Raw genomic sequence first — 44,972 nt, 5'->3', positions numbered from 1 at the left:
GTATTACTCGCCACCTATTTAATCCTGATATTGGCGGTGACCAATCTGGGTCAGACACGGTTGATGGAATCCCAGCAGCGAGAGCTTAACTTGAAAGTACAAAGTTATGCGACCATGCTCGAATATTTTTTCTATGTTACGGATGATGAAATTGCGAACCTCAGCCGCAATAAATCCATGCAAACGTATTTTGCCAACTTAGCTTCCGGCATGTCGATGCAATACGGGTTGGGGGCCAGCTTGTTTAAGCTGGATAAAGAACTGAGTGATCTCACTGCCCATACAGATGTACACGGTATACCGGTGTATAAGCGGATTGTATTGCTGGGTTTCGATGGCAAGGTGATAGCCGGCAGTGATGATGGGCAAGCATGGGATGTCGAGAGCCATGGCTATACGGCAAACAGTGATCGAGACTTCATGCTGAGAACCGTGCAAAAAGCCGATGGCATGCACATCGAAATGATCAAAAACGTTTACTACAGCGGTAAGCCGGTCGCGTATCTTATTGTCGACATCAATAAAGACGTTATCATTCGACAACTTACCACCCAAGAACATGAAGGCAGTCGTAGCCGTATTGAATTAGTGGAAAACAACGAAGGTATTTTCGTGTGGGATTCACTGCAGCCGGAAGAGCGAAATAAACCGGATGCCTTGTTATCTGATAAGATTTATTTTGAAACCTCAATTGAAAATACCCCCTTCGCCTTGAAGAGTTGGTTCGACCCGATAAACGAGAAAGACATATTAACCTCAGCATGGTTTATTGCCGGTATTTCATTTTTGGCTGTGCCAGTATTCTTTGGTTTGCTTTATACCTTCAAAATTAATAATTCAAATATTATTCTTCGTACTAAAGTGTATGAAAGTAATCGAAAGAAAAAAGCATTATTCCAGCAAAACAAACGCTTGGTAAAAGAGATAGAAAAGCGTAAGGAGTCAGAACAAAAACTGGCCTATCAAGCGACCCATGATGCTTTAACGGGGTTGCCCAATCGCAAATACGGCTATGAGCAATTAGAAGAACTGCTTGATCGTGCAAAAGTCAAAGGCACGCAGTTTTTGGTGATGTTCATTGATTTGGATAACTTCAAACAAATCAATGACAGCTTGGGGCATTTGGCGGGCGATTATATCCTCAAGCAGAGCAGTCAGCGTTTGCTTGCAGCAACCTACGACAAAGACATTTTAGTGCGTTTAGGTGGTGATGAGTTCTTATTGGTCATTGACGATGCCAAGGTTGATAAGGCAAAGGATCTTGCTGCGACCATTTTGGCGCTGTTTGAAAAGCCCTTCATTTGGAATAACCGTGAGTTCTTCATGTCGACCAGTATTGGTATCTCGGTGTATCCCGAAGATGGACAGAATATTCAGCAGTTGTTGGCTTCTGCCGATACCGCGATGTACCGTGTAAAGCAAGATGGGCGTAATGCGTTCCACTTCTACCATGAAGCGATGAATACTGACTTGCAGCGTAAATTGGATCTCGATGGCCGTTTGCGACAGGCTATCGTGAAAGATGAGTTAGCCATTTACTATCAGCCGATCATTGACCTGCAAACCAATACTATTGTGGCCGCCGAGGCCTTACTGCGCTGGAATGATAAAAAATACGGCATGATTTCACCGGACGAATTTATTCCTTTGGCGGAGCAAAATGGCTTGATCCATAAATTGGGGAACTTTGTGACGATGCGAGCATGTCAGCAAGCGGCACAATGGCAATCCATCCAACCCTTGGTCATCGCGGTCAACTTTTCCAGTGTTCAGTTCCGCTTCTGTGATCAGATTTTCCAGCAAATTCAACATGCGTTAGCCAAATCTGGCTTACCGGCCAATAAGCTGGAAATTGAAGTGACAGAAAGCTTGTTATTCGATCACAGCCAAGCTGTGATTGCCTTACTGGAAAAGCTGCAAAGTTTAGGCACCCAATTAACCATCGATGATTTTGGGACTGGCTATTCGGCGTTGAGTTACTTACAGAAATTCCCGTTTCATCGATTGAAAATTGATAAGTCTTTCTTGCTCGACATTCACAGTAATGCAGCAAACAGAGAGTTGGTGAATGCGATCATTGCCATGGCGCAAGCGCTGAAGCTTACCGTGGTCGCCGAAGGGATTGAAACCCATTGGCAGGGGAATCATTTGCAAAAGATGGGCTGCGATTTTGGTCAGGGCTACTATTACAGCAAGCCTGTACCGGCTGAGGAATTTGAAACCTTGCTACTGACGTTCAATGCGACGTCTGGAGGAAGTCAAGGCTCGCACGCCACGTCGATAACATCAACCTCCTGATTCGGGCGGGGGAGAGCAAGAAACAAAAAAGCGAACAACCGACGTTGTTCGCTTTTTTACACCGCAGTGTCATTGTTCATATCAACGCTGGGTTACAGTGCTGAGTGCTTACAGCGCTTGCAGTGTGAATTTTTCTGTTGGCTCAACGATTTCTTGTTGTGCTGCGATGGTTTGCAATTCCCACTCACCACGATCGCTGGTGGCTTTAAGGATGGCGTAACACGCATCATTACAGTGTGCGAAAGCGTCCATTGCGTTACCACGTGCCAGGAACTGACCCGTGAATAGCGCCGAAATCAAATCGCCCACACCGACAGGTTGCTTATCAAACGCAAGGTGAGGACGTTGCGCCAACCAGCAGCCTTCTTTGGTCGCCAGCATCATTGAAAACATCTCATCAGAGACACTGTGAAGGTGTTTAACTAATACCATTTGCGGGCCTTTATCCAGCGCGATTTGACACGCTTTCACGGCATCTTCCAGAGAGTGGATCTCCATTCCTGCAAATTGGCTCAGTTCAAACTGGTTAGGGACGATGATGTCAGCCATTGGCATCAGCGTATTGATCAGGTGCTCTGCAATACCGGGTGCGACAATACAGCCTTTGTCGGGTGCGCCCATAACAGGATCACACACATACAATGCATTCGGGTTCGCTGCTTTTACTTGGATAACGCTGTCTTGGATAGCAAGGCATTGTTCAGCACTGCCTTGGTAACCGCTTAGGATCGCTTCACAGTTTTCCAACTGTCCGATAGCGGCCATACCCGAGATTAAATCAGTAATATCAGTGGCTTGAAATGCACGGCCCGTCCAGCCTTCTTTGTATTGCGTGTGGTTGGAGAACTGAACGGTATGAATAGGCCACACCTCAAACCCCATACGTTGCAAAGGGAATACGGCTGAACTGTTGCCAGCATGGCCATATACAACATGCGACTGGATAGAGAGAATACCTTTCATTATTTAAAATCCTGTTGGGGTATGTTTAGTTCGAAAGATAATAATGTGACTTGAACATCATCACAATCAATTCTATATAAAATGTAATATTTCATAATCATAGGTCACTATTTTAGCGTCAAGACGCATAATTTGCTTATGAAGCCAGTTGAAAAAGCACTTAAAGTCGCGCCACATTGACAGGGAGAAAGGCATCATGACGTTACCCATTATCGAATTAGACACCGCGCGTTTACGGTTACGGGGCTGGAAAGGCAGTGACTATCCTGACTTTGCGGCCATGACGGCAGACCCTGACGTCATGCGGTATTTTCCCCATTGCTTATCGACGGATGAAAGTCATGCGTTAGCCAGTCGCATCCAAGGACTCCTGCTTGAACGCGGGTGGGGATTTTGGGCGGTTGAGCTGAAAGCGACCGGGGCATTCATTGGTTTTGTCGGTTTGCACAAGCAAGATGCGTCAATCGCTATTCCCCATACGCCGATGGTAGAAATCGGCTGGCGATTAAGTAAGGCCTATTGGTATAACGGCTACGCCACCGAAGCGGCACGTGCCGCGCTACAGTTTGCTTTTGAGCAGCTTCAACAGCCTAGGGTGTATGCGTTTACTCTGTTAACGAATACGCCTTCACGCAAAGTAATGGCAGCGCTGGGTATGAGTAACATCGAGGAAGATTTCGATCACCCCAATTTATTGGCGTACCCTGACGCTGTGAAGCGACATTGTTTGTACCGCATTACAAGCGACGAATGGCGCGACCAGTAAAGGCGCATACGCGTTGGCGCAGCGTGTGTGCAAAGCGACAGGCAATCAAAAATAAACCGAGCAGGAAGAGGTATACGCTGGCGGGCTCGGTGATTTCAGTGGCTGCCCCGCTTTCTTCACCAGCCCCGCAGGCGCCTAGAGAGTCACCGTGTCCGAGGTGCCCAGAGAGGGCATTACTGTTAACCGTTAAGGTTTTTTCTGCTGGGGTGCCGGGTTTATGGCAAAGGGTGACCATATCGGCCATGGCATGAGGAGAGAGAGCGACGAGGTTGATAATAAACAGACAAGTAAATAAAGGGTGATAAAAAGTGCGCATACTCATAACTCCATTTTGAGATGATGCCAATAATTGGGTAGATGCACAGAGTGTGCCAGTTAATTATTCGCTAAATATCAATGTATTATTACGTTTTATAGAGAGGGTGGGGCACCACGGATACGAGGATGCAATGCAGATTGCAATAACTCAATATCATGCTGCTGGTTGTTGTGTTAGGCGCATTGCGATAGAGAAAGCATCGGCTTTCACGACAGTTTGCAGCGAGATCACAACAGAGTAATATTCTTCTCTTAATGCGATTCTATTATGTGATTAATTGCACCTGATCATGAAATGTTCAATGGCAAAATGCTAGCTTCTTCAGTGCATAATATTGAAGGAGTATAATATGCAAGGTTCAAATTCTAGATTTCCATTTATAGCCAATGTCTTAATTTTTCGTCAGTTTCTCTGGGGGGCGGCGTTTTACGGTACATATGTGCTGCTTACCAAGTTTTTCTTAGATGAATTGAACTACAGCGAAGCAGACACCATCATGATGATGGGTGCCTTCGGTGCGGTTGGCCCGGTCTTTTCAGCCGTCGGCGGTTTTTTCGCTGATCGGTACCTTGGGTCGTTCCGTGCGGTCTACATTGGTTACACCGTTTATACGTTTGGCTTCTTCTTGTTAGGCTATGGTGCCAGTGACTTGAACGTCCCATTGAGTATTTTTGCCATTGCATTGATCGGTTATGCGCGAGGGTTGTCAGCGACCAGTCCAACGGTATTGTTGGGGAATTCGTATTCTGCTACCAACCGCGAAGCCTTCCAGCAAGGTTTAACCATTAACTACTCATTGAACAACCTCGGCTCGTTTTCATCCAAATACCTTTTCCCCTTCATGGTTGCGTACCTAGCGTATGAAGGGAACTTCTATATTGCTTCCGGTTTGATGTCGATCACCTTGGTGTTGTTTGTTCTGTTCAGAAAGCAGCTTATTGAAGTCGGTAATGATCTCGATAAAAAGCCTGTCAGCATGCCTGTGTGGATTGGCTTTGTTCTGGGTTCTGCGGTCATGCTGGGTTTGGTGTACTGGGTGTTCTCTAACCTGGATGCGGGTAAATACTTGTTGTATGCCTTAGGCTTTGGCGCTATTGGCTATTTCATTTATGAAATCACGCAAGCCACACCAGCGTATAAGTACAAAATGTGCGGTGTGTTGATCACCATTTTCATCATGATTGTCTTCTATTTTTACTACGGTCAAATGCTGACATCGATGAATATTTACGCCATCAATTTGATGGGTGATCAACTGTTTGGCTTTATTCCTATCCGTCCTGAATCGAATGCCGCCTTTAACCCGTTATGGTGTTTTGTGTTGGGTGGACCTGTGATTTATGCGTATGCATGGCTTGAGAAGAAAGGCTTCTCGCCATCTATCCCGACTAAATTCGCGGCGGCCTTTGTCTTCAGTGCCATTGCGTTTTCTCTGCTTGGGTTATCGACACACTTTGTGGGTGTTGACGGTAAAATTTCAGCAAACTGGATTCTATGGGTACATTTCTTCCAGTCATTGGCGGAATTGATTGTGGGCGCGCTGGGGGCTGGGTTTATTTTTGAAATGGTACCGCGTTATTTGTCAGCGTTCTCCATCGGCTTGCGTTCTGTCGCGTTGTCGTTGAGTGGTATTTTAGCCGCCGTCATTTCAACCCGTATCGCATTGCCAAAAGGGCAGGCGTTGACGCCAGAGATTATAGAAAACGTGTACGCGAGTTATTTCTTTAACCTCGCCATACTGGCGGTTGTCATGGCGTTTGTGACCTTGGCATTGTCAAAAGTGATTACGTCACTGGTGCAAAAAGGGGAAGCGATCGAGAAAGCGGAGCAGGCGGGCACGCCATCACCGCAACACTAAATCGCAGATGTGTTCGTGTTATCTTAAACGCCAGTGTTGACTGGCGTTTTTTGTTTTTGTAGATATGGCATAATACCGCGAATGATAAAGTCAGAGGATAAAGGCGTGAAACAGCATGTAAAAGCATTGGCAATCGGGTTGGCCTTGTTCACCTTGGCTGGCTGTGGTGACAAATTGCAGATCACTGCGACCCCGGTGAAAGGGGTGGAAAGTATTCAGTACCACCAATCTCAACTTGATGTGTACTGTGAAACCGGTATTTGCCAATTTGATTTATTGGCCAATGAAGATACCGACCTGAAAATCAACATGCACTACAGCCAAGCGAAGCCGTTTGAAAAAATCGAAGGCGTGAGTGTGACGGGTAAAATGGGATCATCGGTGAAGATGTTAAGCGGTAATGCATTCCAGGTATCGTTAGAGGCGAATGCCCCAGCAGCGACGCTGCAAATTGTCGATTATTACCGTAATTAATTGAGTACGTTAGCAGAGGCATTACCTTGTTGCTGATGTGACTTAACCCAAAGAAAAGGGATGTTACCTGCTTAATCACAAAGCATGGTAGCGTCCCTTTTTTACGCCCATACCGTGCCTACTTTTCTTCACGTTTGCGTTTATGACGATTGGACGCGCCTGCTGCGGGATTCACAGGGACGGCTTTCTTTCCTGCCATTAGGTGTCGAATGGCAAGCACCGGATGGTGGAGCAGCATTTTGGGGCCAGCATAGCGCATGATCGTTTGAGACTTGGCTTTGTAATCGGCTTTGTAGCAATGAATAGGACACTGCTTACAGGTGGGCTTGTCTTCCCCGTATGGGCAGCGATCCAACCGCGTGTGCGCATAGTGGAGAAAATCCTGACAATCATCACACACGGCTGGCGTAGCATGGTGATGCTTACAGTAAATCACCACCATGGCTTTGAGAGTGCGGTACTCTGTATTCAGTGCGCCAAGCAGCGGTGGCCATTGTTTTTCATCTGTCACGGGGTTGCCTCTTGGGTGTGAAAGCCGATTATTCACTCAATAAGTGGTATGTAAAATACACCTATCATTGCTCGAAAAATATGACCTAAATCGTGATTTTTATGATAATTGCGCACTTACATGTTAAAAGAAGGAAAAAAACGCACCAATCTACTAAGAATCCTTGTGCTATCGCTTGATTTCAGCGGTGTTGAGCAGTAGTATCCGCTCCTCTTTTTTTATGGTGGTGTATATGAGCAGATTTGAGTGCCTAGAAAGAATCGTCGAGGAATATCGTAAGAAAGTCCGCGATGCGGAGTTTAATAAACAGAATGACAGTGAAGTCGCTAAAGTGTTGGTTCTGCTTGTTGGAAACTCTATGTTCAGCTTGGCAGATGAATTTGCAGATTGGGTAAATCGTGGTGGTGATCGTAGCTACGGTGGTAAGTTTTTTGTTTCTAAGCAGTTGATGACATTGCTTGAGCCTGTAACTTTCCGTGGTGTCACTGTTCGTCGTGACTCGATTAAGCTATTCCGAATTTCGTAATTCAATAGCCAATATCGTTTATTCAATGACTCTCATAAAGAAAAATTGAAGAACAGATTTTTAACTGATGTTTGCTGTGCAAGTCTCAGTTAGCACTAAAGGATGCTTCGGCATCCTTTTTTGTATCCGTTATTCCTGCTCAATCGTCGGCTTTCTCCGCTGATGCTCGTACTTTTCCTGTCTCATTTTCCTGTCTATTTTTCTTGTCATTTATCCCTTCCTCTTTCTCCCTTTCTATTTCATCTACGGCATGGTTTTTTCCTCTTTTCTCGCCCGATTGACTGCAAGTTGTCAGCCAGTGTCGATGGGCAGTTTATATGACTAGCGAACTTTGATATAAAGCGTGCAGTCAGTCATAAAAAGAGAAAAACAGAAAATGGATGCAGAATTTTGGCATAGCCGTTGGGCACAAAACCGCATTGGCTTTCACTTGGATGAAACCAACCCGATGCTGGTGGAATATTGGTCGGAACTGAATACGACACGCGAAGATGTGGTATTGGTACCCATGTGCGGCAAGTCTGAGGACTTAACCTGGTTGGCACAAAAACACGATAACGTGGTGGGTATCGAGTTAAGTGATATTGCCGTGCGTTCGTTCTTCGCTGAGCATTTTTACACGCCCATGGTGACGGTATTAGGCAACGGCCAAACCCTGTACAGCTTCGATGAGATCGGTATTTACTGTGGTGACTATTTCACGACACAGATTGATCCGGTCGATGTGGTGTACGATCGCGCGGCATTGATTGCAATGCCTGAGACGCTACGTCGCGAATATGCCGACAAGTTGCAGTCGATGGTAAAAGCCGGTGGCCGCATTCTGTTGATCACCCTTGACTACCCACAGCATGAAATGGACGGCCCTCCGTTCAGCGTGGCACAAGCCGAAGTGGAAGCCTTGTTCAGCGGTTGTCAGATCCGCCGTTTAGCCCGCGATGAGAAAGATGAAACCCACCCGCGTCGCCAGCAAGGCCTGACCCGTTTCGCGGAAGAAGCCTGGTTGATTGAGGTTAACTGATAGACGTTAACTGGCGGATAGTCGTTCGTCGAGAGCCGCTCGCGAAAAACGCACAGTAAAGGCGCCAGTCACAGATGATGTGACTGGCGCCTTTTTCATTGGTTTAAAGCCGTTATCAGGGCTGCGTTATGATGACAAACGCTTAGTAAATAACCTTGACGTCAGCCGCGGTTGCCACGGCGTCCTTCACTGCCTCGTCAATGCTATCACGACGGGTCAATGCGACCCCTAAACGGCGTTCGCCATTGATCTCAGGCTTACCAAACAAACGCACTTGCGTGTTAGGGCGCGTCAGCGCCACGCTGAGGTTATCAAAGCGGATATCTTGTGATTCGCCCTGTCCGAGGATAACGGCAGATGCTGACGGGCCATACTGCGTGATACCGTGGATAGGCAAACCCAAGAAGGCGCGAGTGTGTAGTGCAAACTCAGACAACTCTTGGGAGATCAGCGTAACCATGCCAGTGTCATGCGGGCGAGGGGAGACTTCGCTAAATAGCACCTCATCGCCACGAATGAACAACTCAACGCCAAACAAGCCGTAGCCACCCAGTGCATTCACCACGTTCTCAGCCATGGCTTGTGCGGCTTTCAACGCGTTGTCTGACATCTGTTGTGGCTGCCATGACTCACGGTAGTCACCGCCTTCTTGACGGTGTCCAATAGGCGCACAGAAATGCACACCGTCGATGGCACGCACGGTGAGCAAGGTAATTTCATAGTCAAACTCAACAAAGCCTTCGACAATCACACGGCCAGCACCCGCACGGCCGCCTTCTTGAGCGTAGTGCCAAGCCGCTTCAATGTCTGCCGGTGTTTTGATCACACTCTGACCTTTGCCAGAAGAGCTCATAATCGGCTTCACAACGCACGGTGTGCCGATGTGCTCAACAGAGGCGACAAAGTCATCGTATTGGTCTGAGAACGCGTAAGGGGACGTAGGAATGGCCAGCGTTTCAGCCGCAAGGCGACGAATGCCTTCACGGTTCATGGTCAGTTTCGTTGCATTGGCTGTCGGCACCACGTTCACGCCTTGCGCTTCCAGTGCTACCAGCGTGTCGGTTGCAATCGCTTCAATTTCAGGCACCACATAATGTGGCTGCTCAATGGCAATCACCTGCTTCAATGCGTCACCGTCGAGCATGTCGATCACATGACTACGGTGTGCCACATGCATGGCAGGGGCATCGGCGTAGCGGTCAACCGCAATGACTTCAAGTCCTAAACGTTGGCATTCAATGGCGACTTCCTTACCAAGTTCACCAGCGCCAAGAAGTAATACGCGCGTAGCCTGCGGGCGGGTTGCTGATCCTAACATTGACATTCCTTACTGGGTTGAGACTGACGTTGTAGCAGATCATACAGGATTTCAGTTGCCACGCAATCGTTTGCTATTTCGTTGGCGAGGAAAACAACAGGAATGACGAGAAAATCGACATTTCCCCTTATTCCGTCTATTTACTGTCTTACTGTTGGGTGGTAAGACAAAGGGGGGGGGATGCAAAAGGGATAACACGAAAAAAGCCGCTCAACAGCGGCTTTCACAAGGTAACGAGCAGTTTAGACATGACCCGTGAGGGCTTAGGCTTTCGCTTTGGCGTGCTTTCTGTTTTCCCACTGGGTAATGAAAGCCACAGATCCAATAATGATCGCCGCTCCCAGCCATAAACGGCCCGGTGGTGCCCAACCAAAGACAACCCAACCCGCCAGTACGTTCAGTGGCAGTTTGGCATGGTCAAATGGCTGCACAAACGACGCATCTGCCACCGCATAGGCTTTGGCAATCGCCCATTGTGCTAGCGCGGTCAGCAAGCCTGCCGCCGCCAACAAGCCCCACGTGAACGGGGTCGCTGGCATTGTAAAATCAGGCAGTGCTAAGAAAATATTGAACGGCGTGATCAAAATAAGCAGGTACACCACCATGGTGGTCGGTGAATCATACGCTGACATTTTCTTCACCATCAACGAATAGCTGGCCCAGAAGAACGCCGCACCCACAGGGAGTAACGTGGCCCAGTTAAAGCCATCTGCCCACGGTTCAAGAATGATCATGGCACCAATGAAACCGGTCAGGGTCGCAATCCAACGTGCCGTGCCGACTTTTTCTTTCAGCAGCAAGCCCGAACCAATGGTTGCGAACAGCGGCGACGTCATCAGCAACGCAATCCCTTGCCAAATCGGAACCGGGTAGGCTAACGCCCATAGCCAAAGTTGAATCCCGATCACAGATAAAAAGACGCGGAAGCAGTGCATGCCAAAATGGTCGGTTTTCAGGGCCGTACGCAGACCTAGCGATCGCAACCAAGGGAAAATGGCAATTAGCGCAATAAAGTATTGGATCAGGGCGACGGTCGTGGACGGAAGATGCATATACATGCTGAGGTATTGCGCCAAGCTATTAACTAAGGCAAACGCAAACCCTGCCGTAAGCATCCAGCTCGCCCCTTGTAGTGGGTGATGTTGGTGTGACATGAATGGGTGATTTCGTTAAGTGATAAACGCAAAAATCATACTCTTGGCACCGTGCGGATGGAACATTTTTCTATTCAATGCGGTGTTTTGGCACAAAAAAACCGCCCTAAGGCGGCTTTTCGATGATTACACTGCCAAATAACGGAAAGGGATATCCGCGTTTAAGGCGTGCAGTGCGTGTTCGGTGTTGGCGCGGTGGCTGATGGTGCTACCGGCTTTTTCGACTAATGCGGCCGCCGCCACCTCAGACAAATCATAACCGGCCATGTTCATGCTGATCAGCGCGACTTGTAACGGTGGCAGGCTTGGGTTGAAAGCTGCATTTTCTGCGTACATGCCCACGAACGTGTCACCTGACTGTGTACGCAGTGCGACACCCGCAAAGTTATTGGTGTAAGGCGCATGGGCACGGTTAGCAGCCTCACAAGCCGCTTGCAGCAGCGCATCGGTATCATCACACGCCATGCCGTGATTAACGAGGGTTAGAAGTGCATCGTTGATACCCAAGTCGCTTGGGCCGAATGATTCTGGCAAATACGCTTGCAGTGTTTTCGCGTCACGTTGTGGTAATTGCACCATCAAGTCATTTGCGGTCGTCAGTTCGTTCATGAACTGGCGGCAATGGCCACATGGGCTGTAGTTGATCGTGATGTCCTGAATGCCGGTTTCGCCTTTTAGCCATGCATGGCTAATGGCAGATTGCTCGGCGTGGACACTGTGTGACAAGTCGGTCCCAACGAATTCCATGTTGGCACCAAAGTACAAAGTACCGGATAAGCCACGGGCAATCGCACCAACGTGGAAATGAGAAATAGGAGCAACAGAATAGGCGGCAGCAAGGGGAAGTAATGCAACACGTAACTCACTGTCTGACAATTGCGTCTTCGACATGAGTTCAGCGAACGCTTCAGGGCTAAGTGTGGCATCAAAGTTATCAGCTTCTAACACCGGTTTGATGGCAGCGGCTAGGTCTGCTGGAAGAGCGCCTAAAGCATCCTTTACTTTAGTGTGCATGAGTTATCACTCCGTCTTGTATATGGAGAAATATTGTAGGCGGAGTGATAATAATTGTGTGTGATCCAGATCACACTAAGTGCTTGATACTTTCACTTGTTACATGTTTGGGAGTCGAGTCACACGGTTTGTAAAAAGATTAACGATTTTAATCAATAACTTACTCATGTATTCGATTACTTGCACGTTATCGCAAATTTTTCATGAAAATAGCTTCATTATCAATGGGAATACGAGCGGTGCCAAAATGGACGTCATTACCCCGCATATCACCAACGCCAGCGAACTGAACGCGCCTTCTTGGTGATTCTCTTCGGCCGCTTTTGCTGTGCCCAGCGCGTGCGATACCGTTCCCATCGTCAAACCTTTCGCAATCGGTGCGTGTACCCCAATCAGCTTAAACAGGGGGTAACCAAACACCGCCCCAAACAAACCCGCCAGAATCACCATGATCGCCGCAACCGATGGCACGCCGCCAATTTGTTCAGACACCGCCATCGCAATCGGCGTTGTCACGGATTTAGGTAGGATAGACGCGGTTAACTGGGCATCAGCCCCCATCATCAAAGCGATACCAGCACCGGTCACCATCGACAATATACTGCCGATAAAGCACGTGGTGAGGATCACTTTCCACTTTTGACGGATTTGACCCAGCTGCTCATACAAAGGAAACGCCAGCGCCACAACCGCTGGTTCCAGCAGGGCATTGATCCACTTGTTTTGCTCAAAATAGGTTTCGTAAGGCACGTTAAGCCACATGAGCAAAGGGATGAGTACCAACAGGCAAATGAGTAACGGATTCACAATCGGGTGCTTAATGAATTTCGTGAGGTAACGTGCACCGTAGAAAACAACAAGAGTAGCCAATAACCAAATCATTGTTGTTCCTTATAATGCGTTGCAATACCGATCACGATAAAGACCACCACGCTGCTGCCAATGGTGCTGAGTAAAATGGTTAAGCTGTTATTCTGAATCAAGTCGAGGTAATTCATTAATCCCACACCGACTGGCACGAACAACAGCGCCATGTGTCTGATCAGAAAGTGGCAACCGGGCATCGCCCACTGTGCAGGCACCAGTCCCATAGAGAGAGAAAGAAACAAAAGGAGCATGCCAATAATGCTACCGGGAATGGCGATGCCGCTGAAGTGCTGTATCCCTTTACCAATCATGAGACACACAAAAATGATTAAAAATGAGCGAAGATATGCCATGAGCCCTTCAGGATTTGTCTGAGGAAATTTTATTTATCATACAAAATAAACGTGATCTAAGCCACAGAAAATTTAACGGGCTTAGAACGGGATCATAACGTGTTTCGCGGGCAAGGGGAGGTCGCAGAAGGCTAATCTGAGGCAAAGATCATAGCGAGGCCGGCTAAGGCAAGCAGTGCGACAGACACTTTATGCAAACGGCTGTGTTTTACGATGTGTTCGGTCGATGACAGGGGGTCAGGTTCCGGTGATGGATCGTCTGGTGGCGCCGATGGTGGCGTGCTGTCTTCATGGATTCGGCGACAGGCTTTTTCCGGTAACGGCACGCGAAAACCATAATGGGGCACCGCTTCAATGGGAATACCCATCGCGCCGTGGTATTCCAATTTACGGGTGAGGGATTTGAAGATGGTGTTTAGATCATAGTGATTGGTGTGGCTGTCTTCGTAGGGGTCAATTTGCACAAAGGTTTTGTCGTAGAGTGATTCCGCACTGATCACTTCACCGGCGCAGTAGCACAGCACTTCCAACAGACGCGACTCATGCACCGTGAGTGCGGTGTCGGCACGGTCTTTCCACACCAACAGGCACAGATCAGGCTCAAAATCGACCGTTGTGAAACGGTAACAGCGGGTCAGCGTTTGCGTTGTCATAGATACCACTTTAATGACGACTACTTTTGTTACGACGACTTTCCTTGGACCTGTGAATGCATGCGCTCCATACAGCGTAAAGTGTGAGTGCACTGCACGGGTTGTGCAATGTCATTGTTAGGATATTGCCTTATAAAAAATCCCCTCAGCATGAAATGCATGAGGGGATTTTTAAATATGCCGACGTTTCTATCGTTTACCCGCAATGCGCGGACTGCAGAGGTGACAATATAAAGCCTGAACAGTTAGACCAGCGACGCTACATAGTCATACACCGCTTTCAGGATCTTCATGTTTTTCTCGCTGCTTTGGTGCTCATGACCTAATGCTTCGAGGTTTTGCATGTAGTTCGGCAGGTTCTCTTCAAAGAAATCCTGACAGTAGTGTTTCCACTGTTGCTGTTCTTTGTAATCCAGCGTCATCGGGAAGTTGCGCGCACGGTAGCGGAACAGCAATGGCTTGATACGCGGGTCTGCCACATTCAGCTCAAACTTCGCCAACTCTTCCGGTGAGGTTTGACGAATAATGTCCATCGTTGAGCGATCAGCGGGCGAGAAGAAGCCTGAATATAGCTGCGTGTCCACATTGTTGTTTTCGGCGTACTCACGCTCTTGGCTGTAAATCGCCAGCAGTTTTTCACGCACTTCAGGGTGCGCTTTCAGTATTTGCAGGTGCTTCAGGCACTGTTCACGGTCAATACCGATACGCGCTGCATCTTCCGCACGCAAGGTTTTCGCCGGTGCTAATACCGGGCACTTGTTCAGGTGAACCAGTTTTAGCGGTACAGGCAATTCGTCAGGCGCCAGATCAGCACGTTTGGTGTACAGACGTTCACGCAGTTCATCGGCACTCAGTTCCAGCAATGGGGTCGGGTCCATCGCCAAATTCACCGTGATCACCGCGTTCTTGTTGTCTGGGTGCCATGCCATCGGCACAATCCAACTGGTGTTGCCACATTCCACCCCAAACATGCCAGAGACATGCATCAGCGGTGTCAGCTCAACAATATCAATCAGTTCTTGCAGCTTGCGCTTATGGCGTAATTCAAAGAAGTAATTGAACAGTTTCGGCTGATTGTTTTTCACAATCTTTGCCAGTTCAATGGTCGCGTACACATCGGCCATTGCATCGTGCGCATTGGCGTGTTCAATGCCGTTGGCCACAGAAAGCAGTTCCAGCTTAAAGCTAGGCAAGCCATCTTCATTGTTTGGCCAGTTAATGCCTTCTGGGCGCAAGGCGTAGCAGGTACGCATAATGTCCAGCAAATCCCAGCGTGAGTTGTTGTTTTGCCATGCCCACGCATACGGGTCGAAGAAGTTACGGTACAGGGTGTAGCGCGTGACTTCATCGTCAAAGCGCACGTTGTTGTAGCCAATCACACACGTATTCGGTTTCGACAACTCTTCGTGAATACGGGCAATAAATTCAGGCTCAGACAAGCCTTCCTGATGGGCTTTTTGCGGTGTGATACCGGTGATCAAACACGCTTCCGGTGCCGGGAGGTAATCCATCGGCGGCTTACAGTAAATCACCAGCGGTTCGCCGATGATGTTCATGTCCATATCCGTACGCACCCCCGCGAACTGGCAAGGACGATCAAGAGAAGGCGTAGCACCGAAGGTTTCGTAATCTAACCAAAACAATGTTGGTTCATTTGTGTTTTTCATTGTCGTTTCCTGAAGCCACGGAAGCTAAAATAAGTGATTGTTTTATAATTAATTTTGTCATTGTTGCTGTCAATCTAAGCGTAACATCTCAGGACACATACAGTAAGTATCCCGCAACTAGGCGGAAAGAGGCAAGGCGGAAAGGGAAATTCATGGGCGAAGGGAGACATTTTACGTAAGTGGTTGAGATAATGAATCGATGTACGCATGAGCGAATAAGCATTTGTGTCATTGTGTAATGGCGCAGGTATTGGTGACGCTGTCACTTTTGGTTGTAGGTTACGATGTAAAATAAACACTTAATCTGTTACTTGTCGTGCTGAATGAGCCATCACTTTGTGCGAAGAATTGACGGGTTATTCACTGCAAGCGAATAGGGTAAAATACGTGCTATAAACGTTATAAAAGGGAGAAACCGTAGAGAATCCATGATGAATCCCGCATGCAAATGGGTACACAAGCAATTGGATATAGTGCGTAGAAGGGAGGGGCTGTAAGATTATTCCTACATTTGCCGTAAGTGACTGATTTTAAATGCTTGCTTTTAAGGTGCAAATGTATGCATTCTCTTGGAATTTTAGAGTATTAGCTTTACACTACGACCTTGTTTTGCGATCAATGTCACGGTCTATATTATATTGAAACGCGTACTCTCTTTTCTGTTTCTCCTTGTCGCTTTTCCTGCATATTCAGCGGATTACCTGACTGAGGACGAACAAGCATATCTCGACAAAAAGTCACTGTTCAAATTTGGTGTGTTGAAAGAAGCCTGGTTGCCCTATTGGGGTGGCGATGCACCGCCATTTTCTGGCATCAACCATGATTATGCCGTCGGGATCAGTAATGAACTCGGGTTTAAGTTCACCTATACCTTTTATAACACGTTGAACGATCTCCATAATGCCATTGAAGACGGTGAGATTGATGCGATTGTAGGGTTGGGTAAAACCGATGCGCGTGAAAAACAATTCCTGCTCAGTGACGTGATTTATGAAAGTCAGCGCATCATTTGGTTACGTGACAAACGACTGATGGACAAACCGCGTAACTCGTTGCGTTGGGTGTGTGTAAAAGGCTCATCGTATTGCGATGCGATTGCCAACCGCGGCTATTCATCGCTGTCGTTGGTGAATACCCCTGATGCGGCGCAAGAGATGATCCAGCAAGACTTGGCGGATGCCACTATCTTGAATTACACCTCGTTGCTGTCGTCGCTGGGTAAGAATATTAGCGCACCCGGTAAAGTGGTGTTCGACCGAGAGATTGGCGCGCAGGACTACCGTATCATCGTGGCGAAGCACAAGCCGATGCTACTGAGTATCTTTAACAAGGTGATTGCGGCGGAAAAAGCGGGAGAAACGAAACTGCCGATTAACTCGCACAATATTTATTCCTTGGCAGAACAGGCGAATTTCAATTTCGTGATGGGCGGGCGAGGTGGCGACAATGTGGTGCGTTATACGGTTGAAGAAGATGTGTTCCCGTTGTCATATCGCGATGAAGTCGATGGATCATTAAAGGGGTATGTGCATGATCTGATGAAGGTCTTGGACTCTCGAACCATCCTTGAGTTGGAATATGTGCCCATGTACGGGCAAGACCCGATGCAGATGTTGCGTGATGGCAAAGTCGACATTTTGCCTTATCAGCACATGCTGGATGTGGATAAGCAAGATTTCTTGATCACGGAAAAATACTCGACGTTAGAATTCTTGCACTTACGCATGAAGAATACGAGTGACAAGAAACGCTTGGGTATTTTAGACCGTATGGGGGATTTTTATAACTTCGTGCGTACCGATGGCCGATTTGATTCCATTCAGGTGTACACGCGCTTTGATAACTTACTGACGGATCTCAAGCACGGCCAAATTACCGATATGTTGATCAACAAAGATTTGGTTAACCAAACCTTGATGCTGCATTTTGATACCGACTATGAAGTGATTGAGCCGAGCAAAGAGTCTCGCCTGAAGATGGATATCGGCATGGTGATGCGTGAAGAAAACGTCATCATGCATGATCTGATCAACAAAGTGATTTCCACATTAGGGCCGGAGGAGTTAGATCGCATTCGTGCGTTGCACAGCCGTATCACGGTGAACTACGGTTTTGATAAGAACGAAATCATCACCATGAGCAGTATTACGTTCTTGGTGTTTTTATTGATTTTGATGCCGCTGGTGGTGTCTTACCGCAAAGTAAAAAAAGCCAAGCGAGAAGCGTTACAAGCGATTGCGCTGCGTAATCAGTTCTTGGCGGTGGTGAGCCATGAGTTACGTAACCCGTTGGCGGCAATGCTAGGGTTGATGGAAATTCTGTCGAAGAAAATCACCAACGATGATAGCCAACTGTTGCTGAAAAATGCGATTAACTCGGCCGATAGCCTGAAGCATCACGTCAACAATATTCTCGATTTTTCCAAAATCGAAGCCAATCAGTTGCGACTCGATGTACGCCGTTGCAGTTTGATTGATGAATTGTCCCCAATGCTGCGCAGCTTTGAGGCGAACACGGCGGTGAAAGCATTAACGTTTGATGTGAACTGGGCGCCCACACCGTATATCTATGCGCAGGTGGATGCCATGCGCTTGAATCAGGTGGTGATGAACTTGTTGTCGAATGCGGTGAAGTTTACCGAACAAGGTAAAATCAGCGTGAATATCACGACCACCAAAACGGATTTATCCATTGAAATCAACGATACCGGCTGTGGGATGACGGAAGAGCAATTGTCGCGGATTTACTCGCCATTTGTGCAGGCCGATGCCAGTATTGCCCGCCGCTACGGCGGGACCGGTCTGGGTATGTCGATTGTGCAGAGCTTACTTCGCTTAATGAAAGGAAGCATTGAGATAAGCAGTGAATTGGGTAAAGGCACCACCGTGAGTGTTTCATTACCCATTAAAGCAGAAGCGGTGGTTGTTGATCATGCTGGCCACACTTTTTACACCAACCATGATCAAATCACAGCATGGCTATTGGGGTGGGGGATCAATCTGGCTTCACAGTCAGACGCGGATCATTGGTTAACGCAAGATGAGTATGGCACGAATATCTTCCCTGATTTATTACTCGGTCAGGTGCTGCGTTTGATTGATCATGGCACAGAGCCAGTATCGCCTGTCAATAGCCAGCGGTTAACAGGCCATGTGCTGGTGGCTGACGATGATCCCATCAACCGTCTATTGATTAAACGGCAGTTGAAGGAGATTGGTGTAACGGCCACCTTGGTAGACGATGGCCAGCAAGCCCTGGATGAATTAGAACGGCATGGTGATGAATACGCGTTGCTTATTACCGATTGTCACATGCCGAATATGGACGGTTATGAGTTAACAAAGCAGGCCAAGCGCCATTGTTGGAAAGGCAGGGTGGTTATTGGCTGTACGGCGGAAGATTCGCGTATCGCCGTCACTAAAGCCGAATTGGCGGGCATGGATACGGTGATTTTCAAACCTTACACCCTAATGGCGCTGTATAAGGTGCTCAAGCCACATTTGCAAGCAACAGAGCCTGCGCCGATAATGCCAACCATTTGGATTGATGACTATCTGGATAGTGAGCGTGAGGAAGTGGCCACGGTGGTCGTGAGTGCGATGACTGCCGACATTGTGCAATTGAACCAGTCGCCAGAGGAATACAAGGCCATTGCACATCGTATTAAAGGCTCTGCGGGTGTGTTGGGATTAAGAGATTTGAGTCTGTATGCCAGCCAGTTAGAGCTGTCAGAAAACGCCGCTGAGATTGCGCACCATAAGCATAAATTAGTGAATGAAATGTCCAAAGTGATCGCGCAAGCAGAGCACTGGCTGCAAGTGAATAAACCGGAATAATAATGAAAATTCTCCTTATTGAAGACGATACCATTCAGATGGTTAGCTTGAAGCTAAAGATTAAACGTTTGGGCTTTGACGATATTCTTGTCGCCACGAACGGTATTGAAGCACTCGACATTATTAAGAACAATGCTATCGACTTGGTGTTCTGTGACTTGCGTATGCCTGAAATGGATGGTGTCACCTTCCTGGCGCAGTTGGCTGAATGTAACTGCGGCATGAGCGTGGTGATCTTGAGTGCGGCAGATGAGTCGGTGTTGCAGTTGATTTACAATATGTGCAGCTTGTCGAACTTCAAATTTGTTGAAGTGATTAAAAAACCGTACAAACAAGACGATCTCGATAACGTCTTTGAAAAGCTGGCGTTGGTGGATGAGCACAGTGTTGATCCAAGCCAGCAAGAAGAGTTGACGGCAGACGAACTGGCGGCCGGGTTTGAATACGGTTTATTCACGAACCATTATCAGCCACAGTTCCACTTTCAAACCGGTGAAATGGTGGGGGTGGAAGCCCTCGTGCGCTTTGAGCATCCGTTGCATGGCGTGATCGGCCCACACCGTTTTCTGAACGTGATTGAGCGTTTGGGTTACAGCCAGAATTTGTTCTACGTGGTGCTGAAAAATGCCGTGGCAGCCATCAGTAGCATGGATACAGAACTGCAATTATCGGTGAACATCGCAAAAAGTAATTTAGAATCAAAAATTTGCGAGGATGTTTTTGCGATTTGTGAGCAGTATGATTTTCCATTGCACAAATTGACGTTAGAGTTAACCGAACACGATGTGTATAACGGTTCCATCACGTCGTTAGCGAATTTGGCACGCTTGCGCATGAACGGGGTGGGGTTGTCGATTGATGACTTTGGGACGGGCTATTCGTCGTTGGAGCAGTTGGCACAATTGCCTTATACCGAATTGAAAATTGATAAATCGTTCATCTATGAACTGTCGACCAATTATAAAAATCAGCAGATCACGCATTCGTGCTTGATCTTAGCGAACTCTCTAGGCTTAACCTGCGTGGTAGAAGGCGTCGAAGACGAAGAAACGTGGGAATACCTGCGTCACCATGGCGGGGATATCTGTCAGGGCTTTTATACCGGCTCACCCATGACCGCCGATGCGTTGCTGGAACTGTATTACAAGAACACCAACAAGAAAGTGGAAGCCGATAATCTGTTTGATGGCTTGCATTGCTTGATTCTGGATAACCAGAGTGTCAGCGGTAAAGCACTGAAAAAGCTGTTGCTGAAAAATTACCATGTGTTCAGTGCTAAGTGCGAAATGGTGACACGCAAGAGCATTGAGGTGGTGAATGGCCATTTAATTAACGCCATTATCATCAATCAGCATGACGTGTCTGCCGAGACGGTTGCGCTTTGCCTTGAAGCACGCACTCTGGGCTTTAAGGGCGAATTCATCTTCCTGGCGGATTACAATGCGCAATGCCCTGAGTTTATTTCTGCACAGTTAACGGAATACCGTTGGTTAGTCAAAGAAAAAACCCTCAACGAGACCGCGAGCAAAATTGTGAATGCGATTTTGCACGGTGAAAACCGTTATGCCATCGACAGTACCGTGCAAGAAAAACTCTCGAAACGTGAACGGTTCGTGGCGGATTGCCTGATCAAAGGGTTATCGAATAAACAGATCGCGAACGAACTCGATATTAGTCAAAAAACAGTCAGTACGTATAAAACCCGCGTACTGACCAAATGCGGTGTTAAGTCGATCATTGAACTGCTGAAGTTCAACAAGATTGAGTGATAAAACATGAATAAAATGGATCTGAAAGAATTGAAGGTGCTGATTGCCGATGATGCACCGATTGTTTTAGCCAGTTTACGCGGTATGTTGATCAAGCTTGGCTTTTTAGATCACAATATTTTTCATACCAAAACGGCCCGTGCCTGCATTTTCATGGCATCACGTGATAAATACGACATTATCATTTGTGATTACAACTTCGGTAAAGGGTTGAACGGTAAACAGGTTTTTGAAGAATTTAAGCACTATAAGCTGATCAATGATGATGCGGTGTTTGTCATGATCACCGCAGAAAGCTCGTCAATCATTGTGCGGTCGATTCTTGAGTTGATGCCGGATGAATACATCCTAAAGCCGATTAATATTAATCAGCTCAAGCAACGATTAACCTTGTCGTTGCACCGGAAGAAATCGCTATTGGCGCTGTATTCGGCGGAAACGAACAAACAGTACCATGAGGGTTTGAAAGCGTGTGATGAGCTATCGCCGTTTTTCCCTGAGTATTACTTCACGATTCAGAAGTTTAAGGGGACCTTTTTACGCCGTTTGAAGCTGTACGAAGAAGCCAAAGCGGTGTACGAGCAAACGCTGGAAGAAAAGCCGGTTGACTGGGCGAAGATTGGCCTGGCGAACGTGTTCATGCATGAAGGCAAGCGGGTAGAAGCCTCTGAAGTGCTCAATGAGTTGTTGGCGACCTCGCCCAATAACATTGGCGCGCGGGTTGAAGCGGCGAACCTGAGCATCATGAACAAGAACATTCCCGAAGCGATCGGTCACCTGAAAGCGGCGAATAAGCTGGTGCCAGAGCATTCTGAGCGTGAACTGGTTATCTCTAACCTCTGCATATCCGTAGGGGATTACGCAAGCGCGTTGGAGCGTTATCGTGTGTATATGGAGATCAACCGCGAGACGTACCGTAACTCGATCTTTGCCCGCTTTAACCTGACGCGTTTAGTCTTGTTCTCTGCGCGTAACAGTGAAGGGGCTGCGCGTGAAAAGTTGTTGGCCGAAGCGCGGATGATGCTTAAAGCGTTGTTTGACGAAGACAAGAAAGAGCAATACCGCAGTCAGTTGGATCTGCTGGTGGCGCACTTGTCGATGGAAGAGAAGAAGTTCGTTGAAGCGATTGATATTTTAAACCCGCTGTATAAAACGAAGCCGTTTAAGCACTTCTATGACCGCTATCACTTCTGTTGGTTACTGAACGTGATGTCTTATGACTCGGAGTTCTCAAAGAGTATCCGTTGGTGTAATGAGTCGCTGGTGTCGAATGAAACCGAGATCATCATGTCGAGCAAAATCGAGATGGCGAAAGCCCTGCAGCAGGTCAACACCGACAAGCAGAAGTGGCTGGAAAACATGTACCGGATGATCCACAGCAAGAAGGATAATATTCCGGACATGCTCAACATCTACATTCTGATCATTCGTCGCTGCCCAACATTGCGTGCTGTGGCATTGAAAATTGTGATGATCATGTCCCGCTGTTTGCCGCGAACGATGAAGATTGAAGAGGTCGCAAAACTGCTCGAGCACTGCGATAAGATGATCCGTCAGTTGATGACAGAGAAAGAGCGTGAAAACATGCGCTATGATCTGTTCTACCAGAAAGCATCAGAACGGATAGAGGCGCGCGAATACGGCGTTGTCTAGCCCGTACAGAGAGTGTATTTAGGATTTACCGATAAGAGCCGTAAGTGGTCATTACTTGCGGCTTTTTCATGGGCGAAAACCGAGTGAAGCTGATGACAGGCACAAGTGAAAAGAGCGGCATAGCGCGTTGTGTGTGATGTTTCGTGCTGTGTAGCGACGAGGCGAAGCGTGGATGAGAGAGAGCAGAGGCTAAATAGTAAGCATAAAAAAGAGCGCTACAAGAGCGCTCTTTTGGAAACTTTACGTAAGGGGCTTAAAATTAAGCGCGCTCAACGTTAGCAGCTTGAGGACCTTTCTGACCTTGTTCGATATCGAAAGATACCTTTTGGCCTTCAGCAAGAGACTTGAAGCCTTCGCCAGAGATAGCACGGAAGTGAACGAATACGTCAGCGCCGCCGTTGTCTTGAGTGATGAAGCCGAAGCCTTTCTCGTCGTTGAACCACTTAACGATACCAGTTGCTTTAGACATGTTATGTCTCCTGAATAAAATAAATTGTTTCGCGCTTAGAGAGCGCACTTAAGCCATCATAATGTATTACTTATGGACAAAAGAATGTTGAGATCTTCAGGTCGGTCGCTGGTTGAAGCGGTGGAACGAAGTTTTCTATTTCAATTTGTGGCATAAATAGGTCTGCATTACAGGCCGAGGAGTATTAGGCCACACGAAAAGGGTAGAGGCAAGTAAATAGTCGTGAGTTTAGGTGTTTAACTAGCAAAGTGTGACCAAGATAGCAGGCATTTGCAGATATATGCGTGAATATACAGATTGTTAGCGGTGTGGGGAAAATGCGGGAAAAGAGGTCGGAGCAGGGTGAGGAATTGCGGCTAAACGGTGGAAAGTAAAAAAGGGCTGTAACAGCCCTTTTGCTCAACCTAAATCGAGGATTTAGACTTTTTCTACGTTCGCTGCTTGAAGACCTTTTGGGCCTTGCTCAGTTTCGTAGCTTACTTTCTGGCCTTCAGCCAGTGTTTTGAAGCCGTCACCCGTGATAGCACGGAAATGAACGAATACGTCAGCACCGCCGTTGTCCTGTGTGATAAAACCAAAACCTTTTTCTTCGTTAAACCACTTAACGGTACCAGTTGCTTTAGACATGTTGTCTCCTGAATTACTTACATCTGTACATATTGCCAATACTATTTAACTGCATCATTGGTAACAATTGAATCCCTCTAGTTCCAGTGTAACTTGCAAAAAGTATGGCCAGATGAAGCGATTCTTGCTCAGTGTTGCGTATTGCCAAACACTATTGGTCTTCCACAAGATTAGGCAGGATGATGCCATTTGCAAATACTTTTGTTAGAAAAATGTGGAGGAATTCACAGCAAACCGTTCGACAGGTACACAACGGGCAGAAAGTTTATTGAGCGAACGCGGTTTATATCCTTGATATCCCATGGAATGCGTATGAACGGGGATCATTGGGTGGTCAATCGCAGGGGCAGCCTGAGAGGTATAACGCTTCTTTTTCGTCCACGATTAGTGTGCGGGTTTCTGCACTACATCAAAGTAATGAATGATCTTTTTTGAATGGTTAAAATGTGACTTGAGTAGCAACAAAGATTTCTGTTATAACGGGATGAGTTAGGTTTTTTAGATTCATAAAAGGAAAAAGAATGAATAATATCCTAGAGCTAGTTCGTCAAACACGTCGTAAGAATAAGCTAAAGCGTGAGATCCTGGATAACGATCGTAAAATTCGCGATAACCGTAAGCGTGTTGAATTGCTTGAAAACCTACTTGATTACATCAAGGCAGACATGACACACGATCAAATTCTTGAAATCGTTGAAAACATGAAAGGCGATTACGAAGATCGTGTTGATGATCACATCATCATCAGTGCTGAGCTATCAAAAGAGCGCCGCGAAGTAAGCAAGAGCGTTAAAGATCTGAAGAAAGCAGAAATCGCTTCTCACCATTAATTTCGCCACTGTTTACTAAAGCCCGATTTTTATCGGGCTTTTTTTGTGCATGAAAAACTTACATAGCGCCGTAAATAGATTAAAATAATCCGCAAATATAAAGACATACGTACGTTTTTTGATGGTGTGTCGCCAAGCCGTAGGGAGTAGGTTTGTTTAAGCATTTAGGTTGGTTAGTCGGCTGTGCGCCACTGCTGGTAAATCCCCCTATCTGGGCTGCAGACGCTGACGATAGCGTGGATACGCCACAGGCTGTATCGCCTTATACATTACGTGCAGAGCGAGACAGCGAAGCATTATGGGGTATTGCAGGCGTCATTCGGGGCGCGACGATCCCCTATGCGACGAAATCGGTGGTGGAAGACAGTACGGTGTCCACGTTTGTGCCGATGATGTTTTATAAAGGTGAGCGGTTCTTTTTGAACGGCACGGAAGGGGGGATGTGCCTTTTCCGCAAAGATAACTGGGAATTAAATGCATTATTGCGGATGCATTTTATTGATATCCCATCTTCATTTCAAAACCAAATTGGCGGGGATACCACGGACTTAGGCCTTCAAGTTAAATATTCATGGGATGATTATTACGCGCAGTTTGATGTGCTGAATGACCCCGATGGACGTTTCAGTGGACAGGCGACACTTGGTGCGGATTTGATGTTTGACAACTGGCGCGTATTGCCAGAGGTCAGTGCCATAGTAAAAAGCGAACGCTATAACAGTTATTACTACGGGCTGAACCTTGAACCCATTGATGCGGGGATCGACATCAAAGCCGGTGTGGGTGGCAGTTACCACGTCACGTCCCAGTTACATTTAGTCGGTGGTGCGTTTGTGCGGCATTTTGGTCAAGGGGTCAGAGATGCGCAGATGGTCAGTGAAGACTGGCAAGGGGAGCTATTTCTGGGGGTCGGGTTCTTTAATGATCGCAGTCGACCAAGAAAACCAGAAATCAATACGCAACCGTATTTCCGTCTCGCGCACGGCTGGGGTACACCGTCTAACATCGGTGATATCTTTGCCGGTAACCGAGTCAAAGACCCGTACAATAATCAGCTGACGTCTTTCTTTTATGGGCACCCGCTGACGGACGAATTGTTTGGTGTACCGCTGGACATTTACCTGACACCGGGTGTGGTGTGGCATTGGCACTCTGAGGTGCAAAGCAGTACGCAAGAGTTCGTGGTCGCGATTAAGGCCTATTATACCCTGAACTGGCCGTTCACATGGCGTGTCGGGGTGGCTGAAGGGCTGTCCTATAGCCGCGATATTACCTATATTGAACAAACAGAGATGGACGAAAAAGGGTATGAGCCCAGTAAGTTGCTCAACTTCCTCGATTTGTCTGTGGATGTGAATGTGGGTGATTTAGTCAATGAAAAGTCACTGAATAACGTGTGGGTGGGGTACAGTTTACATCACCGGTCGGCGATCTTCGAGAGTGCCTCTCAGTTTGGTCGTATCAAAGGTGGCAGTAACTACAACACCGTGTATGTGCAGTTCGATTTTTAAGACGTAAATAAAAAAATCCCTATCGCGAGATAGGGATTTTTTTGTATTCAGCGAAAGGGCGTATTACGCCATTTGCTTTACCGAGAAGTCGACTTTACGTTGGTTAAAGCGACTCACCAAATCATCAATGTCATCTTGGCAGTAGGGCTTCAACCCACTCATTAGCATGCGTTTACGGCCTGTACCGACCACTTCCCCGTTTTCCATAAAGCAGAAATGTAACGTTACACTGCCGCGTTTACCGTCAACGTCCATCTCTGACTTGGTCAGTTCTACCGTGGGCGCAGTAAGATCCAAGCGGGTGAAGTCAATTTCCATGCTTTCATAAATCACCAACGGACGTGTTGGGTTGATCATGATGTTTTTTTCTTGCATCAATGGCACCATGATGTGCGGAAAATTCATGCCTGAAAATTGTACGTAGCTTTTTGTCACTTGCTCAATCAGGGCGGCATTGGTGTTAATGCTGCCTTCACGCGTGACATGCAGGTATTCTTTGCCATTGCGGTCGACCACAGCAAAGTCGTTGAAACAGCTGTGTGCCGCTTTCAGCAACATGTTGTCACTGATCATGCCTGCGAATTCAAATCGCATCTTTTCACTGATCCCTGCTTTTGCGAGCACAACAGAGAAGAGTAGATCGCCAGGGACACAGAAGCGCTTGTTGTCTTCGTCATGAATGGGATTGAAATCGCCAGCGATTTTTTTTGCAAAATGACTCGCTTGCTCACGTGTGAAAGAAAATTCACCATTCTGTTCGGCGTAATAAGATTCTAGAAACATGCTTCACTACTGTCAGTGGATTAATCAAACTGTCAGCTATTCTACATGATTCGATCATCGTAAATGGTCTAGCCAGTGGATCGTGCCGACAGGAACGGTAAAGGGAGCATCATAGCGCAAATCGATTAAAAATGGCGCGCTAAATCGGCGAGGGCGGGTGATTTGACCAATTTGGTTATGATTTCGGTAGGAATTTGACGTTTTGTGATTTATTTGACGCATTAAATGTTGATTAAACACATTGAAGTTTGAGTTATCAATGTAATCTACATTTTATTTGCTGAAATCGAGTGTAACTTTTTGTAATATTGGTCAAATACGGTATGTGTTCATAATGAATAAAACGACAATAATGACCATCATGCACCGTAGATGACAGACAGCAAGGTGTCCTTACTGGACACAAGGCGAGTGTTGCTTTATCTGAGTAGAATATTGCCGTTCGGTTTTCACACTGAAAACCTGACAGCCCACCTTCTTCTAGACGTGTAGAAGCTCAGGACAAATAAAGCAGCAAGGAAGCTGCGTATAAAAAACAGGCACTCGGTAAGTGGCGCGACGCTGACGGTAAAACGTGAGTTGAAGGTTGCTTGCTGAGTGCTAAATTATGCGTAGCCCCTGAGGCGCGAGGATAGAATTGATGAAAGCACTTGTTTTGGTTTCCTTTCGGAGTACCAGAACCGGTGCTTTTTTGCGTTTGGACGCTAAAAACCGGTTGGCCATTAAAACGCCGACCTTGAACCTTGTTTGGTGGTCGGCGTGAATCGCAGAAGGCGAGTGTGCTTATCGGCGTTGTGTATAAGTATGGTTTACAGGCGGTTTACCAGCGGGATCACGCGCACTTTTTCACCAATAGCCACTTCAGGCTGTTCAGGTAAAATTTCAATCAAGCAGTTTGCTTCACTCATTGAACGTAGAATACCGGAACCTTGTCCGCCGGTGCTACACACGGTTAAACGCCCATTGGCATCAATACTGAATGTACCACGGCTGTATTCGGTACGTCCCGGACGTGAACGTAGCGTTTCAGTGGCGGTGGCCATAAAGTAAGGCGCTTCCCAGTTAACCATGCCTTGTAGTTTGCGAATGGCTGGCTCAACAAATTGCAGGAAGGCCACCATGACGGCGACAGGGTTACCCGGTAAACCAAAGAACGGCGTGTTTTGAATCTGACCAAACGCCAGTGGGCGACCTGGGCGCATATTGATGCGCCAGAAGTTGATCTGACCCAACTTATCCAAAATCGTCTTGATGTAATCCGCATCACCGACAGAGACACCACCGGATGACAAAATCACATCGGCTTGTTCACTGGCAGCCGTTAGCGTGGCTTCCAATGCGGCTTCGCTGTCTTCAATGATACCCAAGTCGATAACCTCGCAGCCAAGCTTGGTCAGCATCGCATGCAGGGTGTAGCGATTTGCATCATAAATGCAGTTGGGTTTTTGTGCGTCACCCGGGTGTTGCACTTCATCACCGGTTGAGAAAATGGCAACACGGACTTGTGGGCGAATCTCGACACGGTGTAAACCGAGTGAGGCGATCATGCCCAGCTCTGGCGCCGTAATTTGTGTGCCTTCAGCAACGGCAGCTTGGCCTAATGCCAAATCTTCACCGGCTTGACGAACGTTCTGGCCGCGTTTAATCGCGCCCATCGCCACATCAAACGTGACGCTGTCACCGTCTTGTTGTGCTTGTTCACGCATGATCACGGTATCAGCATGTTGCGGTACGGGCGCACCGGTCATGATGCGAACCGCTCCCCCTTCGGCTAATGGCTTATCATAGCTGTGACCGGCCATAATGTGCGCGACAACCTGGTAGCTGTCACGGCCGATGTCATCACCACGAATCGCATAGCCGTCCATTGCTGAATTGGTGTGCTGCGGCACATTCACTGGCGACAGAATGTCTGATGCGACAATTTGTCCCAATGCGTCTTTCAGGTCGACATCAATCTGGGTTGTCGGTGGGACAATCTGGGTCAGTATTTTTGCGCGGCCTTCTGCTACAGACAGCATGCCTGATGCGTCGATATCACTACAGCTCAACGTTTCAGTAGCTTCTTGCTTGGCAAGGTTCACAACAAAATCGGTTAACTGGTCAAGGTTGTTGATGTCGAGCTGTGGCAGATCGGTCGGGGCCGGGACGTTCGCGGCAACCGCGACGATGTTGCTGTCGTCAGGGTGCAGCCAAGGTTTACCGATTTCTTCACGGTATAGTTCAATTTTTGGAAAATCGCATTTTTTAAAGCCTTCGACCAGAATCAAATCCAATGCGGTTTGATCCAGCTTTGCGATCAGTTGGGGCAGGGTAGCCTCTTCGTCGGGGGTTTCGGTCACTAAGGCTTGACGGTAACGAGAAGAGATTAGCATTTGACCCGCACCGGCTTTACGCAGGCGGTAGCTGTCTTTGCCTTCTTGGTCGATATCAAAATTGTGGTGGGCGTGTTTGATCACGGCGACACGAATGCCACGCGCCACAAGGTGTGGCAGCATGGCTTCTAATAGGGTGGTTTTGCCGGTACCGCTCCATGCAGCAAACCCCAGCAGGGGAAGAGACGCTTTAATCTGGCTCATAAATCTTGTCCGAATTGTTTGAGTTCTTCTGGCGTATTCAGATTAACGAACGCGTTAGGTTGGTCGCTAAAGTCGACGGTGACCATCGTGCACTGCTTATACAGCAGGATAATTTTACGGTCACCATTGGCAAGAAAGGCCTCTAACTGAGGCAAAATGCGGCGGTTAACCAGTGTGACGACAGGTTGAATATGTTCGCCATCGTGGGCAACGGCAATGTCGGTGTTGCTGTCGCATGCCGCACTCATGCGGGCGACCAGATCCTCCGGCAGTTGCGGGCAATCACACGGCACAAAGCCGATCCATTCATCAGACAGATGGTGAAGGGCGGCATGCATGCCGCCTAACGGCCCCGGGTAATTTGCAATATGATCGCCAAACACATCGCCATACTGGCGGTAGGTATCTTGATTACGGTTTGCGTTAATCGTGATCGCGGCGGTTTGTGGCTTCAACGTCGCCATCACGTGCTCAACCATGGCACGTCCCGCTAATTCAACTAACCCTTTGTCATTGCCACCCATACGGCTGGCTTGTCCGCCCGCTAAGATCACCCAGTGTGTATTTTCAGGCATAGGCATAGGTATTTTTGTCCTCGTCTACCAATTGCAGTTCAGCGCGTTCAATAAGTTTTGAATCGGCAATCGTCCATTGACGACGGCAGAGATCGGTCAGGGCGTTTTTTTGATGGCTGGTGATCACCAAGCTGGTGCCACGCTCAATCAAGTCTTTGCTCAGTACCACTAACCGCTCGATGGATTCCGGATCCAAGCTGGCGCTGGATTCATCCATCAACAGTACGCCGGGTTTTAACACCCATGCACGTGCCATTGCCACACGTTGCCGTTCCCCGCCCGACAACACGGAGATGTGTTCATCGGCCAAGGTCTCTAACCCTACCATACGTAAGGCATTAATGGCTTCTGTTCGACGGTGACGGCGGTTCGTTACGCTGAATTTTAAGCCATAACAGACATTATCCAGAATGCTGCCGTCAAACATGTACGGTGTTTGGTGCATATACACCACGCCGCTGTTACTTTGCGCGCAGAACATTCGTCGTAGCAACGAGTGTTGCGCCAAGTTGATCGAGCCGGTCGTGGGTTTCTGTAATCCGCTCAACACTTTTAACAGCGTGGTTTTGCCGACGCCGTTATCTCCGGTCAGGTAGACCGCATCCTGTGGTCCAAGAATAAGCTTAGGAACATGAAACAGTAGCCGATCCTTGAATCTTACTGACAGGTCATGCGCCTGAATCGAGAGCTGTGTCATCAATATCTCCGGCTTAGTTTGTTCGCAGGTGGGCTTTGCCACGCGCCACAGATAAGAAAAAGTTTAGTCCTAACGCCAAAATCAGTAACACCATTCCGAGTGCGACACCTTGCGCAAAGGCGCCTTTTGAGCTTTCCAGCGCAATGGCGGTGGGGATATTACGGGTAGAATTCAAAATGTTTCCCCCCACCATCATCGAACAACCCACTTCGGTGATCACACGGCTAAACGCGGCAATGATCGCGGCCAGTAACGGGAAGCGGCATTCCCACATCAAGCTGATAAAGGCTTGCGGTAAGCTGGCGCCGAGCGTTAAGGCGGTTTCCCATGCCCGGCGGTCACTGTTTTGAAACGCCGCATGCATCATGGAAACCAGCAGTGGGAAACAAATCAGAATTTGCCCTAAAATCATCGCTTGCTGGGTAAAGAGCATTTTCCAGTCACCCAATGGGCCGGCGCGCGAGAGTAGCATATACAGCAGTAGGCCAATCACCACGGTCGGAATCGACTGGAAGGTATTCATTAACGACAAGATCAGCCAACGCCCCGGGAAGGTCCCGTAGGCGAGGGCGAATCCCATCAACATGGCTGGCAATAGCACAATGCCAATCGCCAGCAGTGAGACAGAAAATGAAACACCGACGATCCCCCAAAGGGACGCATCCCCGCTTAACAGCAGTTGGATCGCCTGGTGTGTGGTTTGCCATATATCCATTTATTGAGAAATAGCATCCGCAACGAATAGCTGTTCGCCATGTCGCTTGTAGTTGTTGATTAGCGTTTGTGCTTTCGTGTTCACCAACCAATCGCTGAATGATTTCGCGCCTTGGTAGTTAATATCCGGGTAACGGCTTGGGTTCACCAAGATCACCTGGTAAGGATTGAACAGACGAGGATCGCCTTGAAGCACCACTTTAAGGTCAAGTTTATTCTGGTAAGCCAACCACGTACCACGGTCAGTGATGGTGTAGCCTTGCAGTTCAGACGCCATGTTCAGTGTTGGACCCATGCCTTGACCCACGGCTTTGTAACCGCCGAAGTTAGGTTCCATTTTAGATTGCGCCCACAGGTTCAATTCTTTTTTATGGGTGCCTGAATCATCGCCACGAGACACAAACGTTTCATTGTCGTTAGCAAGGGTTTTCAGTGCCGCTGCAACGTCGTTCATGCCACTGATGTGTGCAGGATCCGCTTTTGGGCCGACCAACACGAAGTCATTATGCATGAGCTTACGTGGAAGTACACCGTAACCTTCTTCAACGAACGTTGCTTCCGCTTTAGGGGCATGGGTCATCACCAAATCGACATCGCCGTTTTGTCCCATACGCAGTGACTTACCGGTACCTGCCGCGAGCACTTCGACATCGTAGCCGGTGTCTTTTTTGAATTCAGGCAACAAGTAATCCAACAGGCCAGAATGGTAGGTACTGGTAGTGGTCGCCAAGCGAATAGTCATGTCTTGCGCGGCTTGAACGGCACTTGTGGACAAAAACGCGATAATAACGAGTGTTGATTTAAGTAATTTCATAGGTCTTCCTGACATAGCGTCATTTGATTGATACACGAATTTACAGTTAACGCTGTGTCGATGAAGGCAAAACACACAACGTTGAGATACCGTGCCTTAAGCAATTCGGATGCCAATTTGGCATTTTTAATGAAGGGTCGCTTTTTATTTCTGTAATGCAATGATTTTAAATGCTTTATTGGCTTATTGCTAGGTGGGGTAACAAAACATAATTAAACACCTTTGACATAAGTCATCGCTGTGAGACAAAATGTCCCACACATAACCATAGTTAAAATACATATTTATGTCTGATAATGCGGCAATGACATGGTCTGCGGTCTCGGTACTGGTCGTCGATGACGAGCCAGGGATGCGCGCCATCTTAAAAAAAGCCTTAAGTAAGCAGTTTGCCCAAGTGGATGTGGCAGGCAGTATTGAAGAAGCAGAAGAATTACGTAAGCGTTGCCACTTTGATCTATTGATTGTGGATATCAATCTGCCGGGCCGTTCTGGCATTGAATGGCATGAAGCGTTTGATCCGTCAACGCGTCGCAGCGACGTGATTTTCATGACGGGGTATGCCGATCTAGACACTGCAATCCAAGCGCTACGTGCTGGGGCGTCTGATTTTATCCTCAAACCGTTTAACCTCGAGCAGATGATGCAGTCTGTGCAGCGTTGTATTGAACGTCGTATGGTTGAACGCCAGAACTTTGCCCTGCAGCGTGATGTTGAGCGTTCGTATCCGGTCGACATTATTGGTGATGCGCAAAGCACCTTGTCGATGAAAAAATTGATCGGTCAGTTAGCGCCATCCGTCGCCGCCGTGTTGGTGGAAGGCGAGTCCGGCACCGGTAAAGAGTTGGTCGCCCGTGCACTGCACCAACTTAGCCAGCGCAGTGGGCCGTTTGTGCCGCTCAACTGTGGGGCGATTGCGCCTGATTTATTAGAAAGTGAATTGTTTGGTCACGTCTCAGGTGCGTTTACCGGTGCGAAGAAAGGCCGAGAAGGCCTGTTCCGCGTCGCTAATAATGGCACGTTATTTTTAGATGAAATTGGAGAAATGCCATTGTCGATGCAATCGTCGTTATTACGAGCGCTAGAGCAAAAGGCCATTCGTCCAGTGGGCGCAGAACGCGAAGTGCAGGTGGATGTACGCATTGTGGCGGCGACTAACCGTAACTTGAAACAGGAAGTGGAAGAAGGCCGTTTCCGTCGCGATCTGTATTACCGCTTGAATGTGTTGACCATCGAATTACCGTCATTGCGTGAACGTTTAGAAGACATTCCTGCTTTGGCCCACCATTTTACCCAACAATTAGCCAAAGATTTAGGCTCTAAGCCTGTGAGTTGGACCCATGAAGACATTCAGGCCATGCAAGCCTATGACTGGCCGGGTAACATTCGTGAACTGCGTAATATGATGGAACGTTGTTTGCTGTTAGGTAAACCGCCGGCCGAGTATTGGCATGAATTAGCGGGGGATAAAGCGGTACTGCGTCCCGTAGGCAGCAATAGCGCGGATTCCCGCGAACACCTCGACGCTGACGATCATGGGCATGACCATGAGGACGCATTACACGGTGACTCCGTGCTTGGTGATGACGGTAAACGTCCTTGTAAGTGCCATGATCAGGATAGTGACGCGGAAACCTATTGTTACCCGAGTGACTGGGCGCTGAAAGATGTGGAAAAAGCGCACATCATGCAAGTGGTGGATTCACACCAAGGCAATAAGTCGGCGGCGGCGCGTCAATTGGGCGTGGCACGTAAAACGTTAGAGCGTAAGTACAAAGACTGGGCCGATGAAGCCGTGTTATCCACGGAGCAGGATTAAGCCGTGAAGCCGTTTATTGCAATGTGGATCCGACGCTTGCGTACTATGGTACGTTATCGCCTGCTTATCCTGACTTCTACGCCGATCATCATTACCTTGTTGGCGTTGATTGCACTGACCATGTATTGGACGGTGATGTACACCTGGCAAAGTGCCCTGATGAATGTACGGGCAGATTTGGCCGTGGCGCATCACAGTATGGAGTTGCTGCAACGCGAGCAGCGCATGCGGTTAATGGCGCTAACCGAGTCGTATGATTTTCAGCATACGATGCGCAAGCATGAAGGGGATCTGATCGATTGGGTGAAACAGCAAACCGGGCATTATGATCTGGACTTTGTTGTTATCCATCCGGCGTCTGAACTTGGTGCATTCTCGAAAGAAAATCGCCAACTGTTGATGGCAGGCAAAGAGCAGACGTTCTTCCAGACCCTAGAAGCTTATCAGCTGGCGACCTTGAATCCCGATTTGCCTGCCAGAGCGCAGATCCCGTTGTTGAATGAAAAAGGGATTGTGTCGCAAGGCTTGATCAGTCGTAGCTTGATCCCGATCTTCAACAAGCAAGGGCAATTGCAATGGATTGTTGATGGCGGCATGTTGCTCAATAACAGCACATCGCTGGTGGACAGGATCCGTGATCTTGTTTATGCGTCTGATACCTTGCCAGCAGGCAGTATTGGCACCGTCACTTTGTTCATGAATGACATTCGTGTCAGTACCAATGTGCCGTTGGACAGCAAACGCTTGAATGGCCGTGCTATTGGTACCCGCGTATCGCAAGATGTGAATGATGCGGTGTTAGTGCGGGGCGAGCATTGGGTGGATCGCGCTTTCGTGTATGACGATTGGTATGTATCGGCGTATGAACCGCTCAAAAACAAAGACGGCGAGATCATCGGTATGCTGTACACCGGTTATCTGGAATGGCCGATGATCAAAATCTACCTCACCAACATTGTTGAGCTGGGTTTTGGCATTGTCGCGGTGTTATTGCTTTCCGGCGTCATTGTGTACCGCGGTGCACGTGATTTGTTCCGGCCCATCGAAAAGATGCACCAAGTCGTTTCTGCCGTGCAGCTCGGGTTAGATCGCCGTATTGGGTGTATGAACTTAACGGACGGCCATGAGTTACAAATACTCGGCCGACAATTCGATACCATGTTGGATCAGCTGCATCAGCGCAATGAAGCGATCAAGCTCGCCTCACTGGAATTGGAAGACAAGGTCAGGGACCGTACGCTGAGTCTGCATGAGAAAACTCATGAGTTAGAACAGCACATTAAGTTGCTGAATCAGGCACGAACTCGCCTTGTCAGTAGCGAAAAGCTGGCTGCATTGGGCGAGCTAACGGCGGGTATTGCTCATGAAATTAACAACCCGACGGCGGTGATTCTGGGTAACGTGGAGCTACTGCAGTTTGAACTCGGTGACGAAACGGAACGTGTACGTGAAGAGTTGGACGCCATTCATGAACAGATCGACCGTATTCGCAATATTACCCGCAGTTTGTTGCAATATAGCCGTCAAGGTGGCGTGCAAGATGAAGTCACGTGGCAGCACCTGAACCCGCTGGTGGAAGAAAGCCTGACCCTAGTGCGCACCGGCACGAAGAAAATGGATGTTGAAATTCATGCTGAGTTAAATGCACGCTGTTGTGTGGAAGTGAATCGCCACCAGCTTCTGCAGGTCTTGGTGAATTTGCAGATGAATGGGGTGCATGCCATGGATGATGCCGGCGTGCTTGAGGTGAAAACCGAAGACTGGTTGGATAATGACGGGCAAGCTATTGGGGCAAAAGTTATTATTGCTGACCATGGTTGTGGGATCCCTGCTGAAAATATACAGCGCATCTTTGACCCTTTCTTTACCACGCGTCGAAGTGGTACAGGGCTGGGGTTATCAGTGAGCCAAGGGATCATCACCGGCATTGGTGGGGAAATCTCGGTGACCTCGACACAAGATGAAGGGGCAACCTTTACGATTTTCCTCCCAGAAAAAGCCTCGTCAGGCAGTAAACTGACGCTGGAGTTAGAAAGTATCTGTTAGTGGAATAACCCAGACAGGCGGCACCGGGGCGTGAAAAACTGGATGTGATAAAAAACGGGGTGTGACAAAAAAAGGCATGATTGATTCATGCCTTTTTTACGTTTGGGATAAGAGGAAACAAGACACAATGAAAGACTCGTTATTATCTGCTTTCTAGCTAATCAACATGAACGCATGTTACATGAAGACCATACCAAAGAGCATGAAGACAAAACCGATCAAGGCAGTACGTGTGATAATGCCGGCGTGGGTAGGGTTGATCATTTCTTGATGCTGCATAGACGTCCTTTTTATGACAGAGTGATGACGGAATCGTTAAATTTACTAAATTAAAGTGTAGTTCAAATTTCTCATATTTTAGATTCCAAAAACGTGATGGCACCCCTTTTTTTTATGTTAGTAGTGAAATGTTCATATTAGATTACCAGCGCACATGGCAGAAAAGGAAGGGATGCGTTGAATAGTTGTCACCYGAAGGTAGGATTTACAGGCTAGGGTTAAATCCACGATATATTTAAAAATATTTTTCCTATACTAAAAGAAAATACGTTCAGTGGTGGTGGTGATGAAATTACTTTTATTAATGTTTGGCGTTTTGCTGCAATGCTYGGCGCTGTATGTTGCATTCTATTCTGACATAGACGGCAATATTTATATGGCCACGCTGATTTCTGTCGCAGCGATGTCATGTATTATGGTGATCCGCAGTTTAATTGCTCCAGTGTGTTTACTTTCTGGCATCTTGCTCGGATTGTCACTATCGCATAATGACTCTGATCTTGAAGTGTTAACGTCATTAGAAAAACAAGCGATGAACGCCTTATCGATCCAGCAGAAACAAGACGCTCAACCCGTTGTTCAAGAAACCTTTTTCAATGCAACCGCAGAATAATCGCTATTCGGGGATCAGGATAGTTTGACCCGCAACAATGAAAGAATGCGACAGGTGGTTCACTTGTTTGATCATATCGACAGAGGTGTTGTTCAACCTTGCCAGTTGATTAAGTGAATCACCCGCTTGTATGTCGTATACCACAAAAGACTGCTTGGTGACTTTTTTCGATTTCTCATTATCATAAAACGTTGTGCGGTGGGCGACCGGCAGTAAAATCGTATTTTCTGTTTTCTTCATCGTATATCCCCCCGTATATCCCGGGTTGAGATGGTAAAGCGTTTTACTCGACATACCGGCATAACCCGCCAAATGTTTTAATCGAATGCGTTTCTGAATCACTACTTCTTCCACTTGGGGTTCCGCTTTAATGCTGGCAAACGTTAAAGGGTATTGCTGGCGTTGTTTGACGAGTTCCGCCATGGCTAATAATTTCGGGACATAATGGCGGGTTTCTCTCGGCAGTTTTAATGCCCAAAAATCGGTAGATTTCCCTGCGGCGCGGTTTTTCTTGATGGCATTTCTGACTCTTGCCCCGCCGGTATTGTAGGCCGCAATGGCATGGAGCCAATTTTTATCAAATCTCTCGTATAAATATTCCAGTAAATCCAGCGCGGCTTGGGTGGATGCCACAATATCGCGGCGGCCGTCATAGCCGGAAGTAATGGTTAAACCAAACGTACGGCCGGTCGGCGCGGTGATTTGCCATAAACCGGCAGCGCCTTTATGGGAATGGGCAAACTGATCGAAACTGCTTTCAATAAACGGCAGTAAGGCCAGTTCGATAGGAAGGTCTCGCGCCTTCACTTGCTGATACAGGTAATACAAAAACGGTTCAGCCCGGGCTGTTACGGTTTCAATGTGATAGGGGTTGTTGATAAACCACCGTTTATGCTGATTGATACGGCGATTATTCGGTACATTCATGCTGAATTGGCTGCTCAGTACCTCCCAGATTTCTGGGGCTTCCTGTGGTAGCGCAGGGGGGAGGACTTCGTGTGGCCATGGGGGGGGGATAGCTTGAATCGCTTTAGTTGATTGAGTGGTTTGTGCTTGTTTTGACGTGATGCCGGAGGTGTCGACAGGCGGGGTCTCTGCGTTTGTGATGAGGGGTACTGAACGCGAAGCGGATTGTGCCCGGGTTTCATTTTCCCCCGTGGCAATATAGCTGCCTTCAAACAACTCACTGGAAATGGGGCAGCGGTGATTCAGCGTGTCTACCGATAAGGTGTGCGCGCTGGCGAGCGCCTGTTCCTCGGTCAGATCAGGCGGATCCGTTGCCTCTGGCTGTTCGATGTGAGCAGAAATGTTCTGGCATCCTGCAATTAAGACAACAATACTGGCTAAAAAAAGATAGGGCACAATCATAGATAAATCACAGACGGTCGTTAGTTATTGATAGAGGTGCAATTAATTTGCGTTGTCTTGAAAGATTAGCAGTGATATTAACGATTGATCGAGGCGGGCAATGTAATTGTCCGGGATATCCAGAATGCAAAACAGTCCTCTAAACAATGAGATCATGCTCAGCATCGACACAGGTGTCAGTGAGAAAATGTCTGTTTCGTGACGTGTTTCCAGTAAATGATGCAAGTATGGCGTCATTTTTTCCATTCTTTCGTCATGCCTCTAAGTGTCTGATAATACGGAATCATTTACACAATGCCTCTGTATTATAATCGTGTCTCTACATCGCTAAAATGGAACGTGAGTGAATGCGAAGACATGTTTGTATCTTGTTTGCCGTGGGCAGTTTGTTCAGTGTGCAAAATGTTGCCAGTGCACAAGATGCCGGTGTGGATATACCGTCAGAGTCTGCCAATCGCGGTATGACCAAACGCTCACAGTCGATTTTCCATCCTAACAATGTACTACCGGATAAAGTGCAAGCGCTCAAAATCACCCATGTCAGTGCGAATAATTTAACCGTGTCATGGCAAAAACCGAATGCGCAGCACGCGGCGGATCTGGCGGGCTATCATGTCACGATCAACCAGCAAGCGCCGATTGCGTTGGCGCGGGATGTGGACACCTTTACGTTTTCTCCTTTGGTGCCTGCTGCGCGTTACACCATTACGGTGACCCCCATAAATCCCGTGGGCAACGAAGGCGAATCGAGCTCGGTATCAACCGTGTCATTATTGGTGAACCCAAGCGCAGTCAATGTGATGGCGCTGGACAGACAAGCGTTGTTGCACTGGCAGCCATCCAGCCCTTATCAATTTGTCTCGGCCTATAAGGTCTACGTTTCCGACTCGCCATTTGCATCGGTTGACGATGTAGCACCGTACTTGACGGTGAATAGCGATGCGCGCCAAGCGGTGCTGATGGGGCTGACCAATGATCGCACTTACCATATCGGGGTGAGCGTGGTGAACAGCATGGGGCTGGAAAACCCCGCTGTACAAAGTGTGGCAGTGATACCGCAGGTGGATCAGCAAGGCCCGGAGATTACGGACGTGTTTTTGGATGGGATCCCGCTGACAGCGCTGGACAACAACGTGGTGGCCGATGGGCGATTGACTGTGGAGGTGAATGATCCCAGCGGCGTATCGGTGGTCAATTATCGGTTGAGTAGCCGCTTGAACCACGATTCGGATAAGCGTTTGAGTGAACACTCGTTGGGTCAGGCGTTTCAACCAGCGTCGGATTTCGAACGTCCCTTAGTGGTTGATAAGCTCGAGGACGGGGAATATGCCCTGACCGTGATAGCACAAGATAGTCTGGATAATACGACGACGCTCACGTATCCGTTGCATGTGTTGAAAAACGTTCCGGATGCGCCAGCAATCATCAGTCCGCCGCCGAGTGAGCATACCCGCCATCCAATGTCTTCGGTGGTGGTGGCGGCGCATGCCCATCAAGCGGTTCAGTTGGTGGTGAATGGCGAAGCATTGCCATGGCAAAAAGCCGATGCGCGAGGGCAATCCAGATTGACCGTTGCGCTGACCAATGGCCTGAATACGGTCGTGGCCTACGCGAAAAATCGGGCGGGGAAAAGTGAGCCGTCATCATCGGTGGGGATTGTGCTCGACCCCAATATTCCGCCACAACCGACGGGCGTTGTTGCCACGGCGCACCCGAAAGGGCGTATCGCGCTGCAATGGCAGCCCTACAGTGGCCGTAAAACGGTGACGTATAATCTGTATCGCAGTGCACAGCCATTTACGGATGCAGACACCGCCGAAAAATTGAATACCTACCCAATCACTCAATCGGTATTTGATGACGTGCCTCCTCTGGATGGGCATTACTATTACCGCGTAGAGCCAGTATCGATGGATGGCCGTCAAGGCGAACTGTCCTCGCAAGTGGTTGCGGTCTCTGATCGCACGTTGCCGATGGCGCAGGCGGTACTGTTTGAGCCTGTTCGTGATCTGCCTAAGCTGTATGACGGTATGTCAACGCCTGATCTAACGCCGCCGTTGTTGGGGCCTGGACGCGTCAAGGTGACGCTGTTATTGAATGAACCGGTTGCGACAATCCCGTATCTTGCCATCCAGGCGGAAGGCAAAAGTCCGTTGGGAGTGGTGTTATCGCCTGTTGATACGATAGATGCCGATGAATTTGTCGGCGAGTTGGTCATTCCTGAGGGATACCATGCAGGGGATGCCGTCGGCGAAGCGAACGTCTTGTTTTCTGCTCGCGATCAGGTTGGAAATCGGGGCACTGACGTTGCCCCAGAATCCGCCCATGTACAGATAGATACCGCAGGGCCTGTAGTGAAAGACGTCGAGTTTTATACAACAAACCCTATCAAAAATGATCCCGACCAACCTGCGGTGCTTCGTTTTGCGGTTGAAATGAATGAACCTTTGGGGATTCCACCTGTGTTTGCATTGCAGCGCGCGAAGGGGGATGCCTTACCCGTTACCTCCTTGGCACAGCAATCGGCTACACGTTGGTTGGCGTCTTACACTCTGCCACCGTCATTGGGGTATGAGAAAGTGGACGTATTACGTCTGACATATCAAGCAACGGACACATTGGGGAATACGCAATCAGGGTATTTGCAGCCTGCGGAGATAGAAGTCTACCAAGGCGAATTACCCGCTTTGGCTATCCCCACTATCGTGAGTGCGACATCACAAGCGAAGGGGCAAGTGGCGTTAGGGTGGCAACCGGTTGAACAGGCGGCAGGGTACGCGATTTACCGTCGCGGCATCAATGATGAAGCGATGACGCGCATTGCTGAGGTATCGGCGTCGGCTCAAACCGAAGACCATGTGGCGTTTACCGATACCGTGCCTGCCGATGGCCGTTATGTGTACGCGGTGGTCAGTGTGCGTCAGCCGAGTACGGATTTGTCTCAAGCTCGGTCATCTCAAGCTCAGTCATCAAAAGTGCAGTCATCGAATACGCTAAGTGGCATCGTCAGCGAACACAGTGAAGAAGTGGTCGTCGACAGTGACAGCCAAGCACCAAACGCCCCGTATTCATTGACAGCAACGTTACAGTCGGATGGCGTGCATGTGCAGTGGGTCCCGAATACTGAGACCGACAACGGCGTCGAAATGGACTCGCGTTATCGAGTGTACCGTCAGGCGGGTGATGAGTTTACCGCTTTGGCTGACGCTGCTCTCATCACGCATGTTGCTTATGACAGTACCCTCGGACATATCACGAATACACAGGCTATCGTTGACCGTGCACCGCTGGTGGATAACGCGGTGTATGTGGTGACGGCGTTAGATGCCGCGGGGAATGAATCAGCTCCGTCTGTACCGGTGTTTTTTCATGCGCCGATTTTGCCGGTTAATAACGTGGTGATCACGCAACGCGATAAAGATGCTCCAGTGATCCGTTGGCAGCATCCAAATGATGCCATTGAAGGGTTTGAGGTGCGTTTGGCGGCCGAGCATAAAACGACGCCGCTAAACACCCGGACGCTAACACAAAACCACTATACAGACGTGGGTTTTGAACGTCAGGCGCGCACGTATCAGCTGGTTGCCCTTGATGATAACGGCCAGCAAAGTCTAGTCCGAGGCGTGACGCTGCCGTATGTGACGATATCTCTCACCGATACAAAAGGTCCACGGTCAAAAAGCTTACAACGCGGCGTGATGAATCTTTTGTCATTTGATGTACAGAGTGACGCTGAGATTGAGAATGCGCAACTGCATGTCACGGTGGCGGGGAAAACGTATCGCTCTGTGCCGTTTGCGGTGACGGCATCGAATGCGAAAGCGCCAACTGCAACGGTCAATGCGCCAGTGACGGTAACAGTCCCAGTGGTAGGGCATACGGATTGGCAAGCGACAGAAAACGTGTCGGTCTCGTTAGTGATTCAGCCGTCAGGGGGTGATCGCGTCGACATACAGCGTACCTTTATACAAGCCGTTACAGACAGCCGTTATGTATTGACCCTTGACAGTAAAAATACTGTGCGTGGTGAAACGGCTCAAGTGCGGTTTCAGTTGGAAAATGATTCTGCGTTACCGATCATCCTCGACACGGCAGCGGTTGCAGATGCCGTGACATTTAGCCTGTATGACAGTGAAGACAATGTGCTCACCACGACAGCGTGGTCAGATGCTTCATTGGTGAAGGCTTCACTGCAGAACACGGCACAGACAGCGGCTTTAATGACAAAGGCAGATCAGCCAACAACGTCAATCACCATTGCCGCGAACAGCACGTTCACTTCTCCTTGGGTTGCCATGCGTGTGCCGGATAACGCGCCGGATAACGCGATATTGGACGTGGCCATTGCATCGCTTATCTATCGACCTTTCTATCATCCTTCCGCGAATAGTCCGCAAGAGGAACCGCTGGGGGCTGAATTGGCGGGCATGTCACACCGCCAAGCGGTATCCACCGTGTTGCCTGCGTATTATGCCGAACTGCATACCGTGACCCCGACGATCGCGTATGGCGGTCAGCCCATCACGCTGGAAGGTGAAGTGCGTGATAGCCATACCCATGAACGGGTGCCCAATGCCAGCTTACAAATGGTGTTCGATATTGATGGGTTTGAGAAAACCGTGACATTGGCATCGGATATTAACGGCATGTTCCGTTATCAGTATCAGCCGACGGCGCAAGAAAGCGGGCGATACCGTTTTTCTATTATTCATCCTACCAGCACGGATCGGCCTGATCAGGGCGGTTTCCACATTAGTCGTCTGCACCCGAATGTGACGGCGTATTCGCTGTTGACACCACGTAATGAAACAGCCGAGGTGGCTGTGACGCTGCGTAATCCGCTTGATGTGGATTACGACGGGGTGTATTGGCATGTCGATGGCATATTACCCACGGGCATTACCTTGAACGCGCCGGCCCCGACGTACGTTGCAGGATTGAGTGAAATGCCATTGCCGATCCAGTTTACCGCCAATGCGCACAGTGCAGAGCGCGGGACGTTGCCTTTACAACTGAGATCAAGCATGACGGGCGATAAAGCATTGGCGTCCGTCACGCTGGACTACACCTTAGGGCAGAAAACGCCGACACTGTTTTATTCCCCCTCACAAATAGAAACCGGCGTAACCACCTCGGGGACAGTGAGTGAGACTGTGCAGTTAGAAAATCACGGTCACGGCGATATGAAGAACGTGAATGTACAATTGTTGGCACAAGATAACTCGCCCGCATCCGGCTGGATCACGCTGAACGGCGCCTCGACGCTGGGGGATATCGCCCCTGGAGAGCGAGTCGGTGTTAGCGTGACGTTGTCACCACAAAATCAACTGCGCCCGCGGGTGTATCACTATAAGTTGCGAGTCACCTGTAACAATTACCCTGTCAGAGACATCCCGATCATTGCGTTGGTCTCCGCACAACAGACGGGGGGGATGCAGTTTAAGGTCGATAACCTTTATAGCGGCTCGCTAGATGCCAATGGCAACATTATTCGGGGTAAAGCCGATGCGTTGGTGCGCTTGCAGCATGTGGATTTACCGTCGGTGCAGTACGATGCGGTGACCGATGATGCGGGTGAAATCTTTTTACCGAAGATGCAGCACGGTCAATATCGGTACGTCATTTCAGCGCCACATCACGATGACAAATCGGGCGAGATCCATATCGCGCCAAGCATCGTGAGGAATTTTGACGTGTTTCTAGATTATCAAACCACATCAATGGGTTGGGCGGCGAATACGGTATCATCCACATCAACATCAACATCGCCATCAAAAGACAATGCGGCGTCGAAGCCAGCGCCAGTCGTGTTTGATGTGGCGCACGAAACCGATGTGCCTGCCGCTGTTGTGGTGATGTCACCGAGTTCGATAGCGTTACCTGACTTACAAGCGGGGGATGTGGTGTATGGCGAGTTAACCTTAACCAATCACGGTTTATTGCCTGCCGAGAACGTGTCGTTGGCATTGCCGCCTTCGGATGAGTATGTGCAATTTTCGTTTTTGCCTTCAGCTATTCCCTCGTCATTAGCGCCAAAAGCGCAAGTGACAATCCCGTATCGTGTGGTTAGCTTGAAAACCCGTCATAGCAACACTCATGGTGATCCGCGTACTGAGTCGAGTTGTTCGACCTATGCGCATTGTACGTTGGGGACATACCGGTTTACGTCCACCTTGTCGGTAACGCGACAGGCCGAGGCTAAAGCGTGCTTTATTACCTCACCCGCCA

Annotated in this window: 34 protein-coding genes (1 of these 34 only partly in view); 15 read left to right on the top strand and 19 right to left on the bottom strand. The window is 48.4% G+C overall.

Going from position 1 to position 44,972, the window contains the following annotated elements; genetic code table 11:
* Nucleotides 1-2,298 (top strand): putative bifunctional diguanylate cyclase/phosphodiesterase (locus L4C36_RS09320; protein ID WP_428477532.1); only part of this gene is annotated, 2,298 nt, incomplete at its 5' end.
* Between the two features lie 108 nt (nucleotides 2,299-2,406).
* Here L4C36_RS09320 and pdxY read toward each other — a convergent pair.
* Nucleotides 2,407-3,261: a pyridoxal kinase PdxY gene (pdxY, locus tag L4C36_RS09315; protein ID WP_428477531.1), complete on the bottom strand. Its 855-nt coding sequence runs from the start codon at nucleotides 3,259-3,261 to the stop codon at nucleotides 2,407-2,409.
* 196 nt (nucleotides 3,262-3,457) lie between these two features.
* Between pdxY and L4C36_RS09310 the strand changes: the two genes are divergently transcribed.
* On the top strand, nucleotides 3,458-4,027 hold the full coding sequence (locus tag L4C36_RS09310) for a GNAT family N-acetyltransferase (protein WP_428477530.1): 570 nt from the start codon (nucleotides 3,458-3,460) through the stop codon (nucleotides 4,025-4,027).
* On the opposite strand, the gene L4C36_RS09305 is transcribed toward L4C36_RS09310, so the two are convergent.
* Nucleotides 3,999-4,343 (bottom strand): hypothetical protein, encoded by a 345-nt coding sequence (locus tag L4C36_RS09305; RefSeq protein WP_428477529.1) that lies wholly within the window; start codon nucleotides 4,341-4,343, stop codon nucleotides 3,999-4,001. The genes L4C36_RS09310 and L4C36_RS09305 overlap by 29 nt on opposite strands.
* A gap of 352 nt (nucleotides 4,344-4,695) precedes the next feature.
* Between L4C36_RS09305 and L4C36_RS09300 the strand changes: the two genes are divergently transcribed.
* Nucleotides 4,696-6,204 (top strand): peptide MFS transporter, encoded by a 1,509-nt coding sequence (locus tag L4C36_RS09300; RefSeq protein ID WP_428477528.1) that lies wholly within the window; start codon nucleotides 4,696-4,698, stop codon nucleotides 6,202-6,204.
* Nucleotides 6,205-6,309: 105 nt separating this feature from the next.
* Entirely contained in the window at nucleotides 6,310-6,678 is a 369-nt protein-coding gene (locus L4C36_RS09295; RefSeq protein WP_428477527.1) for a spore gernimation protein, read from the top strand.
* A 118-nt stretch (nucleotides 6,679-6,796) separates the two neighbouring features.
* Here L4C36_RS09295 and L4C36_RS09290 read toward each other — a convergent pair whose 3' ends face one another.
* Complete coding sequence (locus L4C36_RS09290; protein WP_428477526.1) at nucleotides 6,797-7,189, bottom strand: nitrous oxide-stimulated promoter family protein; 393 nt, start codon at nucleotides 7,187-7,189, stop codon at nucleotides 6,797-6,799.
* Between the two features lie 232 nt (nucleotides 7,190-7,421).
* Between L4C36_RS09290 and L4C36_RS09285 the strand changes: the two genes are divergently transcribed.
* Together L4C36_RS09285 and L4C36_RS09280 are read left to right on the top strand one after the other, a co-directional pair.
* A complete protein-coding gene (locus tag L4C36_RS09285) occupies nucleotides 7,422-7,715 on the top strand; it encodes a hypothetical protein (RefSeq protein ID WP_039461086.1) in 294 nt (97 codons plus the stop codon).
* Between the two features lie 376 nt (nucleotides 7,716-8,091).
* Entirely contained in the window at nucleotides 8,092-8,736 is a 645-nt protein-coding gene (locus L4C36_RS09280; protein ID WP_428477525.1) for a thiopurine S-methyltransferase, read from the top strand.
* A 142-nt stretch (nucleotides 8,737-8,878) separates the two neighbouring features.
* Here the strand turns inward: L4C36_RS09280 and purT are convergent, their stop codons facing one another.
* The 7 genes from purT to sbcB all read right to left on the bottom strand — a co-directional run bounded on the left by purT (nucleotide 8,879) and on the right by sbcB (nucleotide 15,762).
* Nucleotides 8,879-10,054 (bottom strand): formate-dependent phosphoribosylglycinamide formyltransferase, encoded by a 1,176-nt coding sequence (gene purT, locus L4C36_RS09275; protein ID WP_428477524.1) that lies wholly within the window; start codon nucleotides 10,052-10,054, stop codon nucleotides 8,879-8,881.
* 263 nt (nucleotides 10,055-10,317) lie between these two features.
* A complete protein-coding gene (locus L4C36_RS09270; RefSeq protein WP_428477523.1) occupies nucleotides 10,318-11,208 on the bottom strand; it encodes a DMT family transporter in 891 nt (296 codons plus the stop codon).
* A 126-nt stretch (nucleotides 11,209-11,334) separates the two neighbouring features.
* A complete protein-coding gene (cdd, locus tag L4C36_RS09265) occupies nucleotides 11,335-12,222 on the bottom strand; it encodes a cytidine deaminase (protein WP_428477522.1) in 888 nt (295 codons plus the stop codon).
* Between the two features lie 201 nt (nucleotides 12,223-12,423).
* A complete protein-coding gene (locus L4C36_RS09260) occupies nucleotides 12,424-13,104 on the bottom strand; it encodes a CidB/LrgB family autolysis modulator (RefSeq protein ID WP_428477521.1) in 681 nt (226 codons plus the stop codon).
* A complete protein-coding gene (locus tag L4C36_RS09255) occupies nucleotides 13,101-13,442 on the bottom strand; it encodes a CidA/LrgA family protein (RefSeq protein ID WP_428477520.1) in 342 nt (113 codons plus the stop codon). Before L4C36_RS09255 ends, L4C36_RS09260 begins: the two co-directional genes overlap by 4 nt.
* A gap of 131 nt (nucleotides 13,443-13,573) precedes the next feature.
* Nucleotides 13,574-14,095 (bottom strand): hypothetical protein, encoded by a 522-nt coding sequence (locus L4C36_RS09250; protein ID WP_428477519.1) that lies wholly within the window; start codon nucleotides 14,093-14,095, stop codon nucleotides 13,574-13,576.
* Nucleotides 14,096-14,340: 245 nt separating this feature from the next.
* Nucleotides 14,341-15,762 (bottom strand): exodeoxyribonuclease I, encoded by a 1,422-nt coding sequence (sbcB, locus tag L4C36_RS09245; RefSeq protein WP_428477518.1) that lies wholly within the window; start codon nucleotides 15,760-15,762, stop codon nucleotides 14,341-14,343.
* Between the two features lie 638 nt (nucleotides 15,763-16,400).
* On the opposite strand from sbcB, the gene L4C36_RS09240 reads away from it, so the two are divergent.
* Genes L4C36_RS09240 through L4C36_RS09230 form a run of 3 tightly spaced genes read left to right on the top strand, consistent with a single transcriptional unit; the run spans nucleotide 16,401 to nucleotide 23,020 of the window.
* On the top strand, nucleotides 16,401-19,598 hold the full coding sequence (locus L4C36_RS09240; RefSeq protein ID WP_428477517.1) for an ATP-binding protein: 3,198 nt from the start codon (nucleotides 16,401-16,403) through the stop codon (nucleotides 19,596-19,598).
* 2 nt (nucleotides 19,599-19,600) lie between these two features.
* Nucleotides 19,601-21,367: an EAL domain-containing protein gene (locus L4C36_RS09235; RefSeq protein ID WP_428477516.1), complete on the top strand. Its 1,767-nt coding sequence runs from the start codon at nucleotides 19,601-19,603 to the stop codon at nucleotides 21,365-21,367.
* 6 nt (nucleotides 21,368-21,373) lie between these two features.
* Complete coding sequence (locus tag L4C36_RS09230) at nucleotides 21,374-23,020, top strand: response regulator (RefSeq protein ID WP_428477515.1); 1,647 nt, start codon at nucleotides 21,374-21,376, stop codon at nucleotides 23,018-23,020.
* A gap of 259 nt (nucleotides 23,021-23,279) precedes the next feature.
* On the opposite strand, the gene cspE (L4C36_RS09225) is transcribed toward L4C36_RS09230, so the two are convergent.
* Both cspE (L4C36_RS09225) and cspE (L4C36_RS09220) read right to left on the bottom strand, forming a co-directional pair.
* Nucleotides 23,280-23,489 carry a transcription antiterminator/RNA stability regulator CspE gene (cspE, locus tag L4C36_RS09225; protein ID WP_428477514.1) on the bottom strand — a complete coding sequence of 70 codons (210 nt, stop codon included), beginning with the start codon at nucleotides 23,487-23,489 and terminating at the stop codon, nucleotides 23,280-23,282.
* 417 nt (nucleotides 23,490-23,906) lie between these two features.
* The gene (cspE, locus tag L4C36_RS09220) at nucleotides 23,907-24,116 is read right to left on the bottom strand and encodes a transcription antiterminator/RNA stability regulator CspE (RefSeq protein WP_107347945.1); all 210 of its coding nucleotides are present in this window, start codon (nucleotides 24,114-24,116) and stop codon (nucleotides 23,907-23,909) included.
* 521 nt (nucleotides 24,117-24,637) lie between these two features.
* Here cspE (L4C36_RS09220) and L4C36_RS09215 point away from each other — a divergent pair.
* Both L4C36_RS09215 and L4C36_RS09210 read left to right on the top strand, forming a co-directional pair.
* Nucleotides 24,638-24,946, top strand: a complete 309-nt coding sequence (locus tag L4C36_RS09215) for a DUF496 family protein (RefSeq protein ID WP_428477513.1) — start codon at nucleotides 24,638-24,640, stop codon at nucleotides 24,944-24,946.
* A 152-nt stretch (nucleotides 24,947-25,098) separates the two neighbouring features.
* Nucleotides 25,099-26,457 carry a MipA/OmpV family protein gene (locus tag L4C36_RS09210; protein ID WP_428477512.1) on the top strand — a complete coding sequence of 453 codons (1,359 nt, stop codon included), beginning with the start codon at nucleotides 25,099-25,101 and terminating at the stop codon, nucleotides 26,455-26,457.
* A gap of 63 nt (nucleotides 26,458-26,520) precedes the next feature.
* Here the strand turns inward: L4C36_RS09210 and L4C36_RS09205 are convergent, their stop codons facing one another.
* From L4C36_RS09205 to L4C36_RS09180, 6 genes are all read right to left on the bottom strand, one after another.
* Entirely contained in the window at nucleotides 26,521-27,240 is a 720-nt protein-coding gene (locus L4C36_RS09205) for a DUF3581 domain-containing protein (protein WP_428477511.1), read from the bottom strand.
* A gap of 809 nt (nucleotides 27,241-28,049) precedes the next feature.
* Entirely contained in the window at nucleotides 28,050-29,819 is a 1,770-nt protein-coding gene (locus L4C36_RS09200) for a bifunctional molybdopterin-guanine dinucleotide biosynthesis adaptor protein MobB/molybdopterin molybdotransferase MoeA (protein WP_428477510.1), read from the bottom strand.
* Nucleotides 29,816-30,400 (bottom strand): molybdenum cofactor guanylyltransferase MobA, encoded by a 585-nt coding sequence (gene mobA, locus L4C36_RS09195; protein ID WP_428477509.1) that lies wholly within the window; start codon nucleotides 30,398-30,400, stop codon nucleotides 29,816-29,818. The genes L4C36_RS09200 and mobA overlap by 4 nt, the downstream gene beginning before the upstream one ends.
* A complete protein-coding gene (locus L4C36_RS09190; RefSeq protein WP_428477508.1) occupies nucleotides 30,387-31,091 on the bottom strand; it encodes an ATP-binding cassette domain-containing protein in 705 nt (234 codons plus the stop codon). The genes mobA and L4C36_RS09190 overlap by 14 nt, the downstream gene beginning before the upstream one ends.
* Nucleotides 31,092-31,104: 13 nt before the next feature.
* On the bottom strand, nucleotides 31,105-31,806 hold the full coding sequence (locus L4C36_RS09185; protein WP_428477507.1) for an ABC transporter permease: 702 nt from the start codon (nucleotides 31,804-31,806) through the stop codon (nucleotides 31,105-31,107).
* Nucleotides 31,807-32,619, bottom strand: coding sequence for an ABC transporter substrate-binding protein (locus L4C36_RS09180; protein ID WP_428477506.1), 813 nt, complete (start codon nucleotides 32,617-32,619; stop codon nucleotides 31,807-31,809). It abuts the gene before it with no gap.
* Between the two features lie 286 nt (nucleotides 32,620-32,905).
* Here L4C36_RS09180 and L4C36_RS09175 point away from each other — a divergent pair, with 286 nt between their 5' ends.
* From L4C36_RS09175 to L4C36_RS09165, 3 genes are all read left to right on the top strand, one after another.
* A complete protein-coding gene (locus L4C36_RS09175; RefSeq protein WP_428477505.1) occupies nucleotides 32,906-34,438 on the top strand; it encodes a sigma-54-dependent transcriptional regulator in 1,533 nt (510 codons plus the stop codon).
* A gap of 45 nt (nucleotides 34,439-34,483) precedes the next feature.
* On the top strand, nucleotides 34,484-36,484 hold the full coding sequence (locus L4C36_RS09170) for a sensor histidine kinase (protein WP_428477534.1): 2,001 nt from the start codon (nucleotides 34,484-34,486) through the stop codon (nucleotides 36,482-36,484).
* A gap of 565 nt (nucleotides 36,485-37,049) precedes the next feature.
* Nucleotides 37,050-37,376, top strand: a complete 327-nt coding sequence (locus L4C36_RS09165; RefSeq protein ID WP_428477504.1) for a hypothetical protein — start codon at nucleotides 37,050-37,052, stop codon at nucleotides 37,374-37,376.
* 3 nt (nucleotides 37,377-37,379) lie between these two features.
* Here L4C36_RS09165 and L4C36_RS09160 read toward each other — a convergent pair whose 3' ends face one another.
* The gene (locus L4C36_RS09160) at nucleotides 37,380-38,744 is read right to left on the bottom strand and encodes a transglycosylase SLT domain-containing protein (protein WP_428477503.1); all 1,365 of its coding nucleotides are present in this window, start codon (nucleotides 38,742-38,744) and stop codon (nucleotides 37,380-37,382) included.
* Nucleotides 38,745-39,091: 347 nt separating this feature from the next.
* Here L4C36_RS09160 and L4C36_RS09155 point away from each other — a divergent pair, with 347 nt between their 5' ends.
* Nucleotides 39,092-44,972, top strand: the 5' portion of a protein-coding gene (locus tag L4C36_RS09155) for a fibronectin type III domain-containing protein (RefSeq protein WP_428477502.1). Its footprint extends 248 nt past the window's final position; the window shows 5,881 of its 6,129 coding nt (coding positions 1-5,881); it begins with the start codon at nucleotides 39,092-39,094; its stop codon lies off the right edge, out of view.

This window comes from Photobacterium japonica (genome assembly GCF_050337005.1).
Classification (GTDB): Bacteria; Pseudomonadota; Gammaproteobacteria; order Enterobacterales; family Vibrionaceae; genus Photobacterium; species Photobacterium japonica.
This window is presented reverse-complemented; position numbering and strand designations above follow the sequence as displayed.

What these genes read in the sequence shown, in the direction of transcription:
- pdxY (WP_428477531.1), bottom strand. Translation starts at nt 3,261, where the DNA reads ATGAAAGGTATTCTCTCTATCCAGTCGCATGTTGTATATGGCCATGCT.
- L4C36_RS09310 (WP_428477530.1), top strand. Translation starts at nt 3,458, where the DNA reads ATGACGTTACCCATTATCGAATTAGACACCGCGCGTTTACGGTTACGG.
- L4C36_RS09305 (WP_428477529.1), bottom strand. Translation starts at nt 4,343, where the DNA reads ATGCGCACTTTTTATCACCCTTTATTTACTTGTCTGTTTATTATCAAC.
- L4C36_RS09300 (WP_428477528.1), top strand. Translation starts at nt 4,696, where the DNA reads ATGCAAGGTTCAAATTCTAGATTTCCATTTATAGCCAATGTCTTAATT.
- L4C36_RS09285 (WP_039461086.1), top strand. Translation starts at nt 7,422, where the DNA reads ATGAGCAGATTTGAGTGCCTAGAAAGAATCGTCGAGGAATATCGTAAG.
- L4C36_RS09280 (WP_428477525.1), top strand. Translation starts at nt 8,092, where the DNA reads ATGGATGCAGAATTTTGGCATAGCCGTTGGGCACAAAACCGCATTGGC.
- purT (WP_428477524.1), bottom strand. Translation starts at nt 10,054, where the DNA reads ATGTTAGGATCAGCAACCCGCCCGCAGGCTACGCGCGTATTACTTCTT.
- L4C36_RS09270 (WP_428477523.1), bottom strand. Translation starts at nt 11,208, where the DNA reads ATGTCACACCAACATCACCCACTACAAGGGGCGAGCTGGATGCTTACG.
- cdd (WP_428477522.1), bottom strand. Translation starts at nt 12,222, where the DNA reads ATGCACACTAAAGTAAAGGATGCTTTAGGCGCTCTTCCAGCAGACCTA.
- L4C36_RS09260 (WP_428477521.1), bottom strand. Translation starts at nt 13,104, where the DNA reads ATGATTTGGTTATTGGCTACTCTTGTTGTTTTCTACGGTGCACGTTAC.
- L4C36_RS09255 (WP_428477520.1), bottom strand. Translation starts at nt 13,442, where the DNA reads ATGGCATATCTTCGCTCATTTTTAATCATTTTTGTGTGTCTCATGATT.
- L4C36_RS09250 (WP_428477519.1), bottom strand. Translation starts at nt 14,095, where the DNA reads ATGACAACGCAAACGCTGACCCGCTGTTACCGTTTCACAACGGTCGAT.
- sbcB (WP_428477518.1), bottom strand. Translation starts at nt 15,762, where the DNA reads ATGAAAAACACAAATGAACCAACATTGTTTTGGTTAGATTACGAAACC.
- L4C36_RS09235 (WP_428477516.1), top strand. Translation starts at nt 19,601, where the DNA reads ATGAAAATTCTCCTTATTGAAGACGATACCATTCAGATGGTTAGCTTG.
- L4C36_RS09230 (WP_428477515.1), top strand. Translation starts at nt 21,374, where the DNA reads ATGAATAAAATGGATCTGAAAGAATTGAAGGTGCTGATTGCCGATGAT.
- cspE (WP_428477514.1), bottom strand. Translation starts at nt 23,489, where the DNA reads ATGTCTAAAGCAACTGGTATCGTTAAGTGGTTCAACGACGAGAAAGGC.
- cspE (WP_107347945.1), bottom strand. Translation starts at nt 24,116, where the DNA reads ATGTCTAAAGCAACTGGTACCGTTAAGTGGTTTAACGAAGAAAAAGGT.
- L4C36_RS09215 (WP_428477513.1), top strand. Translation starts at nt 24,638, where the DNA reads ATGAATAATATCCTAGAGCTAGTTCGTCAAACACGTCGTAAGAATAAG.
- L4C36_RS09205 (WP_428477511.1), bottom strand. Translation starts at nt 27,240, where the DNA reads ATGTTTCTAGAATCTTATTACGCCGAACAGAATGGTGAATTTTCTTTC.
- L4C36_RS09200 (WP_428477510.1), bottom strand. Translation starts at nt 29,819, where the DNA reads ATGAGCCAGATTAAAGCGTCTCTTCCCCTGCTGGGGTTTGCTGCATGG.
- mobA (WP_428477509.1), bottom strand. Translation starts at nt 30,400, where the DNA reads ATGCCTATGCCTGAAAATACACACTGGGTGATCTTAGCGGGCGGACAA.
- L4C36_RS09190 (WP_428477508.1), bottom strand. Translation starts at nt 31,091, where the DNA reads ATGACACAGCTCTCGATTCAGGCGCATGACCTGTCAGTAAGATTCAAG.
- L4C36_RS09185 (WP_428477507.1), bottom strand. Translation starts at nt 31,806, where the DNA reads ATGGATATATGGCAAACCACACACCAGGCGATCCAACTGCTGTTAAGC.
- L4C36_RS09180 (WP_428477506.1), bottom strand. Translation starts at nt 32,619, where the DNA reads ATGAAATTACTTAAATCAACACTCGTTATTATCGCGTTTTTGTCCACA.
- L4C36_RS09175 (WP_428477505.1), top strand. Translation starts at nt 32,906, where the DNA reads ATGTCTGATAATGCGGCAATGACATGGTCTGCGGTCTCGGTACTGGTC.
- L4C36_RS09170 (WP_428477534.1), top strand. Translation starts at nt 34,484, where the DNA reads ATGGTACGTTATCGCCTGCTTATCCTGACTTCTACGCCGATCATCATT.
- L4C36_RS09160 (WP_428477503.1), bottom strand. Translation starts at nt 38,744, where the DNA reads ATGATTGTGCCCTATCTTTTTTTAGCCAGTATTGTTGTCTTAATTGCA.